The sequence below is a fragment of the Micromonospora sp. C41 genome (genome assembly GCF_018070485.1).
In the GTDB taxonomy this organism is placed as follows: Bacteria; Actinomycetota; Actinomycetes; order Mycobacteriales; family Micromonosporaceae; genus Micromonospora; species Micromonospora chalcea.
The window spans coordinates 57,061-114,731 of sequence record NZ_JAGPXP010000015.1; the positions used below are offsets into that span (position 1 = coordinate 57,061).

At 70.9% G+C, this 57,671-nt stretch carries 46 protein-coding genes (1 of these 46 running past the window's edge); 34 read left to right on the forward strand and 12 right to left on the reverse strand.

The features are described 5' to 3' along the window. The 10 genes from KBX43_RS17685 to KBX43_RS17730 all read left to right on the forward strand — a co-directional run. Window positions 1-270 carry the final stretch of a ParB/RepB/Spo0J family partition protein gene (locus KBX43_RS17685; RefSeq protein ID WP_104114718.1) on the forward strand. The gene continues 702 nt to the left of window position 1, outside the view, so only the last 270 of its 972 coding nucleotides appear in the window; its start codon lies beyond the left edge, outside the window; its stop codon occupies window positions 268-270. Window positions 271-485: 215 nt separating this feature from the next. Further along, on the forward strand, window positions 486-656 hold the full coding sequence (locus KBX43_RS17690) for a hypothetical protein (protein WP_157539106.1): 171 nt from the start codon (window positions 486-488) through the stop codon (window positions 654-656). Window positions 657-811: 155 nt separating this feature from the next. Continuing rightward, window positions 812-1,966 carry a nitroreductase family protein gene (locus KBX43_RS17695; protein ID WP_124778785.1) on the forward strand — a complete coding sequence of 385 codons (1,155 nt, stop codon included), beginning with the start codon at window positions 812-814 and terminating at the stop codon, window positions 1,964-1,966. Beyond that, window positions 1,966-2,895 (forward strand): nitroreductase family protein, encoded by a 930-nt coding sequence (locus KBX43_RS17700; RefSeq protein ID WP_069087895.1) that lies wholly within the window; start codon window positions 1,966-1,968, stop codon window positions 2,893-2,895. The genes KBX43_RS17695 and KBX43_RS17700 overlap by 1 nt, the downstream gene beginning before the upstream one ends. A 10-nt stretch (window positions 2,896-2,905) precedes the next feature. Further along, on the forward strand, window positions 2,906-4,084 hold the full coding sequence (locus tag KBX43_RS17705; RefSeq protein ID WP_210885628.1) for a YcaO-like family protein: 1,179 nt from the start codon (window positions 2,906-2,908) through the stop codon (window positions 4,082-4,084). Further along, window positions 4,065-4,895 (forward strand): hypothetical protein, encoded by an 831-nt coding sequence (locus KBX43_RS17710; RefSeq protein WP_146074881.1) that lies wholly within the window; start codon window positions 4,065-4,067, stop codon window positions 4,893-4,895. Before KBX43_RS17705 ends, KBX43_RS17710 begins: the two co-directional genes overlap by 20 nt. Before the next feature lie 37 nt (window positions 4,896-4,932). After that, on the forward strand, window positions 4,933-5,817 hold the full coding sequence (locus KBX43_RS17715; protein WP_209960898.1) for a hypothetical protein: 885 nt from the start codon (window positions 4,933-4,935) through the stop codon (window positions 5,815-5,817). Next, entirely contained in the window at window positions 5,814-7,385 is a 1,572-nt protein-coding gene (locus KBX43_RS17720; protein WP_210885631.1) for a class I adenylate-forming enzyme family protein, read from the forward strand. Before KBX43_RS17715 ends, KBX43_RS17720 begins: the two co-directional genes overlap by 4 nt. Window positions 7,386-7,395: 10 nt before the next feature. Further along, window positions 7,396-7,665 (forward strand): phosphopantetheine-binding protein, encoded by a 270-nt coding sequence (locus tag KBX43_RS17725; protein ID WP_069087898.1) that lies wholly within the window; start codon window positions 7,396-7,398, stop codon window positions 7,663-7,665. A 173-nt stretch (window positions 7,666-7,838) separates the two neighbouring features. Beyond that, complete coding sequence (locus tag KBX43_RS17730) at window positions 7,839-8,324, forward strand: flavin reductase family protein (RefSeq protein WP_043330434.1); 486 nt, start codon at window positions 7,839-7,841, stop codon at window positions 8,322-8,324. A 90-nt stretch (window positions 8,325-8,414) separates the two neighbouring features. On the opposite strand, the gene ileS is transcribed toward KBX43_RS17730, so the two are convergent. After that, complete coding sequence (gene ileS / locus KBX43_RS17735) at window positions 8,415-11,534, reverse strand: isoleucine--tRNA ligase (protein ID WP_043325338.1); 3,120 nt, start codon at window positions 11,532-11,534, stop codon at window positions 8,415-8,417. A 445-nt stretch (window positions 11,535-11,979) separates the two neighbouring features. On the opposite strand from ileS, the gene KBX43_RS17740 reads away from it, so the two are divergent. The 5 genes from KBX43_RS17740 to KBX43_RS17760 all read left to right on the forward strand — a co-directional run bounded on the left by KBX43_RS17740 (window position 11,980) and on the right by KBX43_RS17760 (window position 16,754). After that, window positions 11,980-12,960 (forward strand): hypothetical protein, encoded by a 981-nt coding sequence (locus KBX43_RS17740; RefSeq protein WP_147265147.1) that lies wholly within the window; start codon window positions 11,980-11,982, stop codon window positions 12,958-12,960. Continuing rightward, window positions 12,957-14,207, forward strand: coding sequence for an amidohydrolase family protein (locus tag KBX43_RS17745; RefSeq protein WP_166457130.1), 1,251 nt, complete (start codon window positions 12,957-12,959; stop codon window positions 14,205-14,207). The genes KBX43_RS17740 and KBX43_RS17745 overlap by 4 nt, the downstream gene beginning before the upstream one ends. Further along, window positions 14,204-15,514, forward strand: coding sequence for a nitroreductase family protein (locus tag KBX43_RS17750; RefSeq protein WP_210885647.1), 1,311 nt, complete (start codon window positions 14,204-14,206; stop codon window positions 15,512-15,514). Before KBX43_RS17745 ends, KBX43_RS17750 begins: the two co-directional genes overlap by 4 nt. A gap of 180 nt (window positions 15,515-15,694) precedes the next feature. Continuing rightward, complete coding sequence (locus tag KBX43_RS17755; RefSeq protein ID WP_043325343.1) at window positions 15,695-15,904, forward strand: hypothetical protein; 210 nt, start codon at window positions 15,695-15,697, stop codon at window positions 15,902-15,904. A 67-nt stretch (window positions 15,905-15,971) separates the two neighbouring features. After that, on the forward strand, window positions 15,972-16,754 hold the full coding sequence (locus KBX43_RS17760; protein WP_210885651.1) for an aminoglycoside adenylyltransferase domain-containing protein: 783 nt from the start codon (window positions 15,972-15,974) through the stop codon (window positions 16,752-16,754). 42 nt (window positions 16,755-16,796) lie between these two features. Here KBX43_RS17760 and KBX43_RS17765 read toward each other — a convergent pair whose 3' ends face one another. The 4 genes from KBX43_RS17765 to KBX43_RS17780 form a co-directional block, all read right to left on the reverse strand. Further along, entirely contained in the window at window positions 16,797-19,268 is a 2,472-nt protein-coding gene (locus KBX43_RS17765) for an ABC transporter permease (RefSeq protein WP_210885653.1), read from the reverse strand. Continuing rightward, window positions 19,265-20,014, reverse strand: a complete 750-nt coding sequence (locus KBX43_RS17770) for an ABC transporter ATP-binding protein (protein WP_064447331.1) — start codon at window positions 20,012-20,014, stop codon at window positions 19,265-19,267. Before KBX43_RS17770 ends, KBX43_RS17765 begins: the two co-directional genes overlap by 4 nt. 129 nt (window positions 20,015-20,143) lie before the next feature. Beyond that, window positions 20,144-20,827, reverse strand: coding sequence for an ABC transporter ATP-binding protein (locus KBX43_RS17775; RefSeq protein ID WP_064447330.1), 684 nt, complete (start codon window positions 20,825-20,827; stop codon window positions 20,144-20,146). Then, complete coding sequence (locus KBX43_RS17780; protein ID WP_210885655.1) at window positions 20,824-21,915, reverse strand: FtsX-like permease family protein; 1,092 nt, start codon at window positions 21,913-21,915, stop codon at window positions 20,824-20,826. Before KBX43_RS17780 ends, KBX43_RS17775 begins: the two co-directional genes overlap by 4 nt. 171 nt (window positions 21,916-22,086) lie before the next feature. Between KBX43_RS17780 and KBX43_RS17785 the strand changes: the two genes are divergently transcribed. From KBX43_RS17785 to KBX43_RS17795, 3 genes are all read left to right on the forward strand, one after another. Further along, window positions 22,087-23,307 carry a sensor histidine kinase gene (locus KBX43_RS17785; RefSeq protein ID WP_069087905.1) on the forward strand — a complete coding sequence of 407 codons (1,221 nt, stop codon included), beginning with the start codon at window positions 22,087-22,089 and terminating at the stop codon, window positions 23,305-23,307. Further along, window positions 23,304-23,942, forward strand: coding sequence for a response regulator transcription factor (locus KBX43_RS17790; RefSeq protein WP_043325350.1), 639 nt, complete (start codon window positions 23,304-23,306; stop codon window positions 23,940-23,942). The genes KBX43_RS17785 and KBX43_RS17790 overlap by 4 nt, the downstream gene beginning before the upstream one ends. 140 nt (window positions 23,943-24,082) lie before the next feature. Next, complete coding sequence (locus KBX43_RS17795) at window positions 24,083-25,186, forward strand: FUSC family protein (RefSeq protein ID WP_064447327.1); 1,104 nt, start codon at window positions 24,083-24,085, stop codon at window positions 25,184-25,186. Between the two features lie 20 nt (window positions 25,187-25,206). Here the strand turns inward: KBX43_RS17795 and KBX43_RS17800 are convergent, their stop codons facing one another. Next, window positions 25,207-26,280 (reverse strand): XdhC family protein, encoded by a 1,074-nt coding sequence (locus tag KBX43_RS17800; RefSeq protein WP_064447326.1) that lies wholly within the window; start codon window positions 26,278-26,280, stop codon window positions 25,207-25,209. Window positions 26,281-26,396: 116 nt separating this feature from the next. Between KBX43_RS17800 and KBX43_RS17805 the strand changes: the two genes are divergently transcribed. The 8 genes from KBX43_RS17805 to KBX43_RS17840 are packed head-to-tail and all read left to right on the forward strand — an operon-like array spanning window position 26,397 to window position 34,558. After that, window positions 26,397-27,269, forward strand: coding sequence for a xanthine dehydrogenase family protein subunit M (locus KBX43_RS17805; RefSeq protein WP_043325356.1), 873 nt, complete (start codon window positions 26,397-26,399; stop codon window positions 27,267-27,269). 2 nt (window positions 27,270-27,271) lie between these two features. Beyond that, complete coding sequence (locus KBX43_RS17810; RefSeq protein ID WP_043325358.1) at window positions 27,272-27,820, forward strand: (2Fe-2S)-binding protein; 549 nt, start codon at window positions 27,272-27,274, stop codon at window positions 27,818-27,820. After that, on the forward strand, window positions 27,817-30,207 hold the full coding sequence (locus KBX43_RS17815; protein ID WP_210885657.1) for an aerobic carbon-monoxide dehydrogenase large subunit: 2,391 nt from the start codon (window positions 27,817-27,819) through the stop codon (window positions 30,205-30,207). The genes KBX43_RS17810 and KBX43_RS17815 overlap by 4 nt, the downstream gene beginning before the upstream one ends. A gap of 11 nt (window positions 30,208-30,218) precedes the next feature. Continuing rightward, window positions 30,219-31,085, forward strand: coding sequence for an XdhC family protein (locus tag KBX43_RS17820; protein WP_166457119.1), 867 nt, complete (start codon window positions 30,219-30,221; stop codon window positions 31,083-31,085). Between the two features lie 2 nt (window positions 31,086-31,087). Next, window positions 31,088-31,666, forward strand: coding sequence for an NTP transferase domain-containing protein (locus tag KBX43_RS17825; protein ID WP_209960867.1), 579 nt, complete (start codon window positions 31,088-31,090; stop codon window positions 31,664-31,666). After that, window positions 31,663-32,532, forward strand: a complete 870-nt coding sequence (locus KBX43_RS17830) for a MoxR family ATPase (RefSeq protein ID WP_210885659.1) — start codon at window positions 31,663-31,665, stop codon at window positions 32,530-32,532. Before KBX43_RS17825 ends, KBX43_RS17830 begins: the two co-directional genes overlap by 4 nt. Further along, window positions 32,529-33,326 (forward strand): SRPBCC family protein, encoded by a 798-nt coding sequence (locus tag KBX43_RS17835; RefSeq protein ID WP_210885662.1) that lies wholly within the window; start codon window positions 32,529-32,531, stop codon window positions 33,324-33,326. Before KBX43_RS17830 ends, KBX43_RS17835 begins: the two co-directional genes overlap by 4 nt. Continuing rightward, window positions 33,308-34,558, forward strand: a complete 1,251-nt coding sequence (locus KBX43_RS17840; RefSeq protein WP_307851548.1) for a VWA domain-containing protein — start codon at window positions 33,308-33,310, stop codon at window positions 34,556-34,558. The genes KBX43_RS17835 and KBX43_RS17840 overlap by 19 nt, the downstream gene beginning before the upstream one ends. On the opposite strand, the gene KBX43_RS17845 is transcribed toward KBX43_RS17840, so the two are convergent. After that, window positions 34,483-35,439: a LysR family transcriptional regulator gene (locus KBX43_RS17845; RefSeq protein WP_064447319.1), complete on the reverse strand. Its 957-nt coding sequence runs from the start codon at window positions 35,437-35,439 to the stop codon at window positions 34,483-34,485. The two genes, KBX43_RS17840 and KBX43_RS17845, sit on opposite strands and share 76 nt — an antisense overlap. Window positions 35,440-35,580: 141 nt before the next feature. Next, window positions 35,581-36,537, reverse strand: a complete 957-nt coding sequence (locus KBX43_RS17850) for a YafY family protein (protein WP_210885665.1) — start codon at window positions 36,535-36,537, stop codon at window positions 35,581-35,583. A 58-nt stretch (window positions 36,538-36,595) separates the two neighbouring features. Here KBX43_RS17850 and KBX43_RS17855 point away from each other — a divergent pair, with 58 nt between their 5' ends. Continuing rightward, window positions 36,596-37,339 carry an alpha/beta fold hydrolase gene (locus KBX43_RS17855; RefSeq protein WP_210885668.1) on the forward strand — a complete coding sequence of 248 codons (744 nt, stop codon included), beginning with the start codon at window positions 36,596-36,598 and terminating at the stop codon, window positions 37,337-37,339. 74 nt (window positions 37,340-37,413) lie between these two features. Here KBX43_RS17855 and ygiD read toward each other — a convergent pair whose 3' ends face one another. Together ygiD and KBX43_RS17865 are read right to left on the reverse strand one after the other, a co-directional pair. Further along, complete coding sequence (gene ygiD / locus KBX43_RS17860) at window positions 37,414-38,259, reverse strand: 4,5-DOPA dioxygenase extradiol (RefSeq protein WP_210885671.1); 846 nt, start codon at window positions 38,257-38,259, stop codon at window positions 37,414-37,416. Window positions 38,260-38,388: 129 nt separating this feature from the next. Next, window positions 38,389-39,612: an MFS transporter gene (locus KBX43_RS17865; protein WP_210885674.1), complete on the reverse strand. Its 1,224-nt coding sequence runs from the start codon at window positions 39,610-39,612 to the stop codon at window positions 38,389-38,391. Window positions 39,613-39,777: 165 nt separating this feature from the next. On the opposite strand from KBX43_RS17865, the gene KBX43_RS17870 reads away from it, so the two are divergent. From KBX43_RS17870 to KBX43_RS17885, 4 genes are all read left to right on the forward strand, one after another. Continuing rightward, window positions 39,778-43,053 (forward strand): BTAD domain-containing putative transcriptional regulator, encoded by a 3,276-nt coding sequence (locus KBX43_RS17870; RefSeq protein WP_247677487.1) that lies wholly within the window; start codon window positions 39,778-39,780, stop codon window positions 43,051-43,053. Between the two features lie 48 nt (window positions 43,054-43,101). After that, window positions 43,102-43,743 carry an NAD(P)H:quinone oxidoreductase gene (gene wrbA / locus KBX43_RS17875; protein WP_064447314.1) on the forward strand — a complete coding sequence of 214 codons (642 nt, stop codon included), beginning with the start codon at window positions 43,102-43,104 and terminating at the stop codon, window positions 43,741-43,743. Between the two features lie 290 nt (window positions 43,744-44,033). After that, window positions 44,034-45,095: an SMP-30/gluconolactonase/LRE family protein gene (locus KBX43_RS17880; RefSeq protein WP_210885677.1), complete on the forward strand. Its 1,062-nt coding sequence runs from the start codon at window positions 44,034-44,036 to the stop codon at window positions 45,093-45,095. A 27-nt stretch (window positions 45,096-45,122) separates the two neighbouring features. Further along, window positions 45,123-46,862 carry a PQQ-dependent sugar dehydrogenase gene (locus KBX43_RS17885; RefSeq protein WP_280841842.1) on the forward strand — a complete coding sequence of 580 codons (1,740 nt, stop codon included), beginning with the start codon at window positions 45,123-45,125 and terminating at the stop codon, window positions 46,860-46,862. Between the two features lie 121 nt (window positions 46,863-46,983). On the opposite strand, the gene KBX43_RS17890 is transcribed toward KBX43_RS17885, so the two are convergent. Continuing rightward, window positions 46,984-47,199 (reverse strand): hypothetical protein, encoded by a 216-nt coding sequence (locus KBX43_RS17890; RefSeq protein ID WP_064447312.1) that lies wholly within the window; start codon window positions 47,197-47,199, stop codon window positions 46,984-46,986. A 162-nt stretch (window positions 47,200-47,361) separates the two neighbouring features. Further along, entirely contained in the window at window positions 47,362-49,095 is a 1,734-nt protein-coding gene (locus tag KBX43_RS17895; protein ID WP_209960858.1) for a hypothetical protein, read from the reverse strand. 1,235 nt (window positions 49,096-50,330) lie between these two features. Here KBX43_RS17895 and KBX43_RS17900 point away from each other — a divergent pair. The 3 genes from KBX43_RS17900 to KBX43_RS17910 all read left to right on the forward strand — a co-directional run bounded on the left by KBX43_RS17900 (window position 50,331) and on the right by KBX43_RS17910 (window position 57,643). Beyond that, window positions 50,331-51,167, forward strand: a complete 837-nt coding sequence (locus KBX43_RS17900; protein WP_209960855.1) for an N-acetylmuramoyl-L-alanine amidase — start codon at window positions 50,331-50,333, stop codon at window positions 51,165-51,167. A gap of 248 nt (window positions 51,168-51,415) precedes the next feature. Next, window positions 51,416-52,387 carry a helix-turn-helix transcriptional regulator gene (locus KBX43_RS17905; RefSeq protein WP_280841843.1) on the forward strand — a complete coding sequence of 324 codons (972 nt, stop codon included), beginning with the start codon at window positions 51,416-51,418 and terminating at the stop codon, window positions 52,385-52,387. 474 nt (window positions 52,388-52,861) lie between these two features. After that, on the forward strand, window positions 52,862-57,643 hold the full coding sequence (locus tag KBX43_RS17910) for a GDSL-type esterase/lipase family protein (RefSeq protein ID WP_210885680.1): 4,782 nt from the start codon (window positions 52,862-52,864) through the stop codon (window positions 57,641-57,643). Window positions 57,644-57,671 lie beyond the last annotated feature (28 nt).

The window sequence follows — 57,671 nt, forward strand, 5'->3', positions numbered from 1 at the left end:
GCGCCCGGCGCGCCCGAGCCGAGCCGGGACGTCACCGCGTTGGCGCTGGAGAACCTCGCCAAGGATCCGTCCGTGCGCTACACCGAGGCCGGGCGCACCCTGCTGCGCATGCTGCATCAACAACTCAGCCTGGTCTCCGACCACGACATCATCAACGCTCTTCCACCGCACTGCCTCCCGCTGGTGGCCCGCCTCAGTCGCGGACTGTCGCAGCAGTGGGAGCAACTCTCCGCGCGAGCGGCGATCCGCGTCCAGACCGAGGTGGGTTGAGCGGCCAAACCCGCCGACCGTCCACACGCTGCGATCGTCCGCCCCACCGCACCTCAGCCTTGGCACTTCTTCGGCCACCGCCCGGCGCCGGGCGGTGGCCGGACGCTCGCTCGTCGCGTCGACGTCGAGGCGCAAATATGTCCGGAAGAGCCAGGACTCCGCCCGCCGCAGCTGCACTCATTGACATAGCTAAATAGCCCTGTAATGCTTTTTGCATGATGACAACCACCGCGCAGGAAATGTCCGCGCAAAACGCAGAGGTCTCCCTCAACGAGACCGCCGAGGAATCGTCCATCGACAACATCGAGGGTCTCTTCGAGGAGGTCGACCTCTTCTCGACGGCCCTCATCCAGGGCGGCTGCACCGGCGGCTTCACGTCCCTGTGATCCAACTGTCGCGTGCTAACCGGCCGTCTTTCGGCCGGTTAGCACGCGCTTTCCTGTCATCGGGCAGCCCTATCCGGGAACGCCGACAGGATGTCAATCATTCAGGTTGTCCAGAAAGTCAACCGGTCGGAGCGTACAAGAGATAGGACCCTGCTTTGGAGACGCTAGCTGAGGCTGCCGCAGAAAACGGCACCGACGCCCGTTCCGCAACGTATCGCGCGCACCCTCTTGTGCGCATCGAGCCGGCGGCCAGTGACCTGTGGCTCATCAGCCGAGACGACAGGTTGAACGGACACAAGGTTCCCGCGTCGGCTGCGGGTCTGCTCGTTGCCGCCTTCGCTCCGGGAACCATCTATTCCCTGTCGGAGCCGATCATGGCGGCGATCGGCTCCGTGCGCAGGGCGGAGCTGATCGCCGAGTGGCTGGTCGCCCACGAGTACCTGGTGCGCGATGACGACGCCGAGGCGATCAAGACGCGGCGGTGGCTGGAGTCGTGGGCCGAGAATGGATGGCGGGCCGCCTCCCGCTATCACGCGCGTACTTACGGATACCCCTTCGAGTTCTACGAGGCTGACGGCAACTCCGCGGAGGACGTACGCCGGATGGTCGCGTACAACGCGCAGCAGCCCGACGTCGATCGGGCCCGGCCCCGGCTGCACGACCAGGAGAAGGTGTACGCACTGCCGGACCCCGCCCCGGAGTTGTTCCCCGCGACCGCTTCGGCGGCGACGAACCTTGCGGTAGCGGCGCAGCCGCTGGACTACGACCGCCTTGCGTCGCTGCTCTCCCTGCTGACCCGACCGATTCGTCAGGCCAGGATGCCGTTCGCGGAATCGGCCAACCTGCTGCGGAAGACGAGCCCTTCCGGCGGTAGTCGCCATCCGACGGAGTTCTCCGTCGTCACGCATGCCGTCGACGGGATCGACGACGGTGTCTACCAAGTCGCGACCGTCGACGGTGCGCTGGACCGCATGGATCACCTCGACGCCTCGTCACGCGACCTGGCGGACCTGTCGGGTATCGCCGACGACAACCGCCCCTACGCACTCATATTCTTCAACTCCTATTTCGCCCGGAACCGCTACCGCTACCGGGAACCAAGGACCTTCCGGACGGTGCACATGGATGTGGGCCACCTCATGGGTACTGCCGAGTACCTGAGCCGCGCGAACGGTTGGGCGGTCCGGCATGCCCAGCACCTCGACGGCAAAAAGGTCGCGGACGCGCTCGGCACCGACCACCGCGTCGAGGCGACAATCGCAGCGACTCTCGTACACGCAGCCGATCAGCCTGCAGAAAGCCGGGATTGATGTCCACGACATGGTCGCCACTCCTCGTCATCCGACCCGACCGTGACGCCGCCGTTCTCGAAGACTCCCAGTCGGCGCAGTCGGTCCGCTTCGACGCCGCCGAACTCGCCCGGAAAATCGTGTCGGACGCCCCCGAGGTCGGGGCCCGCGAACTGTCTCCGTCGGACGACCTCGATTCGATCTCGACCGATTGGGTCACGAACGGGTGGCGTCCGAGCCTCGACTACTTCAACTGGTCCGAGCAGATCTCGGAGAGCAGGCGGGAGGCCCGGTATCCGGCCCGCGGCAGTCAGGCTCAGCCGACGCGTCCAGCGACGTCGACGCCGCAGTGGAACTGGGCAGAAGAAGGCACTACGGCCGGCACCGGCGGGGTCAGCGTCGGTGAACTGCTGGTACGACGACGCACGGCCCGCCAATTCGAGCCGGAGCCCTTGTCGCGGGAGACCGTCGCCGCCATCTTCCGCTGCTTCTCCGCGCTCATGGCACCCTTCGAGCCGTCCGGCTCGCTGGCAGGCGTGCGTATGGCCGCCGTCGTGTACGCGATCAACGGCGTCGATTCGGGCATCTGGGCTCTCGACCTCGCCGGCGAGCGAGCCGATCAGCTGACCTCCGGCAGCTTCCGCCAGGAGATGGCCGATCTGATGTGCGGCATGCAGGCACCCATGACGGCAAGTGCCACGATCGTGCTGATCGTCGACTTCCCCCGCCGCCAGGAAATGTTCCCCTACGAGAGGGCCTTGCGCGAACTGTACGTCGAGGTAGGTCGAGTCGCGCAGAAATTCATCATCGCGGCGGAGTCGTACGACTGCGGCGCGCTGATCACCCCGGCGACAAACGACAACGTGCTGGCGGAGTTGCTCGGGCTCTCGGATGACGAGGCACCGGTCTACACCATCACCTTCGGTCGGAAGACCAGCAGGAAAGGCTGACCCACAAAAAATGGCACTCACCGCTGCGGTCGTCCGCGATGATTGGAAATGCGTCCGATTCACGAGCCCTTTCGACGGGCTCTTCGGCTCTGTCGTCGAGGCGGACGACGACGTGCTCGGCGTCGCGTGGGATCTTGACCCCGCACGGGCGGACGAGAGAGCACTGGGTGAGGCTGTCGAGCGCGCCGCGCTGCACGAGCCAGCCCTCGCACCTGTGCGTGCGTCCGCGAACGAGCTCGGCTCGAAGGCCATCCGTCTCGACGACCGGGCGACCTTCAGCCCGGAACAGTGCTCGCAAGAGCCGCTGCTCCGCCCGTTCGCATGGAACGCGCACTCCCAGAACACCTGGGTGACGATGCAGTCTCCGGACGGCGAGGTGTTCGTACCCGCCGACGTCGAGCGGATGCGGGTCCACGACTCGGATCCGACCCGCGTCAAACCGATGACCTCGATCGGCGCCGCGTGCGGGGTCGACTGGGACACGGCCCTCACCCGCGCACTCACTGAGGTCGTGGAACGGCACGCCGTTGCGGCGACCGTCTACTCCGGGCGCCGCGCGGCCCGAGTCCGTCCCGGCGACGACCGGTACTCCGTTCACGACATCGCGGAAATTCTCGGCGGTGCGGCTGACGTGGTCGTCGGGCTGCTGCCCGGCAGCCATTTCGGATTGCAGGTCGCGCTGGCCGCCATCGTCGGCACCCGCGACGGACTGCCGGAGGTGGCCTTCGGGTCGGCCGCCCATGCGGACGCGGCGGATGCGATCCGCTCAGCGGCGATCGAAGCGGTGCACATCTTTCACCTCGGCTGGCGTCTGCTCCGCCGGGGAGACCCCGAGGAGCGGCCGGTGGGCATCAACACCCGGGCGCTGTGGTGGGCGAGGCACGGGCGCGCCCACCTGGGCGACTACTTCGTCGACCAGGTGGCCGAAGCCCAGGGCCCGACCTCGGGCGGACGTACCTGGACCGAGATCGGCGATGCCATCTCCGCAGAGGGGTTCCGCTGGGCGTACAGCGACATCACCCCGGCATGGGCCGCCGGCGCCGTGGTCGCTCGCGCGGTGGTCCCTGCCCTGCTCCATCTCCAGATCAATCCGTTCCCGCTGCTTTACGCTCCGCGCTTCCCGTCCGAGGTAGAGGCGTTCCTCCGTCGCTCGGGTGGCGGGGTGAACAATGACCATCCGTTTGTCTAGTCCAGGAACTCCGGCGGAACCGGTGCCCCCGGTCGTCGAGGAGCGCCAGATCGCCGACGCGCCGTTCACCGGCGGCGGGGTGCCTGGCGCGTCGCGGCATGGCGGAGGCCGGCCGGTGCTGCCGACCGATCAGGCCGTCGTCGTCTTCGAGTCGGGTGGGTGGCGGTCATATCCCACGTCCGGCAGTGATCGGGCACCGTGGCAGCAGCACGGATGGGGCGCCGCCTTCGACCTCGTCAGCGACGCGATGAGGAACGGCTCGTCGCCGCGCACGCTGTCGATGCCCGAGGCGCTTCCCGACCCGTCGAACATGGGAGCGGTGGTCGAGCACTACCCGCCCGTCGTGAGCGGGGCACGTCTGTCGCCCGCAGAACTCTTCGGCGCGGTGGGTCGGTGCCGCCGGCGGTATGCGGCGAAGGGGGTCGGGTTCCACGTCGCGGTTGTCGACGCCGGCGAACTGGGTCCCGGGTGGTACAGCCCGGACGGGACCCTGCTGATCCCGAGAAGCCGGCACGACCTCGGCGAGGAGTTGTCCTCCCTTCTTCCGGTCGCGTACGGCCGGGCGGAGTTCGACGTCGGCGCATCGGTCGTCGTATCAGTGTCCGTCGACGCCGAGCGGGACGCTGCCGACGAGTACATGGAGCAACTCTGGATCGGAGGACTCGCGATAGGCGAGCTCGAAGGGTACGGCTCGGACCTGGGATGGGCGACACGCGGCAACTATGCGGTGCTCGCCGGATTCCATGACGTCGTCGGGCTGGACTCCGGCAGACAGTTGGCTGTCGGTGCTGTCTGCTGGGCAGGGCTGTGACATGGGAGCCGCGTACACGTGGGCTGCGGGAACGACCATGGAGAACGAGGGCTCCGACACCATCCGGATCAGCGCACCGGCGCTGGGCCGGTCGTGGCGCCTGGGCGCGGGCCGCGTCGAGCGGCTTCTGCACCAGGTCGTCGCCGAGGAGTTCGACGACCCGGCCGTACAGCAGTTGATCCGCCTCGGTCTCCTGGTCGAACGCGAAGGTGCCGACGGCACGTCGTGGGGGCCGGTGCGCCGCTACCACGCCTGGAGCGGAATCGATCATTTTCGCGACGGAGCGGATTCGACTGGTGGCCTCCGGGCATCGGCGCTGCGGCTGTTCTCGCAAGACGACCTCGATGCCCTGCGCGAGCCGGCTGTCCCCCAGGGTCGCCGGGAGCAGATTCCCGAACCGTGGGCGGCGGTGGTCTGGACCGCTCTCACCCGGGTGCGCGCCAATCGCCGGCGGTTGCGCGAGGCGGTGCACCCGGCCGAGCTGCTCTACAGCTACGGAGCGGCCCACGGGCTACTGATCGTGTCGCGCGTGGACGGTCGCGTCCTGGTCACTGTGGCCGACCCCGCCTCGTACGGTTCAGGAGTCCGCCTGGCGTCCATGGACGCCGCGGCGGATCCGCGACTTGACGTCCTGGCTCCCCTCGCCATCGGGGTCTTCGGCGATCTCGCCGCCTACCGGAGACGCTATCGCCACGAAAAGGCGTTCCGCGGCTTCCTCGTCGACGGCGGACGGCTGAGCGCGGAGGTCGCTCGCGCTCTTCGGGCGAAGGGCGTCAGCTCGACCACCCGCACGGGCTTCACCGACCCCGCTCTTCTGTCAGCGCTCGGCCTCCAGCCGTTCGTCCATCACCTCGCGGCCGCCTACGTCGCGGACGAGGAGGGCGCCGGCCACCGATACGTCGCGACCCGGGTGGCACCGTGACGACGAGAGGGGCAGGTGGCGCGACGGACCGTTGCACGGGGACGTTCGGGCTGCTCGAGCGCGTAGCCGGGGAGGTTCCCGACCGCCTCGCGCTGGTCGAACCGTTCGTGCGTGGTCTCACCTTCGCGGAGTGGTTGCACGACTCGGTGGCGCTGGCCGCGCGCCTTTCCGAGGCAGGGATCACCAGTGGCATGCGTGTCGGTCTGCTGTTCGACCGCAGGCACTGGATCGATCTGTGCGTCGCCTACTTCGCGGTGCAACGGCTGGGCGCGGTCACTGTCACCGTCTCGGCGGGAGCTCCGGTGTCCGTCCGCGACTTCATCACCCAGGACGCCGGCATCTCCGCATGGATCGCTGCGGACTCGTCGCCGGTGGGGAACGGCCCGGGCGGCGATCCGTATCAGGTTCTTCCGGTCGAGCCTCCGCGCTGTGGGGACCGGGTTCCCCCGCCGGCGACGACCCGCCCCGAGCAGACGGCCGACATTCTCTACACGTCCGGCACGACCGGCCTGCCCAAGGCGGTCGTGACGCCGCACGCGCTCTTCACGGAGGTCTACGCCCGCCCGCCGTCCGCTCACGGCGGCATCGGCCCACCGATCCTGCACGCCTTCCCGATCGGTACGGCGGCCGCGCTCATGATGTTGTACGCCCCGTTCCAGGGCATCGACGGGCCCGGGCTCACGCATCCCATCACCAGGGCGGTCGCGGCGCTGCCGGAGTTCAACACCAATGACGTGTGCAAGGCGGTCGCCGACTGTCAGGTCACCCTGTTGTTCCTGACGCCTGCCATGCTGGCACATCTCACGACGCTCACCTCGTCGCAACGTGAGATGCTCGCGTCTCTGGAGGTAATCCACTGCGGTTCGGCGCCGCTGAATCCGGCTCATGTGGAACGAATCCGCCGGATGCTGCCGTCCGTTCGGGTGGTCAACGCGTACGGAACCACCGAGGCTTGGCCCGCGATGGTGGAGATGCCGTCAGCGGGCGCGGATCCCGATGTCGTCGGGAGACCGGCACGAGGCACCCGGATCCGCATCAGGAGCCTGGAGACGGGGCTCGTCGTCGGCCCGGGCGTCCACGGCCGCGTGGAGATGTCCTGTCCGCGGTTCCGCGGACGCCGCTCCTACCTGCACGACTCAGTGCCCTCGAAAACCTTCCTTCCGGACGGCTGGACGGCGACCGGAGACATCGGTCATCTCGACGAGGAGGGCAACCTGCATCTGAGCGACCGCGTCTCTGACGTCCTCAACGTCGGCGGGGAGAAGCTCTCGGCACGCCCGGTCGAGATCGCCCTCCTCTCGCACCCGATGGTCGAGGCCGCGGCCGTGCTCGGACTCCCGCATCCCCGGCTGGGTGAGTACGTCGCCGCGGTCGTGGTGCTCCGGCCGGGCCGGACGAGCCTGGACGACATTCGCGTGCACCTGCTCGAGCGTCTGCCACCGAAGCAGATACCGCGCCGCGTGTTCGCTGTCGGATCGATGCCCGCGACCGAGAACGGCAAGATCCTGAAGAACGATTTAAAGAATTCGATCGCGCGCGGCGAGGGCACGCTTTCGGAGCTTCGCTGAGGAGAGCGACGTGGATTCGTCTGAGGTACTCGAAACAGTTAGCGGATTCTGGCGGGAACTGCTGGAGACGGATGCGGTGGACGTCGACCACGATTTCATCGCGGCGGGTGGAGACTCCCTCCTCGCAGTGGAGCTGTTGGCGCGGCTGGAAGGAACCTTCCCCGACGCCGGCTTCGACGACCCCGCGAACGTCGGCTGGCTGACGATACGAGCGACCGCCGAACAGATAGTGGCGAGGAGTTCCACCCGGTCGGCGATCGATGCCGGCTCCGGCGACTGAGCCGAGGCCGGTGCGCGCATGCCGCCGACCACTCACCTGACGGGGAAGGGAGCGCTGTGGACGATGCGCGACGTGCTGACGGCCCCGGTGGCTGACGGAAGAGGTGAACGGTGACAGCCGCGAAGCAGAAGCCCGTGTCCCGCGACCGCTGCGGCGGCGACCGTCACGTCGACATGCGGGCGGTGATGGGTGCGTTCGCCACGGGCGTCACGGTGGTGACGTCCGGGCGGGAACTCCCGCACGGCATGACCGCCAACGCGTTCACGTCGGTCTCGCTCGACCCGGCGATGGTGTTGGTGTGCGTGAAGCAGTCCGCCGCGATGCACAGCACAATTCTGGCGAACGGGATGTTCGCGGTGTCGATCCTCGCCGCAGGACAGGAAGAACTGGCGCGCTACTTCGCCAGTCCCAGCCGGCCGCGCGACGAGCGGGAGTTCCGTACCGTCGATTTCCGGCCCGGCGAGCACACCGGCTCCCCCATCATCGAGGGCAACCTCGGCTGGGTGGAGTGCGAGCTCGCCGCCGTGTACGAGGGCGGTGACCACTCCATATTCCTCGGCTCGGTGCTGGACATCGGCCACGGCGACCGCACCGACGCACTGGTGTTCCACACCGGGCGGTTCAGTGTTCTGGCCACGGACGTCCACGGGGTTCGCTGACCCGCCGCTCGGCCCGCCGCCGGCCGATACGAAGGGCCGGGGCCACGACGCACGGCCGAACGGGCGGCGTGCTCGTGGCCCCGGAGCTCCTCATGCCTTACGCAGCCAGAACGTCAGGCCGAGCGTCTCGTCGGTGAAGGACGTCGCGTCTGCCCACGTCGGCCGCCCGAGGGTGAAGTCCGTCGCGAGCACCTCGTCGGCCACCAGCTTCTGATGCTCCGTCAACGCCGTCAGGGTGTCAGCGGTCGCCTCGTAGCGGAGTTCGATGCGATCGGCGACCTCCAGGCCGGTGGCCTTGCGGGCCTCCTGGATCTGGCGGATCACGTCCCGCGCGATCCCGGCGAGGCGGAGTTCCGGCGTGATGTCCAGATCCAGCGCCACCGTCGCACCTGCGTCGTTGGCGACCGCCCATCCGGCGCGTGGAGTCTCGGTGATGACGACCTCGTCCACCGTGACGACCACCGCCTCACCGTCCACGTCGACGGTCGCCTCACCTCTCGTACGGAGGGCGTTGGCGAGGGCGGTCGGCTCGGCCGCCATAATCGCCGCGGCGACGCCTTGGACCGCCTTGCCGAACCTCTTGCCCAGGGGGCGGAAGTTCGCCTTCACCGTCGTGTCCACGAGTGAACCGCTGGTGGCCGTGATGGGTGCCACCGAGACGACATTGAGCTCCGACGCGATCTCGGCGAGGAGTTCCGCCGGCAGGTCGGCGAAACCTGCCGCGGACACGACCGCGCGGGACAGCGGCTGGCGCGTCCTGATGCCGGAGTCGGCGCGGGCGGAGCGGCCGAGTTCGACGAGCCGACGCACGAGAAGCATCTGCGCCGACAGTTCCGGGTCGATCAGGGACAGGTCGCCGGTGGGGTATGCGGCGAGGTGCACGGACTCCGCCGCACCGGGCGTGACCGGAACCACCAGGTCCTGCCATACCCGCTCGGTCACAAACGGTGTGATCGGCGCGAGGAGGAGCGTCAGGGTGGACAACGTCTCGTGAAGCGTGGCCAGGGCGGCCGGGTCGCCGTGCCAGAAACGCCGGCGGCTGCGGCGAACGTACCAGTTGGAAAGATCGTCGATGAACGTGGACAGCAGCCGGCCGGCCTCGTGGGTGTCGAAGCGCTCCATCGCGGCGTCCACGTCGCGTACCAGGCTGTTGAGCTCCGACAACAGCCATCGGTCCAGCAGCGGGCGGCTACGGGGCGCGGGATCTGCCGCCGACGGCGACCAGCCGGCGGCACGGCCGTACAGCGCCCCGAAGGACACGGTGTTCCAGTAGGTCAGAAGAGTCTTGCGGACGACCTCCTGAAGCGTGTTGTGCCCGACGCGCCGGGCCGACCACGGGGAACCGACAGCGGCCATGAACCAGCGCACCGCGTCGGCACCGTGCTCGTCCATCAGCGGGATGGGTTCGAGGATGTTCCCCAGGTGTTTCGACATCTTGCGGCCGTCCTCGGCGAGGATGTGGCCCAGGCAGACGACCGTTTCGTAGGCCGACTTGTCGAAGATGAGGGTGCCCACCGCCATGAGGGTGTAGAACCATCCCCTGGTCTGGTCGATCGCCTCCGAGATGAAGTTCGCCGGGTACCGCTTCTCGAAGAGTTCGACGTTCTTGTGCGGATACCCGAATTGCGCGAAAGGCATCGAGCCCGAGTCGTACCACGCGTCGATGACTTCGGGCACCCGGCGCGCGGTGGCGCCGCATCGGCAGTCGAAGGTGACGTCATCGATATAGGGACGGTGCGGATCCAGCTCGGACAGGTCGGTCCCGGCCAGCTCGCTCAGCTCGGCCAGCGAGCCGACGCAGGTCAGGTGGTTGTCCGGGCAGCGCCAGATCGGCAACGGCGTGCCCCAGTACCGACTGCGGGACAACGCCCAGTCGACGTTGTTGTTCAGCCAGTCCCCGTAGCGGCCGTACTTGATGTTCTGCGGCTGCCAGGTCGTCGCCTCGTTCTCGCGCAGCAGCGCTTCCCGGATGGCTGTGGTGCGGATGTACCAGGACGGCTGCGCGTAGTACAACAGCGCCGTGTGACAACGCCAGCAGTGCGGGTAGCTGTGCTCGTACGCCTCCTCGCGGAAGAGCAGTCCCCGCTCGGCGAGATCCGCCACCAGGACCGCGTCGGCACTCTTGAAGAACGTGCCGCCGACGAGCGCGAGGTCGGACTGGAACGTGCCGTCCGGACGGACGGGGTTGACCATCGGAAGACCATACGCACGGCACGCGGCGAGGTCGTCAGCGCCGAATGCCGGCGCCTGGTGCACCAGGCCGGTGCCGTCCTCGGTCGTCACGTACGTCCCGAGGATGACGAAGTTCGCGTCCTCGACCTGGACCAGGTCGAATGGCCGCCGGTAGGTCCAGCGTTCCATGTCCTTGCCACTGAAGGAGTCGCCGACGACGGTCCATCCCTCACCGAGTGCGCTGCCCGCCAGCGCCTCCGCGACAACGAGCTGCTCCTGGCCGTCGGTCATTACGACGTAGGTGACGTCGGGATTGACCGCGACCGCGACGTTGGAGACCAGCGTCCATGGGGTCGTGGTCCACACGAGCAGGGAAGCCTGGCCCGCCAGGGGGCCCGAGGTGAGTGGGAACCGCACGAACACCGACGGGTCGGTGACCACCTCGTACCCCTGGGCGAGCTCGTGATCGGACAGCCCCGTCCCGCAACGAGGACACCAGGGCGCCACGCGGAAGTCCTCGACGAGCAGCCCTTTTTCGAAGATCTGCTTCAGCGACCACCACACCGACTCGATGTATTCCGGGTCCATCGTCCGGTAGGCGTCGTCCATATCGACCCAGTAGCCCATGCGTTCGGTCAGCCGGGCGAACTCGTCGGTATGCCGGGTCACCGACTCGCGGCACCGGGCGTTGAACTCCGCGATACCGAAGGCCTCGATGTCGCGCTTACCGGAAAAGCCGAGTTCGCGCTCGACAGCCAGTTCCACCGGAAGTCCGTGGCAGTCCCAGCCGGCCTTCCGCGCGACATGGAAGCCCTTCATCGTCTTGTACCGGGGAAAGACGTCCTTGAACACTCTGGCTTCGATGTGGTGCGCCCCTGGCATACCGTTCGCCGTTGGAGGCCCCTCGTAGAAGACCCATTCCGGCCGCCCCTGCGATCTTTCCAGGCTGAGGGCGAAGACCTTACGATCACTCCAGAATTTGAGGATGCCGTGATCGATATCGGGAAAGCTCGCCTGCGCGGGCACAGCGCGGTACATGGATCCTCCAACGAAGCGGTTACCGAACTTCGGTGGAGGGACGAGGCCCGGGCCCCGCGGTACCACCCTCCTTGGCCACAGCGCGCGGCCCTCTCGTTAAGTTGTGGTCGGGTCTACTCGGCGTGACGCCTTTCTTCCGACGGCTCCAGGGTGATCTTCCCGCTGCGCACACCCCCGGGCTTCCACCATCCCCGGGTCTCTGCTGGCTGCGTGCAGTGGTACTCGTCCCTATCGACGCCTTTCCGGGCCAGTGTAGCCCATCGCGCCGTTCGGCCGATGGCGGCGGCAAGGAGGATGACGGACGCGAAAGTGGGTGGTGAACGTGCCTCACAGGCACGGCGCGCATCAACTGCCGACAGGTCGCACACCCTCGTGAACAAGCCACCCGAACGCTACGATCGGCGTCAATCTCAGCAATCAGTCGACGACGTCGAGGTGACCGCCCTTGTTCACGCCAGCTCAGCTAGGTCTGGACGATCCCGCTCGCTACGTCGAGGCAGAGGAACGGTTTTCCCGGACCGCTTCGGAATGCGCCGCTTCCGCGAATGTCGCCGGGGAGGGGCGAGCACTGCTCAACACGGCGTGGGCGGTGGAGAAGCAGGGCAGAGGGGCGGAGGCAATCAAGCTGGCGGAGACAGCGAGACATCTTCTCCGTGATTCGGAGGCCCTGTCGGCTCTCGCCGAATGTTGCCACTCCATCGGCGTATGGCGGTTTCACCACTTCGACGACGATCCGCCCGTGAACGACTTCCGCGAGGCGATCCAGGTGCGCCTCGGCACCGGAGATCTGATGGCTGCCGCCCAGTCGTGGCACAACATGGGATATGTCCAGTTGGCATCCGGTGACGTCGCGGGCGCCTGGTCCTCGTACGAGCACGCGACAGATCTCCTCCGTCAGGTTCGCGACGGCGGCGACACCGAACTCGCCTCGAAGGCGTTCCGCCAGTTCGGTTTCATCCTGTCGCACCAGGCGTTCGCTGCCGCACGTCACGACTCGGCCCGCGCCGCCCTTCAAGCGACAGGACGATACTTCGACCACGTCCGGCTTACCGGCGCCCACCGTGAGCCGGTCTACGCCTACCTCGCGCCGGGAATCGCCCTAGCCGCTTCCCGCGAGGTGCCCGAGGACGAGGCGAACGCGCTCGAGGCGCTGGTGGGCATCGCTCCAGACCCGGAGTCATGGCTGCTCGCTGCCGTCCGTCAGGCGACCGACGCCATGACGTCGCCTGTTGATACGGGCACCGGCCGGCACGCCTACCTGGGCGCCCGGATCCTCGCGCTGGCAGAGCTGGCGCGCTGGCACCACATGGCCGGGCGCGGCCGGGAGGCGGACGAACTGGTGGACTTGGCCGTGAATCTGTCGCGCGCGCGGGGATGGCACGGAGAGGCAGTGCGCGCTGCCCGCGTCTCCGAAGGATCGTCGTGACGGCCACGCCGACCGCGGATTTCACCATTGCCGGCTGCACCGTCATCGATCCGGATTCCGGCACCACCACCCTCGGCTCGTTGTCGATCATCTCCGGTTCAGTCAGCACACGCACCACCGCAGATGCCGACCTCCCACACCTCGACGGCACCGGTTTGTTCGCCGTTCCCGGGCTCATCGACATGCACGTCCACGCGACCAGCGATCCTCATGGCCGGACCGCGTCGAGCTGGTCGGACATCTCGGCCACCACCATGACGCTGACGGCTGTCGCGAATCTGGCGACCGCGCTGCGCAGTGGGATCACGACGGTCCGCGACCTGGGTGCTCCGCGTGACCTCGGGTACTCCATCCGCAACGCCTGGGCCCGGGACTTGTTCGTCGGGGCCAGGCCGTTCGTCGCCGGTCCGGTCATCACCGCAGTCGGCGGGCACGGAAGCTGGCTCGGTGTCGAGTCCGAAGGAGCCGGATCCATCGGCGCGCTCGTGCGTCGAAACGCCGCCGATGGCGCGGATGTGATCAAGCTGGTGATGCGCAGCGCGGCGCGCCGGATGGAACTCCGGCCGGAGGAACTGAGGGAGGCGGTCGCCGAGGCCCGTTGGCTGGACATCCCCGTAGCCGTACACGCGAACTTCTCGGAGCGTTCGATCGACGCGGCCGTGGAAGCCGGCTGCGACACCTTGGAGCACGGCTTCGCGATATCGGAGGCCGCTGCCGGTGCGATGTCGAAACAAGGCACCGCCCTCTGCTCCACCGCTGTAGCGCTCCAATCGATAGTGAGGCGGCCGCAGCTCTGGATCCGGCAGGGAGGCAAAAGTCTGGTGGAGATGGCCGTCAGGCAACTCCCGGAGGCACGACGCAGCTTCGAGCGAGCTCTGGCGGCCGGCGTCACCCTCATCGCGGGGACGGACGCCGGAGCCGCCGGGGTGGGTTTCGACTCCCTGCCGTCCGAGCTGGAGGCCATGGTTGACTGGGGCGCCTCCCCGCACGATGCGCTCGCGGCGGCGACGTGCAGGGCAGCCGAGGCTCTCCGTCGTCCGGATCTGGGCTCCCTGAGCGACGGCACGGTGGCAGACGTCGTTCTGCTCCGCGCGAATCCGCTCGTCGACATATCCGCGTGCAGAGAGGTCGAAGCCGTGATCCAGGCCGGGCGTCTCGTTCGCCTGGACACACTGTCGCGGCTACACGGAATGGCGGTGTCCTCCGCTCCGGGCACAGTCCTTCCGCCCATCGGGTCGACCTCATGAGGCGCTGGGCCCCGGCAGCGGGGTGGAGCATCGAACCGGACGCCGACGGCCTCGCGTTGACCCACAGCGGCCGCCGGATGATCGTCCGCATGCCGCCCGAGGTCGGCAGGGAGATTGTCGCGGCCGTCGGCGGGCTGTCGTCCGCCCGGGAGCTCACCTCGCGAGGTGGCGAGGAGCTGGCCAAACTCGACGCCCGCGGCGTCCTCGGCGTAGAAGTCGTCCGTGAACAGCACGTACTCGCGCGGCATGAACCGGGCGCCCGCCGGGTCCGCCACTCCCCGCCGTCGCCGTACGTGCGGCCGGTTCGCGCCCTTCCGTCGGCCCACATGCGCTTCGGTCCCGACGGGCCGGAACTGGCCGGCGGGAACTCGGCAGATCGCGTCGTCCTGACCTCGACATGGGCCGTCGAGTTCGCCGCACGTCTGATCGCACGGGCGGATGTCGAGGTCGACTCTGCCCCGGAGAGCGAACTGCTCGACCTGCTGAGCCGGGCCGGCCTGTTGGTCACCGGGCGGAACCAGCATTCGGAGGAGTGGGAGTTTCACGATTCGCTCTTCCACGGGGCGACGCGCCTGGACACGAGCTTCGGGCTGTACGGTGCCAAGATCGGAACAACTCACTGGGAGATCGACAACCCGGTCAGGCGCCCGATGACAGCGGAGCGCATCGCTCTCGGCCACGACGACCGCTCACAGGAGGGCATGACGCTCCAGGAGGCGATTTCCGCCAGGTCATCGCTGCGCGACCATGGCGGTCCGCCCATCGGGAGCGCGGAGATCAGCGCCGTCCTCGATGCGTCACTTCGGATTCGCCGCTTGGAGCGTACCGTCGCGAGCGAGCGAGCGTGGCGTTCGATGCCGACCGGCGGGGCGCTGTCGGGGCTGTCCGCCGTCGTCATCGCGGCTTCGGCCCATGACCTGGAACGCGGGGCATATGAATACGACGCCGTGAGTCACGAACTCGCGCCGGCGTCAGGACCCGCGCCGGCGATCGACCGGTGGCTGGGCCTCGCCCATCGATTGACGGGCATCCCGCACACGTCGATTCAGGCGATGGTGCTGTTCGTGCTCGACTACGCCCGCCCCGCCCGTTCCTACGACTCCATAGTCTATGCGACCGCGTTGAAAGAGGTAGGTGCCGCGCTCCAGGCCATGGCCCTGGTGAGCGCCGATCGAGGGCTGTCCTTCTGCCCGATGGGTGGCGGCTTCGCGACGACCGCGGGACTGGGAGAGGGCATCCGAACCGGCGCCGTCATCGGTGAGGCAGTGCTGGGGCGGCCAAAAGGGACCGAACGAGCCGGCGAATGACGCCCCGGGAAGACCAGGCGTTCATTCGCCGGGCCGGGAGTCGGTCATCGGCGGAACGGCCCGGCTTCCCTGCGCGACGTCATCGATCACGACACGTGAGCCTGCCGTCCTGCGGCGAACGCAGCAGCCCTCCGACCGTCACCACGGCGGGGCTGGCGCGTACGCCGTAGCGTCGACGGCATGAGAACGATGCTGGTGTCGCTCGCGGTGATCGTGGTGGTGGTGCTCGCGCTCGTCGTCTTCGTCGCCCGCCGCGACCGGACGAGGCGCCCGTCGGACGAGGATCCGGCCGCGGTTCGCCAGGCCGGCGCCGACCAGCACCGGCACGACGCGCAGCGGCAGATCGCGTCGGGCCTCGCCGAGCGGCACCGCAACCCGCCGAGCACGTAGGCACGACCGGCGGTGCGGGCCGGTTTTATCGGTGGCCCCGCGGCGACCCGCCGTGCAGGATCACCCGGTGGTCCCACCCGACACGGTTCTCTCCGACCTCCGCGAGGCGTGGCGCCGCACGCTGACGGACGACCTTCTCGGCCTGTACGTGCACGGGTCGCTCGTGGCAGGCGACTTCGACATGAACCGCAGCGACCTCGACCTGCTCGCGGTGCTCGCGAGTGACCCGGACGGGAAGCTCCTCGGCGTCCTCGCCGAACTGCACGCGGACCTCGACCGGCGGCACCCGCTGTGGGCCGGCCGGATCGAGGTGGAATACGTGTCACTGGACGCGGTACGCCTCGTTCCCGGCCGGGACCACGTGATCGCCCGGATCAGTCCCGGGGAGTCGTTGCACCTGCTGCCCGCCACCACCCACCGCGTCGTGACCTGGGCCGCCGTGCACGACTACGGCCGTACGCTGCTGGGACCGCCGGCCGGCGAGCTGCTGCCCGCCGTCGAACCCGGCCTCGTGCGCGCCGCCCTGCGGGACCACGTGCGCGACTGGCCGGACTGGGTGCTCGACATGACCCCACCCGGAGCCCAGTCGTACGCGGTACTCACGCTCTGCCGCGCCTACCAGCGCCTGTGCGACGGGCGGCAACTGTCCAAGCGGCAGGCCGCCGAGCAAACCGCCGACGTCCTGCCGCGATGGGCGGACCTGATCGTCTGGGCGCGCGACTGGTGGTACGACTCCGGCCACGACAGCGATCCCGGCCGGTTCGACGAGGTCCGGGCGTTCGTGCACGAGGTCAGCGCCACCGTCCTGGCCGAGGAACGCAAGGCGGAAGCATCCGGCGGACACCTGTAGTTCGACGCCCTGACGATCAGGCTGCCGCACGTCCCGATGGACCTACTCCTTCAGGCCGATGTTGTCGATCGGCGGAGCGCCGAGCAGCCGCCGGACGGGCCACACCGTGCTCACCAGCGCCAGCAGTGCCGTACCGCCGAGCACCGCCGCCCACCCGAGCGGCGGCACGTACGGGATCGGGCTGCCGGTCAGTCCGTTGACGATCGCGGCCAGCGTCAGCACCGCGATCGTCGCGCCGATCAGCACCGCGGTGCCGAGCAGCCCGGCCTGTTCGGCCCGGACCATCCCGCGAATCTGACGGCGGGTGACCCCGACGAGTTGCAGCAACGCCAGCTCGCGGCGGCGGGCCAGCGCCGCCATCACCATCGTGGTGGCCGCCGCCAGCGCCGCGTACCCGACCATCACGCCGATCAGCAGCCGGTTCAGCCAGGCGCCGAGCGCCAGATCGGTGCTGAGCAGGCGCGTACGGGTGGCGGCGTCGAGAATCTCGGCGCCGGGCCGCGCCGCCGCCCACGTGGCCAACGCGGTGCCGGCGTCCGGGCCGCCGCGGACCAGCACCTCGTCGACGGTGTTCGCCGCGGTGTGCCCGGCGACCGTCTCGGCGGCCACCGTGACGTCGCCGAAGCCCAGGCCACGGTCGTAGATCGCGATCACGTCCAACGTGACCGGGGTGCCGTCGCCCAGCCAGAGTTCCGCCTTGTCGCCGACGTCCCAGCCGGACGAGGAAGCCTGCATCGTGGACAGTGCGACGGTACCGGCGCGCAGGTCGGCCAGGGTGCCCTTGCGCACGGTGAGGTCCATCGTCGACGTGAGGCCCTCCGGGTCGACCGCTTGCGCGCCGACCGGCTCGATGCCGCCGAGCGCCCGCACCACGACCTGGGTGCGGCGTACCCCGGTGGCCGCCTGCACCCCGGCCAGCTCGCGGATCTCCCGCGCCGCGTCCGCCGGCAGTCCGCCCGGAGCGGTGAGCACCCGCTCGGCGAGCGTTCCGGCGCTGCTCTGCGTGGCGGTCTGCCGTTCCAGGTTGTCCTGCAGGAACCAGACCGAGCCGCCGAACCCGACGGACAGCACGAGGGCGGTCAGGACGGTGGCCATGCCCTGCGCGTTGGCCCGCAGGTTGGCTGCGGCCAGGTAGCCGCCGGCCCGCCAGATGCGCGGCAGCACCGGGGTGAGCAGGCGTGCCGCGTAGGCGTTGATCATCGGTGCGAGCAGCGCCACCGCGATGACGAACAGGTAGAGCATGCCGACCGCGCCGGCCAGCGCCCCGGCCGACCCGGCGCCGCCGAGCGTGAACGCCCCGGCGCTGCCGGCCGCAATCAGCGTCAGCATGCCGGCGATCATCCGTGCCGGGCCGCTGCGCCGGGGCTCGACGGCGATCTCGCCGAGCGCCTCGATCGGCTTGATGGCGGTGACCCGGCGCGCGGCGATCAGCGCGGCGACCACCGCCACCAGGACGGCCGTACCGATGGCGGCCGGCACCGCGAACAGACCGCCCGCCATCGGGAAGCCGGCCGGCACGAACCCGCGCCCGACCAGTTCGCCGTGCACCCAGCGGGCCGCCAGCAGGCCGGCCGGGCCGCCGATCGCGGAGCCGGCCAGGGCGAGCAGCGCGGCCTCGGCGACCAGCATGCGGCGCACCTGCCCCGGCGTGGCGGCGACCGCGCGCAGCAACGCCAGGTCACGTCGACGGTGCCGGACGGACAGCCCGATGGTGCCGGCCACCACGAACACGATCAACAGGACGACGTACCCGCCGAAGGCCGCCCCGGCCCCGACCAGCAGGCTCTGGGCGGCCAGGTTCTCCGACTGCTCGGCCTTCCCGCGGTCCTTTCCGGCGTACATCGTGGCGCCGGCCGCCGTCGCGATCTCGCGCACCGCGCCGAGGTCGGCGCCGGGCGCCATCCGTACGCCGATCGCGTCCACCCGGCCCGGGTGGGCGGACAGGCGCGCGGCCTGCGCGTCGGTGAAGAACACCGCCGCCGTACCGGTCTCGGCGGTTCCGCTCACCCGGTACGACCGGTTGATTCCGCCGACGACCAGCTCGATGGGGTCGCCGGGCGACACCCCGAGCCGGGTGTCGGCCACCACCTCGTCGTCGGTCCGGGGCGCGGCGCCCGCGGCGAGGCGACGACCGGTGAAGACGTACGTGTCCCAGCCGTGTCCCACGGCTGCGGGTGAGCCGATCGGCACCCGGTCGTCGCCGGTGACGGCCACGACGCCCGGCACCCGGCGGATCCGGTCCACCAGGTCGGCGTCCACGGTGCCGCCCTCGGGCAGCGCCACGGTGCTCGTGGTGGTGTCACCGTCGAACTCCCGGAACGTGTGGCTGATCGTGCGGTTGGCGACGACCACGTCGGCACTCGCCCAGAGCCGCGGCTCTGGGCGGAACCGCAGCCCCGATTCGACGAGCGTGCCCATCGCCACCAGGATCAGCACGCCGACGATCAGGGCCAGCAGGGTCGCGGCGGCGGGGCCGGTGCGGTGCCGCAGCAGGCGGGCGGCGAGGCCGGTCATCGGAGGACCCGCCCGTCCAGCGACGCCAGGTGCTCGGCGATCCGGACGGCGCCGAGCTGCGGGAGGTCGGCGACCATCGCGCCGTCGGCCAGCACGAGGACCCGGTCCGCGTACGACGCGGCGATCGGATCGTGGGTCACCATCACCACCGTCTGCCCGTGTTCGTCCACGACCGCGCGTAACAGCGTCAGCACCTCCGTCGCGGTCCGCGAGTCGAGGGCGCCGGTGGGCTCGTCCGAGAAGATGACCTCGGGGCGGGTGGCCAGCGCCCGGGCGATCGCCACCCGCTGCTGCTGGCCGCCGGAGAGCGCCGCCGGCCGGTGGTGCAGCCGGTCGGCGAGGCCGACCCGCTCGACCACGTGGGTCAGCCAGGCCCGGTCCGGACGGACGCCGGCCAGACGCAGGGGCAGCACGATGTTCTCCTCGACGGTGAGCGCGCCGATCAGGTTGAACGCCTGGAAGACGAACCCGATCCGGGTACGCCGCAGCTCGGTCAGGCGCGTCTCGGACAGCCCGGACAGGTCGGTGCCGCCGAGGACCACCCGGCCGTTCGTGGGGCGGTCGAGCCCGGCCGCGATCTGCAGCAGCGTGCTCTTGCCGGAGCCCGACGGTCCCATCACCGCGGTGAAGGTTCCCCGGCCGAAGCTGACGTCGACGCCCGCGAGCGCGGTCACCTGGTTGCGGCCGGCGCCGTACACGCGGGTGAGTTGTTCGACGCGTACCGCCGGTTCGACGGTCTGTCCCATTCTGGTGGCCTCTCTCCGTGTGCTCGGCAGGAACTGCGCGCACCAGAAACGCTATTGAGCTGGGGGAACGGCGACCATCCAGCGGGCTGCCCAGTCCGGGTACAGCAGGCACCACCTCCGACCCGTATCTCAGCGGGCCGGCGCCGAAAGGTGGAGGCGGCCGTCGTGGACCTCGGCGATCTGGTCGACGGCGGTGAGGTTCGTGCGGTCGTGGGTGACCAGGACGGTGGCGGTGCTCTGCTGGTGGGTGAGGCGGGTGATCAGCTCGATGACGGCGGCGCCGCGTTCGTGGTCGAGCGCGCTGGTGGGTTCGTCGACGAGCAGGACTGTGGGGTCGTTCATCAGGGCGCGGGCGATGTTGACGCGCTGGCGCTGGCCGCCGGAGAGCTGGTGCGGCCGGCGGTCGGCCTGACCGGCGAGGCCGACCGCGTCGAGGAGTTCCACGGCGCGGGTACGGGCTCCGGCCGGTGGGCGGCCGTCGATCTGGACCATCACCTGGAGTTGCTCGGCGGCGGTGAGGGAGGGCAGCAGGTTGGGCTGCTGGAAGACGATGCCGATCTTGTGGCGGCGCAGGTCGGCGAGTTCGCCCCGCGTCATTCCGGTGGTGGGGGTGCCGTCGATGGTGACGGTGCCGGAGTCGGGGGTGATGAGGGTTGCGGCGACCGCGAGGAGGCTGGACTTGCCGGAGCCGGAGGGGCCGATCACGGCGGTCAGGCTGCCCTTGGGTACGTCCAGGGTGACGCGGTCGAGGGCGGTCAGGCGGCCCTCGCCGTCGGGGTAGGTGAGGGTGACGTCGGTCAGGTTCAGGCTCATCGGGCGCTCCCCAGGGCGGTCAGCGGGTCGACGGAGGTGATGCGGCGGATGGCCAGAGCGGCGCCGAGGGCGCCGAGGACGACGATCACGGCCGCGGGAAGGAGGACGGTTACCGGGGTGAGGAGGAACGGCACCGTGGACCCGGCGACGAGGGCGCCGAGCGCGGCGGCGATGCCGGTGCCGAGCAGGGTGCCGCCGGTGAGCAGGACGACGGCCTGTCCGAGGGCGTCCTTGAGGAGGTTGGCGGTGGGGGCGCCGAGTGCCTTGAGCACTGCGACGTCGCCGCTGCGCTGGATGGTCCAGACGGTGAAGAAGGCACCGATGACGAGGGCGGAGATGGCGAACAGGAAGCCGCGCATCAGCTGCAGGGAGCCGTTCTCGGAGGTGTAGGAGCCGATCGCGGACAGCGAGTCGGCCACGGAGACCGTCCTGGTGCCCGCCTGCCGGTCGGTGGCTCCCAGGTCGGCGTCCGCGGTGATGGTGAGGGCGACGACGGTGGCCGTCTGGCTGCCGTCGCCGGTGCCGGTGGGAGGCGCGCTCTTCTGCCACACGTCCAGGCTGATCCACACCACGGGGGTGTGGCTGAAGGAGGCGTCGCCGCGTACGGCCGCCACTGTCAGTTGCTGCCCGGCCAGGGTGACGGAGTCGCCGGCCCGCACACCGAGGTCGGCGGCGGCCTTGGTGGACAGCACCGCCGAGCGGTCGTCGATCCGGCCGCTGTCGGGGGCCAGGCGGGAGCCGGGCCGGACGCCGAAGGCGGAGACCCCGACGCTCCGGTTTCCGGCGGTGGCCCTGGTCGTGGTGATGCCCAGCGGTTCGGCGCCGGTCACGCCGGGGGCCTCGGCCCACTGCTGCCACTGCCGCTCGGTGACAGTGGAGTTGGAGTAGGACACGTCCTGGCCGTCGCCGGGCGCCTGGAAGGCGATCCTGTCGGCGGGCAGGCCGGTGATGGCGGAAATGTTCTGCCGGCCCAGTCCGGCCGTCAGCCCGGACAGCAGCCCGACCAGCAGGGTGATCAGCACGATGACGGTCCCCATCAGGGCGAAGCGCCCCTTGGCGAACTTCAGGTCTCTCCAGGCGACGAACACGGCAGTGGCCTGTCCTTTCGGGCGGTGGAACGGTATGCATCCACGATCGCGGCCGGCGCCGGCGCGCGCGTCCGGCGTGGGACAGCACTTCGCGGGCCGAAAGGCGAGGCCCGGGTTCTAACTTTCGATAGAGGCCCCCGGGGCGCCGGCCTCGGTAACGTGGGACGCACTGTGAGCACCGCTGCCCCTGCCCTGACCCCGACCACCCGAGCCCTGGCCTGGTGCCTGCACCTGCTGATCATCGGCCTGCTCGTCCTGGCCGCCGGCCGGGCGGTGGCCGACGACCGGCCGCACGCCGGATCGATCGTGGCGGTGGCGGTGGCGTGCGGTCTGGCGTACGCCGTCGGGCCGCTCCTCCCCCGCATCCGGCGCTCGCGGCGGGCCGCCGCGTGGTGGCTGGCCGCCGTCGGCGCCGTGTGGCTGGTGTTGCTGGGCCTGTCCCCCGACGCGATCTGGGTGGCGTTCCCGCTGTACTTCCTCCAGCTCCACCTGTTGCCGCGCCGCGCCGGCCTGGCCGCCGTGATCGTCACCGCCGTGGCGGCCGTCGCCGGTTTCGGCGCCCACACCGGCTCCTTCACCCCGGCCACGGTGATCGGTCCCGCGCTCGGCGCCGCCGTCGCCGTCGGGGTGGTGTGGGGATACCAGGCCCTGTACCGGGAGAGCGAACAGCGCCGGCAGCTGATCGAGGAACTCACCGCCACCCGGGCCGACCTGGCCCGGGCCGAGCACACCGCCGGCGTACTCGCCGAGCGCGAGCGCCTGGCCCGCGAGATCCACGACACCCTCGCCCAGGGCCTGTCCAGCATCCAGCTGCTGCTGCGCGCCGCCGAGCGCGCCCTGCCCGGCCGGCCCGACGCCGCCTCCGGTCACGTCGACGCGGCCCGTCAGGTCGCCGTGGACAACCTCGCCGAGGCCCGCCGCTTCGTCGCCGCGCTCACCCCGCCCACCCTGGAAGGCACCACCCTGGCCGGGGCCCTGGAACGCCTGTGCAGCACCACCAGCGCCCGCCACCGCCTCACCGCCCGCTTCCACCTCACCGGCGACCCCGTGTCGCTGCCGACCGCCCACGAGGTGGCGCTCCTGCGTATCGCCCAGTCCACAGTCGCGAACACGGTCCGCCACGCCCGGGCCACGACGGCCGAGGTCACCCTCAGCTATCTCGGCGACCGCATCGCCCTGCACGTCGTCGACGACGGGCGCGGCTTCGACCCGGAACAGCTGCCCGCTCCCGACGTCGACGGCGGCGGCTTCGGCCTGGCGGCCATGCGCGCCCGCATGGCCGCCCTCGGCGGCACCCTGGCCGTCGCGTCCGCGCCCGGCCGGGGCACCGCCCTGACCGCCGAGCTTCCCCTCGCCCCGACCACCAGGACCGAGCCCGAGGGCCGACCGTGACCGACGACGTTCCCATCCGCCTCCTCCTGGCCGACGACCACCCGGTCGTACGGGCCGGACTGCGCGCCGTGCTGGAAACCGAACCCGACCTGGTCGTCGTGGCTGAAGCCGCCACCGCCGAGGAGGCCGTCACCCGCGCCGCCGCGGGCGACATCGACGTCGTGCTGATGGACCTGCAGTTCGGCAAGGGCATGGGCGGCGCCGAGGCGACCGCCCGGATCACCGCCGGCCCGGAAGCGCCGCGCGTGCTGATCGTCACCACGTACGACTCCGACGCCGACACCCTGCCCGCCATCGAGGCGGGCGCCACCGGCTACCTCCTGAAGGACGCCCCGCCCGAGGACCTGGCCGCCGCTGTCCGCACCGCCGCCGCCGGACGCACCACGCTGGCGCCCACCGTCGCGAACCGGTTGATGAACCGCCTGCGTACGCCGGGCACCGCCCTGACCCGACGCGAGACCGAGGTCCTCGCCCTGGTCGCCGACGGTCTGTCGAACCACAGCATCGGCGCCCGCCTGCACCTGACCGAGGGCACCGTCAAGTCCCATCTGGCCCGCATCTACGCCAAGCTCGGCGTCGAGTCGCGTACCGCTGCCGTCGCCACCGCCACCGAACTCGGCCTCATCCGCCGCTGACCCCGGGCAGGTGCGGGTCGTCGGCCGCGCCGGCTACCGGCGTCAGCGATTGAGCAGGTCACAGCCGGGGTAGTGGGCCTCCTCGCGGAAGATCAATCGGCGGCCGGGTCCCGGCCTGTCCGGCGAGAGGGGTACGACCGGTGCGGAGCTGGGTACGCGACGCCGTCGCGCGGTTACGCGGCGACGGGATGACAGTGGTCGAGCTGACCGCCGCCGCTGTGGTCGCGTGGATCGTGGCGGCGGTGGTGATCCGTCACCCGGATCCGTTCTTCGCGCCGACCGCCGCGCTCGTCGTGCTCGGCGAGTCCCGCGGGCGACGGCTGCGGCAGACCGTCGAGATCCTGCTCGCCGTGGCAGCCGCCGTGCTCGTCGCCGAGCTGCTGGTGTACGCGCTGGGCCCGGGCACCGAGACGGTCCTGCTGGTGCTGCTGCTGACCACCACGACGCTCGTGGTGATCGGGGCCCGCCGTGCCCTGGTCGTGCAGGCCACCGTCTCGGCGATGTACCTGGTCGTGGTCTCCGCGCCGAACGGGACGCTGATGCCGTTCCGCTTCGTCGACGCGCTCATCGGCGGCGCCGTGGCGCTCGCCGCCAGCCAGCTGATGGCCGCCCGTGACCCGCTGGCACCACTGGTGGCCCAGGCCCGGCGCAGCTACACCGACCTGGCCGACCTGCTCGACCAGGTCAACGCGGCGCTGCGTGGCTGCGACGAGGACGCCGCCCGCGCCGCGCTGGACCGGGCGCGGCAGGTGGACGACTGCGTCGCCGAGATGCAGGCCGCCGTGCTCGCCACCGGCGAGACGCTGCGGCTGGGACTGCGCCGCCGGCACCTGGGCAAGCTCGCCGAGGTGGAGGCCACGCTGCGGCAGCTCGACTACGCCGCCCGCAACATCCGGGTGCTGGCCCGGGCCGGCGTGACCCTGACCCGCCGGCACACCGCCACGCCGCCGGAGCTGGCCGCCGCGATCGGCGCGCTGACCTCCGCCGTACGGTCGGCCGGTGAGGCCATGGCCCACGACCTCACCGGCGCCGACGCCGACCGGCACGCGCAGCGGGCCGACGCGGCGGCGCTGGAGGCGGTCCGGATCGCCGCGGGCCTGCTGCGGACCGATCCGCCGCTGCCGGTCACCATGATCGTCGGGCAGATCCGGGCGACCGCGATCGACCTGCTGCGCGGTGTCGGCCACGACGACGTGACGGTGCTGGACCGGGTGGACGAGGCGCTCGGCCTGAGCCGGGGGTGACACGTTCGCCGCTGGTCCGCTCAGTGGTGGTGGATCGGGGTGTCGAGGTCCGTCAGCCGCCGGCCGGACCCTCCGGCGGCCAGGGCGACGAACTCGGCGGCGATCGCCACGGCGGTCTCCTCCGGCGTCCGCGCCCCCAGGTCGAGTCCGATCGGTGAGGAGAGCCGGGCGAGGGCGGCCTCGTCCACGCCCGCCTCGCGCAGACGGCGCAGCCGGTCGGTATGGGTGCGGCGGCTGCCCATCGCGCCGATGTAGCGGGCCCGGGTGCGCAGGGCGACCTCCAGCAGCGGGACGTCGAACTTCGGGTCGTGGGTGAGGACGCAGAGCACGGTGCGCTCGTCGACGGCCGTCGACTCCAGGTATCTGTGCGGCCACTGCACGACGAGGTCGTCGGCGTCGGGGAAGCGCTTGCGGGTGGCGAACACCGGCCGGGCGTCGCACACCGTGACGTGGTAGCCGAGGAAGCGGCCGATCCGGGCCACCGCGACGGCGAAGTCGATCGCGCCGAACACGATCATCCGTGGTGGCGGCAGGTACGACTGGACGAACACGGACACCTCGTCGTGCCGCTGCTGCCCGCGCGTACCGAGTCGAACGGTTCCGGTGGTGCCGAGGGCCAGCATCCCCTCGGCCTGCTGCGTCACCGCGCGGTCCAGGTCGGCGTCGCCGAGGGTGCCGGCCACCCGGTCGGGCCAGACCACCATCTGGGCCATTCCGGCGGACGCCGTCGCCACCGGCGTACCCGCGCGGATCGCGGCGAGCACCGCGTCGGGCTCGGTCAGCACGACGTCCGGCTGCACCAGGACCTCGATGGTGCCGCCGCAGGTCAGGCCCACCTCGAAGGCGTCGTCGTCGCCGACGCCGTACGTCTCGGTGCGCACCTGGCCGGTGCGTATGGCCTCCCGGCACAGCTCGTACACCGCGCCCTCGACGCACCCTCCGGAGATGCTGCCGACGACCTCACCGTCGGCGCAGACCGCCATGGCCGCGCCCGGCGGTCTGGGCGCCGACTTCCAGGTCCGCACCACCGTCGCGACGGCGAACCGGACGCCGGCGGCGCGCCACGCGCTCAACCCGTCGACGATGTCTCGCATTGCCGCACGATCCGTGAGCAGCCGCGGCACCGTCAACGCCGACCTAAGGACTTGCTTAGGTCGGCGTTGACTTCCGCGGGCACCGGCACCACATTGACGACTTCCGGAGGTGCGATATGCAGGTGCCGGCCCCGTTCGAGTACGAACGAGCAACCAGTGTGGACCACGCCATCAGCCTGATGGAACGGCTGGGCAGCACGTCACGGCTGATCGCCGGCGGGCACAGCCTGCTGCCGATGATGAAGCTGCGGCTGGCCAGTTTCGACTATCTCATCGACATCAACGATCTCCACGACGAGCTCGGCTACATCGAGGCGGGCCCGGACGAGCTACGCATCGGTGCGCTGACCCGGCATCGGGAGCTGCTGGAGTCCGCCACCCTGACGGCGGCCTTCCCGATCTTCGCCGACGCCGAACGGGTGATCGCCGATCCGATCGTGCGCAACCGGGGCACACTGGGCGGCTCCCTGTGCCAGGCGGACCCGTCGGAGGACCTGTCCGCGGTCTGCACCGCCCTGGACGCGAGCTGCGTGATCCGCGGGCCGGGCGGCGCCGAACGGGTGGTGTCCATGGAGGAGTTCCACGTCGGGCCGTACGAGACGGCCGTCGGCGACGGGGAGATCCTGGTCGAGGTCCGGCTGCCGGTGCGGCCCGGCTGCGGCAGCGCGTACGAGAAGGTGGAGCGCCGGGCCGGCGACTGGGCGGTGGTCTCGGCCGGCGCCGCGGTCTGGCTCGACGGCGGCGTGATCTCCGACGCCCGGGTCGGGCTGGCCGCCGTAGGCCCGAACACCACAGGTATCCCGGAGATCTCGGCGGCGCTGCGCGGGCAGACACCCAGCGAGAGCCTCTTCGCGCAGGCCGGCGCGATCGCCGCGCGCAGCTGCGATCCGGCCACCGATCAGCGGGGCAGCGCGGACTACAAGCGGCACCTGGCCGACGAGCTGACCAGACGGACCCTGCGCCGGGCCGTGGAACGGGCGAGGAGCTGAGCATGCAGGTCACCATGACCGTCAACGACGTCGAGGTCACCCGGGAGATCGAGGGTCGCCTGCTGCTTGTGCACTTCCTGCGCGACGTGCTGGGCCTGACCGGCACGCACTCGGGCTGCGACACCAGCAACTGCGGCACCTGCGTCGTCTGGCTCGACGGCGAACCGGTGAAGTCGTGCACCGTGCTGGCCGCGATGGCCGGCGGCCACCAGGTGCGTACCGTCGAGGGCCTGGCCAAGGGCGCGGAGCTCGACCCGGTCCAGCAGGGCTTCATGCAGTGCCACGGCCTGCAGTGCGGCTTCTGCACGCCCGGCATGATGATGACCGCTCGGGCGCTGCTCAACCGCAACCCGGACCCGACCGAGGCGGAGATCCGCGAAGCGATCTCCGGCCAGATCTGCCGCTGCACCGGCTACGCCACCATCGTGCGCTCGGTGCGCTGGGCCGCCGTGCACGAGGCGAACGCGGCCGCCGCGGTCACCGAGACCACCGAATCACCCGAAGCCGGCGAGATCGACAACGCCGGCCGGCCCGCCGGGAGCGTCGTATGACGACTGTGCACGAGCGCGTGGACACCTTCCACGACAACGACCAGAAGCCGGTGGGCTACGGCCGGATGCTGCGGAAGGAGGATCCGCGCTTCGTGCGCGGCCGGGGCCGGTTCGTCGACGACGTCCGGCTGCCCGGGCTGCTGCACCTGGCCATCCTCCGCTCGCCGGTGGCCCACGCGCGGATCCTGAGCATCGACACGAGCGCCGCCGAGGCATCCCCCGGCGTCAAGGCGGTAGTGACCGGGGCGATGCTGGCCGAGCAGGGTCTGGCCTGGATGCCGACGCTCTCCAACGACGTGCAGGCCGTGCTCGCCACCGACAAGGTGCGCTTCCAGGGCCAGGAGGTGGCGTTCGTCGTCGCCGAGGACCCGTACGCGGCGCGGGACGCGCTGGAGCTGATCGACGTCGAGTACGACGTCCTCGACCCGGTCGTCGACGCCCGCCGCGCGCTGGAACCGGACGCCCCGGTGATCCGCGACGACCTGGAGGGCAAGACCGACAACCACTGCTTCGACTGGGAGACCGGCGACGAGGCGGCCACCGCGGCGGTGTTCGCCCGGGCGGACGTCGTGGTCAGCCAGGACCTGGTCTATCCGCGGGTGCACCCGGCGCCGATGGAGACGTGCGGCGCGGTCGCCGACTTCGACGCCGTCGAGGGCAAGCTGCGCCTCTGGTCCACCACGCAGGCGCCGCACGCGCACCGCACCCTCTACGCCCTGGTGGCGGGCATCCCCGAGCACAAGATCCAGGTGATCTCGCCGGACATCGGCGGTGGCTTCGGCAACAAGGTGCCGATCTATCCGGGGTACGTCTGCGCGATCGTCGCGTCGATCGTCACCGGGAAGCCGGTGAAGTGGATGGAGGACCGCTTCGAGAACCTGATCAGCACCGGCTTCGCCCGCGACTACATCATGCGTGGTGAGATCGCGGCGACCCGGGACGGCCGGATCCTGGCCATCCGCACCAACGTCCTCGCCGACCACGGCGCCTTCAACGGCACCGCCGCGCCGGTGAAGTACCCGGCCGGTTTCTTCGGCGTCTTCACCGGCAGCTACGACATCGAGGCCGCGTACTGCAAGATGACGGCGGTCTTCACGAACAAGGCGCCCGGCGGCGTGGCGTACGCCTGTTCGTTCCGCATCACCGAGGCCGTCTACCTCGTCGAGCGGATCGTCGACTGCCTCGCCGACGAACTGGGCATGGACCCGGCCGAGCTGCGGCTGAAGAACTTCATCCGCCCGGAGCAGTTCCCGTACACCACGAAGACCGGCTGGGTGTACGACTCCGGCGACTACGAGCCGACCATGCGGCTGGCGATGGAGATGGCCGGCTACGCCGACCTGCGGCGCGAGCAGCAGGAGAAGCGGGCCCGGGGCGAGCTGATGGGCATCGGCGTCGCGTTCTTCACCGAGGCCGTCGGCGCCGGGCCGCGCAAGAACATGGACATCCTCGGCCTGGGCATGGCCGACGGTTGCGAGTTGCGCGTGCACCCGACCGGCAAGGCGGTGGTCCGGCTCAGCGTGCAGTCCCAGGGTCAGGGGCACGAGACGACGTTCGCGCAGATCGTCGCGGAGGAGCTCGGCATTCCGCCGGACGACATCGACGTGCTGCACGGCGACACCGACAACACGCCGTTCGGCCTCGGCACGTACGGCAGCCGGTCCACCCCCGTCTCCGGCGCCGCGGCGGCCCTGGTGGCCCGCAAGGTCCGCGACAAGGCCCGGATCATCGCCTCCGGCATGCTGGAGGTCTCGGTCGCCGACCTGGAATGGGACAAGGGTTCCTTCCGGGTCAAGGGCGATCCGGGTAAGAGCGTGACGATCCAGGACATCGCGATGCGGGCCCACGGCGCCGGTGACCTGCCCGAGGGCGTCGAGGGCGGGTTGGAGGCGCAGATCTGCTACAACCCGTCGAACCTGACGTATCCGCACGGGGCGTACATCTGCGTGGTGGACATCGACCCCGGCACCGCGCAGGTCAAGGTGCGGCGCTTCATCGCCGTCGACGACTGCGGCACCCGGATCAACCCCATGATCATCGAGGGGCAGGTGCACGGCGGGCTGGCCGACGGGGTCGGCATGGCCCTGATGGAGATGATCGCGTTCGACGAGGACGGCAACTGCCTCGGCGCGTCGCTGATGGACTACCTGCTGCCCACCGCGCTGGAGGTGCCCGACTGGGAGACCGGCTTCACCGTCACCCCGTCCCCGCACCACCCGATCGGCGCGAAGGGTGTGGGCGAGTCCGCCACCGTCGGCTCCCCGCCCGCGATCGTCAACGCGATCGTCGACGCGCTCGAACCCTTCGGCGTACGGCATGCCGACATGCCGTTGACGCCGTCGCGCGTCTGGGACGCGATGCGCGGCAACGCCCGCCCGCCGATCTAGGGGAGGTGGCCATGACGACTATCGCCCGCCGTACGCAGGATCTGACCGTCTCGCGCGCGCCGTTCGTGCACGCCACGGTGGTCCGGGCGCAGGACCCGACGTCGGCCCGGCCCGGCGACGACGCGGTGATCCTGCCCGACGGCACCATCGAGGGTTTCGTCGGCGGGGTGTGCGCCGAGAACTCGGTGCGGGCGGCCGCCCTGGACACCCTCCGCGACGGCAAGGCGCTGCTGCTGCGGGTCCTGCCGGACGGCACGCCCGCCTTTCCCGACACGCCGGGGGCACGGGTCGTGGTCAACCCGTGCCACTCGGGCGGGGCGCTGGAGATCTTCCTGCGCCCGGTGCTACCGGTACCCGTGCTGGGTCTGGTGGGCGACACGCCGATCAGCGCGGCGGTGGCCACCCTGGCGGCCTTCCTCGACTTCGAGGTGGCCACGTCCGGCGACTACGCCGGCGCGACAGCGGTCGTGGTGGCCGGCCTCGGCAAGGGCGAGCAGGACGCCATCCGCGCCGCCCTGGACGCCGGGGTGGGGCACATCGCGCTGGTCGCCAGCCGAAGGCGCGGGGCGGCGGTGCTCGACGAACTGGCGCTGTCCGACGCGGAGCGCGCCCGGGTCCGGACCCCGGCCGGGCTGGAGATCGGGGCGCGCTCACCACAGGAGATCGCACTGTCGATCATGGCCGAGGTGGTACGGGCGCTGCGGGTGGACGGCCTCGCTTCCTCCCCCGCACCACCCGCGGCGCTCCCCCAGCAAGCAGTCGACCCGGTGTGCGGGATGACAGTCCTGGTCGGACCGGACACCCCGCACGTGCGGATCGACGGCACCGACCACTGGTTCTGCTGCCCCGGCTGCCTCGACCGGCACGTGGCGGCGTAGCCGTGTTCGTCACCGGCCTGGTTCTGGCCGCCGGGGCCTCGGTGCGCCTCGGTGAGGCCAAACAGCTGCTGCCGTACCGCGGGCGGACGCTGCTCGACGCCACCCTCGACCTGGCCCGCTCGTGCGCCTTCGACCAGTTGCTGGTGACCCTCGGTGGCGCCGCCGACCTGGTCCGCGAACGGGTGGACCTGACCGGGGTCCGGGTCGTCGAGAACGCCGAGTTCAGCACTGGCTGCGGATCGTCGGTCCGCGCCGCGGCGCAGGCGGTGGACCCGCGCGCCGACGGGCTCGTGCTCCTGCTCGGCGACCAACCAGGCGTACGGGCCGCCGACGTACGCCGGGTCGTGGCGGCGACCACCCCGCTCGCGGTGTGCCGGTACGCCGACGGTCTGGGGCACCCGTTCTGGTTCGCCCGCGACGTCCTGCCGGAGCTGCGTGTCCTGCACGGGGACAAGGCGGTGTGGAAGCTGCTGCACTCCGGCCGGTACCCGGTCACGGAGATACCTGTGGACGGGCCGGCGCCGATCGACGTGGACACCCGCGCGGACTACCGGCGGCTACTCTCGGGCGAGGCGCGGTGAAGGACCCCCTGGCCGTTCGGCGCCGGCTCGATGCCGTCGACTACCTGGCCGACGACGGCATGGCGATGGCCGTCTTCCTCGCGCTCAAGCTGGGCAAGCCGCTGCTGCTCGAGGGCGAGCCCGGCGTCGGCAAGACGGCGGCGGCGAAGGCGCTGGCGCGGGCGCTGGACACGACGCTGATCCGGCTGCAGTGCTACGAGGGCCTGACCCCCGGCGAGGCGCTGTACGAATGGAACTACCAGCGGCAGTTGCTCGCCATCCGGCTGGCCGAGGCCCGGCACGCCTCGCTCACCGACGCCGACCTGTTCGCCGCGGAGTTCCTGCAGGAACGGCCGATCCTGCGGGCGGTACGCCACCCGGGGCCGGTCCCGCCGGTGCTGCTGATCGACGAGATCGACCGGGCCGACGACGAGTTCGAGGCGCTGCTGTTCGAGTTCCTCGGCGAGTCCGGGATCACCATCCCCGAGCTGGGCACGTTCACCGCGACCACGCCGCCGATCGTGGTGCTCACCTCCAACCGCAGCCGCGACCTGCACGACGCGCTGCGCCGCCGCTGCCTGTACCACTGGATCGACTTTCCGCAGATGGACCGGGCCACCGAGATCGTCCGGCGGGCCGTGCCGGGCGCCACCGAAGGGCTGATCCGCACGGCGACCGCCTTCGTCGGCGACGTACGTACCCTCGGCCTGGACAAGGCGCCCGGCATGGCCGAGGCCATCGACTGGGTCGCCGCGCTGTCAGTGCTCGGCGCCGCCGACCTCTCCGCCGACGACGTCGTCCGGACCATCGGCACCATCGCCAAGACCCCCGACGACCGCGCCGCCGTCGCCGCCGCGCTCGGCGCACACCAGGAGAGGCCGGCATGAAGATCACCAACGAGTTCACCGTCGACATTCCGATCGCGCAGGCGTGGGCGATCCTCACCGACCTGGAGGGCGTCGCGCCGTGCCTGCCGGGCGCCCAGTTGACCGACGTCGACGGCGACGTCCACCAGGGCACGGTGAAGGTCAAGGTCGGCCCGGTCGTCTCCGAGTTCGCCGGCACCGCACGTTTCGTCGAGAAGGACGAGGAGCGGTACCGGGGGGTGATCGAGGCGAAGGGCCGCGACCGGCGGTCCGCGGCGAACGCGTCCGCCCTGGTCACCGCCCACCTGCGGCCGGACGGTCAGCGCACAGTCGTCAACGTGGACACCGATCTGAAGATCTCGGGGCGGCTGGCCCAGTTCGGCAGCGGCATGATCAAGGAGGTGTCCGGCAAGCTGCTCGCCCAGTTCGTCGCCAATCTCGAAGCGAGGCTGGCGGCGGAGGAGACCGGCGACCCGCACGCGGCCACCGCGCCTGACGCGTCCGAGCCCGCGCCGGCCGTCGCCGCCACGCCCGACCGCGCCACGTCCGCCGCGACCGGGCCCGACGCCTCCACGGCCCTGCCCCGTACCCTCGCGGCCGACGCGGACGCCACCCCGTCCGGGACCACCGTGGCCGGCACCCCCGTGGCCGTCTCGGCGCCCACCGGTCGACCGGATGCCGACGCCGACGCCGAACCGGAGACGCTGGACCTGCTCGACATCGCCGGTGGGGCCGTCGTCAAGCGCCTCGTGCCGGTGCTCGTCGGGATCGTCGTCGTCGGTGGGATGATCGCCTGGTGGGTCGCCCGCCGGTGAGCGGCGGTGTGCTGCGCGGCGTCGACCGCGCGGCGTTCGCGACGGCGTTCGCCGACCGGTTGCGGCGGGCCGGCGTACCCGCCGGGCTCACCGAGGCCGGTGATTTCGTCCGGGCGCTCGGCGTGTGGACGCCCGGTGAGACGACCGCGCTCTACTGGGCCGCCCGGATCAGCTTCGTGCGGCGGCACGCCGACCTCGCCGCCTTCGACCGCGTCTTCGCCGCTGTCTTCGCCGACGCGCCGCCGCTGCCGCTCACCCGGTCCGCGGCCCCGCCGGCCGCTCGTGACGACGTGCACCTGCCGGTGCCCGCCGACACCGACGCCACCGGCGACGGTGGTGGGCTGCCGTGGGCGACGTTGCCGGCGCCCGTCGCCGAGGCGGAGCCCTCCGACGCCGGGGTGCGGCTGCCCGAGCGACGGCCCAGCGCCCTCGCCGGGCTCGCCGGCCGGCCGTTCGAGGACCTCGACGCCGCCCAGCTCGCGCTGCTCGGCGACGCCTTGCGCGAGGCCGTCGCCCGCTGGCCGTCCCGGCGCACCAGGCGGCACGCCGTCGGTCCGGCCGGGCGGCGGGTCGCGCTGCGTCCGACTATCGCCCGGGCCCGTCGCACCGCGTGGGAGCCCGTCGAGGTCGTCCGCGAGCGACAGGTACGCCGACCGCGCCGGGTGGTGCTGCTGTGCGACCTCAGCGAGTCGATGCGGGCCCAGGCCCACGCGTACCTGCACCTGCTGCGGGCCTTCGCGGTGAGCACCGACGCGGAGGTGTTCGCCTTCGCCACGACGCTCACCCGGCTCACCGTCGCGCTGCGGCACACGTCGGCGTCCGCGGCGATCGCGCACGCCGGCGCCGCCGTGACCGACCGGTTCGGGGGTACGCGCATCGCGACGAACCTGCGGGCACTGCTCGCGTCCCCGCACGGCGACGCGGTTCGCGGGGCGGTGGTGCTGATCGGCTCGGACGGCTGGGACAGCGACCCCCCGGACGAACTCGCCGCCGTGATGGCACGGCTGAGCCGCCGCGCCCACCGGATCGTCTGGCTGAACCCACGGGCCGGCGCCCCCGGCTTCGCTCCCCTGGTGGCGGGCATGGCCGCGGCCCTGCCCTACTGTGACCGGCTGCTGCCGGCCGCGACGTTCCGGGACCTGCTGGACGCCGCCGGTCAGCTCCAGAGCGTCACGTGCACCGAGGGCCGGAAGCGGTTCACCGCGACGCCCACGCCGCGCATCATCGCCTGAATCGCCCGGGGCGTCGACGCGAAGCGGCACAGTTCCGCTGCCACGGACGGTGTGCCGGGTGTGACGAGCACCAGCGAATGCCACACCGCCTCGGCCTTGGCGTGCGGCCCGGACAACGCCACGAGTTGGCCGCTGCGGAGATCCGGCGCGACGGTGAACGACAGCGCGGGCGCGATCCCCCGGCCGCGCTGCGCCTCACCCAGCGCCGCCGCGTGGCTCTGGAAGATCTGCTGCCGCTCCTCGGGTACGCCGAGCCGGCGCAGCATCGCCGGGACAGCGCCCACGGTGTCGGTGGCCGAAGGGCCGAGCAGCCAGGTCTGGTCACGCAGCTGCCCCGGCGAGGCCGGCACACCGGCCAGCGGATGGTCCGGGCCGAGGACAGTCACCAGCCGGTAGTTCATCATCGGCCGGCCGGAGATCGCCGGATCAGCCACCGGCGGCAGCGGCCCCATCGCGACGTCCGCGGCCCGGGTCAGCAGCAGCGACTCGAAGGAGCCGGGGTCGCAGACGCTCAGCTCGATGTCGAGGTCGGCGGCGCGTCTGGCGAACAGCTCGATCAGTCTCGGCGCGGCGAACTCGGCGAACTCGCTGGAGGCGGCGACCCGCAGCATCCGGCGGCCGTGTGCCGCCGAACTGACCTCCAGGACCGTACGGTCCTGCAGGCCCAGCATCTCGGCCGCGCGGCTGGCGAGCCGCAGCCCGCCGGGGGTGAAGGCCAGCCCCGCCGCCGTCCGGGTGAACAACTGGTCTCCGAACTCCCGCCGGAGCTGGCCGATGAGCAGCGAGACCGCCGACTCGGAGACCTCCAGTTGCGCGGCGGCCTGCTTGACGGATCCCAGCCGGACGACAGCGACGTAGGCCCGTAGCTGCGTCGGAGTCATCGGCGTCGACCCGCCCTTCTGCTGCGCCGTGGACTGCTGCGGGCAGCCCGCGGTGTACCCCGATCATTCCCCGCCGATTGCCTCGCCGCCAGGGACAGCGCGCCCGGAGCGATCCGGCCGGTACGCGGGGTGAGTGCCCGATCAGGCGTCGGTGTCGGTGAGCAGCCCGGCGGCCAGGGCGCGTATCTCGTTCTTGAGTTCGTCCGGGCGCTCGATCGTGAACGACCAGCCGAGCCCGGCGAGCATCTGTGCCGCGCCGTCGAGCCGTTCCGCGCGGGCGGTGAGGCGCACTCCGCCGGGAACCTCGGTGAGCGTGCCGACCGAGGGCGGGATCCGTCGCTGCGCCTGCTCCGGGCTGGTGTGCAGCACCACGGAGATGTCGTGTGCGTACGGCACTGCTGCCAGCCCGGTGAGTACCTGCGTGGTGGGATCGAAGCCGGCCGGGATGTCGAACCTGCCCGGGGTGGGGCGGGCGGTCCCGATGCGGTCGAGCCGGAACGTCCGTACGGCCCGGCGGTTGTGGTCGTGGCCGGTGACGTACCACCGGCCGGCGTGGAAGACCAGCCCGTACGGGTCGAGCCGGCGCTCGCCGGCCTCGCCACGCCAGGCGGTGTAGGTGATGTCCACCGGTTGCTGATGCCGGGCCGCTTCCGCGAGCACCAGCAGCACCTCGATGCCGGGCGGGGCGGACTTCCGGACCCGTGCGGTGAAGTCCACGGTCTCCAGCAGCGAATCGATCCGCCGGGCGAGAACCGCTGGCAGCACCCGGCGGATCTTCGCGGTCGCGCTCTCGGCGGCCGCGCCTTCGGCGGTGACCAGCCCGGCCCGGCGGGCGGCGACGAGCCCGAGCATGACGGCGACCGCCTCCTCGTCGGTGAGCATGAGTGGCGGCAGCTTGTATCCGGGCGCGAGCCGGTATCCGCCGTAGCGGCCGCGCCGGGCCTCGACCGGGATGCCCAGGTCGGCGAGGTGCGCGGCGTAGCGGCGGACCGTGCGCTCGTCGACGCCCAGCCGACCGGCCAGGTCGGCGACGGTGAAGCCGCCGCCGGCCTGGAGGATCTCCAGCAACGCCAGTACGCGCGCGGTCGGCCGGGTCACGAATCCCCACTTCCAATCCGGGCGGAACCTGTCCGGTATTGATCGTAGCGTGTCAGGCATGACGACCTTCGTACTGGTTCCCGGGTTCTGGCTCGGCGCATGGGCCTGGCGCCCGGTCACCGCCGCCCTGCGCGGGCACGGCCACGAGGTGTACCCGCTGAGCCTGACCGGCCTGGGCGAGCGCGCCCACCTGGCCCGCCCGGACACCGACCTCGACGTCCACGTCACCGACGTGGTCAACCTGCTGCGCTACGAGGACCTGCACGACGTGGTGCTCGTCGGGCACAGCTACGCCGGCGCGGTCGTGACGACCGCCGTTGCCGACCGCATGACCGACCGCATCGCCCAACTGGTCTTCGTCGACACCGGCCCGCTGCCCGACGGGGCGGCGAACGAGGACTTCAGCCCACCCCCGGAGCGTGACCGCAACGCGGCGATGGTGGCCGAACACGGCGACGGCTGGTGGCTGCCACCCCCGCCGTGGGCCGGGCTGGCGGCGAGCGCAGCAGACGTGGATGAGTCGGTCGTCGCGTTGCTCGATGAGCGGTCGGTGGCCCAGCCGTGGGCGACTGCCACCACCCCGGTGCGGCTCACCGGCGCGTGGGAGAAGCTGCCCCGCCTCGGCGTGCTGTCGAGCTTCACCGCCGAGCAGGCACGCGAGATGGCCGCCACCGTGCCGCTGTGCCGGCACATGGCCGGCGATTCGTGGCGGTACGAGGAACTGCCGACATGGCACTGGCCGATGCTCAGCCGACCGGCCGAGCTGGCCCGGATCCTGCACGACGCCAGGCCGACGGTGTAGCCCGCGGTGCCCGGGCGACCGCGCCCCAGGTCACCCGGGCACAAACATGGGGAACCATCGAACACAGCCGGTACTCAGATGTTGGAGCCGTCCGGCGGCAGCCCGGGCGGTGGCTGCGGGGATCCGCCCCGGCCGGCAGCCGCTGGACAGGACATGCCCAGGGTGTAGGCCGTCATGGACAACGAGCCGTAGGCGTAGCCGTCGACGAGGACCTCGGTGTCGGGGGTGTCCATGGCGGCGGCCAGACCGGCGAGATACAACGCCGGGATGAAGTGATCCGGTGTCGGTACCGCACGGCGGAAGTCCCCGTGGGCGTCGAGGGTCGCGTACTCGCCCGGATCGGTCAACATCCGGGCCTTGGCGTCCTCGTCGAAGCGTCGCGCCCAGTCGAAGCCGTCGTCGGTCAGCGTCCAGTCCATGCCGCGCAGGTTGTGCACGACATTGCCGCTCGCCACGATCAGCACGCCGCGCCGACGCAGTGGAGCGAGCCGGGCGCCGAGTTGAAGGTGGTAGTCCATCGGCTTGTCGGCGTTGATGCTGAGCTGGACGACGGGAATCGTCGCGTCCGGAAAGGCGTGCATCAGCACCGACCAGGTGCCATGGTCGATGCCCCAGCTGTCGACGTCCGCCCCGACCCAGGTCGGATGGACGACGTCACTGACCTCCTCAGCCAGCTCGGGCAGCCCCGGCGCCGGGTACTGCACCTCGAACAGCTCCTGCGGAAACCCGTAGAAGTCGTGGATGGTCCTCGGCCGGGGCATCGCGGTGACGGCCGTGGCGTTGATGTACCAATGGGCGCTGACCACCAGGATCGCGCGGGGACGCGGCACCGCGGCGCCGAAGGCTCTCCACGCGGAGGTGTACCGGTTGACCTCGAGGGCGTTCATCGGGTTGCCGTGGCCCAGGAACGCCGCGGGCATCAACACATCCCGGGCCGGATGTACGTCTGAAGGCACGTGGACTTCCCTCCGTGGAGGACCGGATCGTACGGCGCGGCCCGCCGGACCTGAATGTCACGATAGTGCCGACCGCGACGTGACGTGGGGTGATCAGGCGGTCGGATGGGAGAGCGCCACGGCGATGGCTGGTCCGATCGCGACGCTGAGCAGATAGGCGAGGTTGAACAGGCCCAGTGCTTCGGCCCGGTGGGAGCCGGAAACGACGCCGGCCGCGTGCAGGGCGAGTACGCCTTGGCCGGTCGCGGCGGCCAAGGAACCGAGCGTCATCGCCGCAAGCAGCAGCGGTACAGCGGTGGTGACCGTCGCCAGCAGCAGCGCGGCGGCGCCGGTGAGGAGCAACATGGCGACCGCGACGCGGCGTGGCACTCGCACGGATGCCGCGACCAGGAACCCGGAGCAGATGCCGCCGATCAGGTACGGCGCCAGCAGCACGAGCCCGCTCTGGGTGCCTGCCCATCCCGCGTGCTGTCGCAGCAGGTCCGGCGCGGCGTAGAGCAGGGCGAAGTTCCCCGCTCCCAGCGCGAAGGCCAGCGCGCACGCCGCGAGGAACCGGCCGTTCCGTGCCACCGCAGCAGGCAGGAAGCCGTCCGGGCGGACCTTGGTCCAGGCCACCAGCAGAGGCAGCAGCACGACGGTGGCCGGGCCGGCCACCAGCGGCCGGTGCGGAATGAGGACGGCTGCGGTGACCAGCATGGCCAGGATGGTCATCCCGAAGAAGTCGAACGGCGCCGGCGCCGCGTCCGGTGCGGTGGTGCCGCGGCGAGTCGCGGGCACGGCGAGCACCGCCAGCAGCGGCAACGCCAGCGCCGCCTGCCACGAGGAGAGGTCGGCGATCAGTGCGCCGGTCAGCGGACCGGTGGCCCCGACGACCGCCAGCGACGCGGCGACCACGCCCATCTGCCGGGCCGAGTCGGCCAGTTTCATCGCGGTCACGGTGAGGCCGGCAGACCCCAGTCCCTGCACCGCCGCACCGGCCACCATCGCCGACACGCTCGGGATCAGCACGAGGATGAGCGTCCCCGCTGCCACCAGCGCGGACGCGACGGTCAGGGCCGCTCGTACGCCGCGACGGGCGAGCAGCGCCGCCAACAGCGGCGTCCCCAACGCGATCCCCCAGCCGAAGGCGGTCACACCGGCGGCCGCGGCCTGTTCCCCACTACCCGTCGCGCGCGCCAGGTCGTCGAGCAGCAGTGCCGGTGCGGCAATCCCGAACGACAGCGGACCGGCCAGCAGGGCGAGCCAGGGTGTGGCCACCCGCCCCGGTGCGAGTTGCCTGTCGCGGCGAGCGGCTCGGCGCCGCTGTAGCTGATCCATGTCGTTCCTCCGGTGTCGGCTCGGTTCAGCCTTCCCGGGGCTCCTTACCGTCGGCTGATGGCCGGCTGACGTACGCGTCGGTGACCCCGCGTCGCTTCCCGCCGAGCAGACCGACGGCCGGCGGACCTTCGCGGGGCGGGACAGCCGGCTGGCTAGTGTGAAGCGATGAGGTTCGGAGTGCTGGGCGACGTTGCGGTGTGGACGTCGGACGGCACACCTGTCGCCGTGCCCGGCCTCAAAGTGCGTGGTCTGCTGGCTGACCTGCTGGTTCACGAGGGGCGCCCGGTGACCGCCGACCGGCTGATCGAAGATCTCTGGGGTGACGAGGCGCCGGGCAACGCGCTCGGGGCGCTCCAGACCAAGGTGTCGCAGTTGCGGCGTGCCCTGGAGGCGGGCGAGGCGGGTGGCCGTGCGCTGGTCGAGTCCGGTGAGGCCGGCTACCGGCTGCGGACGTCGTCGGAATCGGTCGACGCCGGTCGCTTCGCCGCTCTGTTGCTACGTTCGGGCGCGCAGCGGGAGCCCGCTGTGCGGGCGGCGACGCTGACGGAGGCTCTGTCGCTGTGGCGCGGTTCCCCGTACGCCGACTTCAGTGACGAGCGATTCGTCCGCCAGGCGGTCGATCGGCTCAACGACCAGCGCCTGACCGCGCTGGAGGAACTGGCCGAGGCCCGGCTCGATCTTGGGCAGCACCACCTGCTCGCCGGGGAACTGACCGACCTGGTCGCAGGCCACCCGTGGCGTGAGCGACTACGGGCCGCGCACCTGCGCGCCCTGTACGGCTCGGGACGGCAGCATGAGGCGCTGTTCGCCTACGAGCAGTTCCGTCGGCAGGCGCGCGACGAACTCGGTGTCGATCCCGGCAGAGAGTTGGTCGAGCTGCACGGGGCGATCCTGCGCCAGGATCCCGCCCTCCAGCCGCCGGCACCGGCGTCGGCTCCGGCCCGAACCAACCTGCCGGCGCCTCTGTCGCCGGGTCCGTACGGCGGACTGATCGGGCGCGACGCGGCTGTCGAGGCGGTACGGGAGCGGCTGACGAACGAGCGGCTGGTGACCCTGACCGGTCTGGGTGGGGTGGGAAAGAGCAGGTTGGCGATCGAGGCCGCTCGGGTGCTGGGTGACACGTTCCCCGCTGGAGTGTGGCTCGTCGAGCTGGCCGGCCGGCCGTACAGCGGCGACCACGCGACCCGCACCGAGATCGTCGACATGGTGGCGGCGACGCTCGAGATCCGAGACGACAGTCCGCCCGGCCTGCCCGGTGATCGACCACCCCGCGAGCCGATGGACCGGCTGGTCGCCGCGCTGCGAGGTCGGCGGATGCTGTTGCTGCTCGACAACTGCGAACACGTGGTGGCGTCAGTCGCTCAACTGACCGAGAAACTTCTCGGCGCCGCGGCCGAACTGCGCATCCTGGCGACGAGCCGCGAACCGCTCGGGATCCCCGGCGAAGTCGTCATTCCGGTGCCGCCGCTGGCCCTGCCGGAGCCCGGAGCCGGCGCGCGGCAGATCGCCGAGGCTCCGGCGGTTCGGCTCTTCGTAGCCCGCGCCCGCGCCACCGAGCCGGGGTTCACCGTCGATCAGCGGAACACGGACGCGGTCGCCGTCATCTGCCGGCGGCTCGACGGCGTACCGCTGGCGCTGGAACTGGCCGCGTCCCGTCTGACCGTTCTCGACCCGGACGAGCTGGCGGCACGGCTCGACGATCGCTTCCGGCTGCTGTCATCCGGCCGGCGCACCGCGCCCCCGCGTCAGCAGGGACTTCGCGCCGTGATCGACTGGAGTTGGGAGTTGCTGGCGCCTCCCGAACGCGCGGTGCTGCGCCGGCTCGCGGTCTTCGCCGACGGCGCCACCCTGGCCGCCGCCGAGCAGGTGTGCGCTGGCGGCCAGGTGGCAGCGGACGAGGTCCTCGATGTGCTGGCACGCCTGATCGACCGGTCGCTGGTCATGGTGCGGCACGGTGAGAGTCCGCGACGCTTTCGGCTGCCGGAGACGGTGGCTGCCTACGGTCTGGAACAGCTCGACAGCGCCGCCGAGCTGCCCGCAACTCGTCGCCGTTACGTCACGTGTTTCGCCCGTCTCGCCGAGCAGGCCGCCGGGCGGCTACGTGGTCACGATCAGAGCCGCGCGCTACGCGAGCTGGACGCCGAGAACGCGAACTTCCGGGCGGCGCTCGACGTCGCCGCCACTGACGGTCAGGCCCGCGTGGGCCTGGCGCTCGCCACCTCGTTGTCCTGGTACCGGCTGCTCCGGGGTCGGTTCGGAGAGGTGAGCCGGTCACTGCGAACGGCGCTGGACATCGTCCCGAGGAGCGAGGTCGACGTCGCACCGGACGGCCTGCGGCGGCATGCGGAGATGTGGCTGACCGCTCTCGCCACCCGGGACGGCGATCCGACCGCTCCCCGGCAGCGGATCCTGGAGAGCTACCAGGACCACGAGGGGCCGGAGAAGGCGTTCGCGCAGTGGTTGTTCGCTTCCATGATGCTCGGCTCCGGAGATCCGGGCGCGGCGGCCGTCCTGGTCGACGCGGCGCTGGCGGCGTTCCGCGCCGGCGGGGACCGGTGGGGCATCGCTGCCGCCTGCGCCATCCGAGCGGACCTCGCGCTCGTACTCCGCAGCGACCTGCCCGCGGCGCAGCGTGACTGCGAGACCAGCCGGGCGCTGTTCGAGCAACTGGGCGACCGCTGGGGCCAAGTACATCCGACGAGCCTGTTGGGAACCCTGGCCGAGATCCACGGCGACTACGATCGCGCCGCCACGCGCTACCGGGAGGCGTTGCGCATCGCCGAACACCTGCGGCTGTGGACGTCGGTGTCCCGGCAGCTGGCATGCATCGGCCGGCTCGCCATTTTGAGAGGCGACCTCGACGAGGCCGTCGTCAGTCACGACCGCGCGCTACAGGTGGCCCAGGAACAGTCGAGCTCCTCCGCCGTCGCCTTCGCCGGCACGGGCCTGGCAATGATCGCGCGACGGCGGGGCGACCTCGACGCCGCCGAGACCCGGCAGCGGGACCTGCTCGGCTGGAACCGCCGTGCCGGCTTCCTGCCGGGCTGCGCGCTCGCGCTGGCCGAGTTGGGGTTCATCGCGGAGCACCGCGGTGATGCTGTCCTCGCCGAGCGCCACCACCGTGAGTCGCTCGACGCGGCGCGCGCCACCGGTGATCAACGGGCGGTCGCCCTGGCTCTCGAGGGCCTGGCCGGGGCCATCAGCCTCGGCGGTGACAGTCGGCCCGCCGCGCGGCTGCTCGCCGCGGCACGGACGCTGCGCGAGGCCGCCGGCGCGCCGCTGCCTCCCAGCGAGCAACACGACGTCCAGCGCATCACCGCCCGCCTCCGGGAGGCGCTCGGCAGCGACGAACTCGCTGCCGAGATGAGCCGCGGCGCACAGCTCGACCTCGACGAACAGCCGTTCAGCGGCGTCGGTAAGGGGGTGGTCAGCGAACGGTAAGCCTGCTCGGCACGGTTGACCGAGTACCGAGCCGACCCAGGAGGCAGCATGCATACCGATGCCAGGATCGCCGTCATCTACTACTCCGCCACCGGCACCGTGCACCGGCTCGCGCAGGCATTTGTCGACGGAGCCGCGGACGCCGGCGCGGAGGTCCGCCTGCGCCGGGTGGCAGAGTTGGCGCCGGAGCACGTCATTGATGCCAAGCCGCAGTGGCGAGCCCACCTCGACGCCACTGGCGACATTCCGGTCGCCACCCTGGACGACCTCCGGTGGGCCAACGGGTACGCCTTCGGCACGCCGACCCGTTTCGGGAACATCTGCTCTCAGCTGCGCCAGTTTCTCGACACCACGACCGGCCCATGGCAGGCGGAGGAACTGGCCGACAAGCCGGCGACCGGTTTCACCGCCAGCTACGAGGAGCACGGCGGCCAGGAGGCGACTCTGCTCAGCCTCTACCAGACCTTCCACCACTGGGGGTCGATCATCCTGCCTACGGGCTACCTGAACTACGACACCGCTCACGTCGCCGGCGGAAACCCGTACGGCGTCAGCCAGGTGGAGAGCCGCGCCAGCCGGGATCCCGAGTACGCCAGAGCTGTCCTCGAGACGGCCTGCTTCCAGGGCGCACGCCTGACCCGGATGGCAGCCGCTCTCGCCGCCGCCCGCGCGGACAGCAAGCTCGGGTAGGAGCCCGGCGGCGGGAGCAGTACGACACCGGGACGGAATCGTGAGTAGACGCGCGGGTCATGTCGAACATCGGCAGAAGGTGTACGGGGTGTCCGCGCTCAACCCGGTCACGTCATCGGCCGCCTTTCGGGGCATGCGCCGAAGGCGATCGTGGGGAACTGATGCGGGGCGCCGCTTCCTCGCCTAAGCTGCATCCGAATACATCGATACCAATCAATAGCAGGTGTCGGCAGCCGGGGCCGGTCCAGGCAGCCAGGCCTCGCATTCACCGACCCCGATTGGAGTACCCGATGACCTGGCGTCCAACCATCGCCGCACTCACCGGCCTGTGCCTCGCGCTCACCACCGCACCAGGCCCCGCCGGCGCCGCGCCCCCGGCACCTCGGCGCGCCGCTCATGTGAACGTTCACACCTACCCGCTCGCCGGGCCGCCCGGCGCGCCCCCCGGGGTCTGCCCGGGCGGCACCGGGTACGGCCCGCCGCTGCCGGCCGGCTCCGTGTCCGCGACGAAGATCCAGAGCGGGTTCTCGTTCCTCGAAGGACCGGTCTGGATCGCCGACGGCGGCTACCTGCTGATGTCCGACATGGCCGCGGGCACCGGGCCGTACAACGTGCAGCCCTCCACGATCCGCCGATTCACCCCGCCTTCAACCTTCGACACCTTCATCGCCGACTCCGGCAGCAACGGCCTGGCACTCAGCCCCGACGCCCAGCAGATCATCGCCGCCACCCACGACCAGCGGAACGTCTCCGCGTACCGGCTGAGCGACCGGACCCGCAGCACCGTCGCCGCCGACTACCAGGGCCGGGCGTTCAACTCACCGAACGACGTCACGGTCCGCTCCGACGGCGTCGTCTACTTCACCGACCCCAACTTCCAGCGCGGCAACCGACCCGACCAGATGAGCGGACGTACCAGTGTCTTCCGCGTCTCCGGCGGCCAGGTCTCGCTGGTGGACGACCGGCTGCGGCAACCCAACGGCATCGCGCTCTCCCCGGACGGCGGCACCCTCTACGTGGGTGCCTACTCCGAGAACAAGATCTACAAGTACGTCGTCCAGCCCGACGGCAGCACCGGCGCCCGCAGCGTCTTCGTCAACTACCTCGGCGGTCCCGACGGCGTCACCGTCGACTGCGCCGGCAACGTGTACTGGGCCTCCGGCTCGGACGGGCTGATCCACGTCTACTCGCCCTCAGGCGCGCAGCTCGGCACGATCCGCTCCGGCGGCGCCGGCACCACGAACGTGGCGTTCGGCGGACCCGACCGGCAGACCCTCTACATCACCTCCGGCCGGACGAACGACTCCGGCCTGTACAGCATCCGGCTCAACGTCCCCGGCTACCCGTACTGACCAAGAACCCCGGGAAGGAAAGCACCCGTGCGGACCCATCCTCACCAGCTCCGACACCGCGTACCGCTCGCCCTGCTGATCTGCGCCGGCACCGTCCTGGCCGGCGTACCCGCAAACGCCGCGGCGGCCGCGCCGGCGGCCGGCAGCCGGCCGGCGGCCCGGCTCGCCGCCGACACCAGCCCGCCCACCCGGCCGACCGGCCTGCGCAGCAGCCGGCTGACCTGCCAGTCCGTCACGCTTTCCTGGTACGCGTCCCGGGACAACGTCGGCGTCGCCTTCTACGACATCTACCACGACGGCCAGCTCGTCACCTCGGTCTCGGGACGGACGCTGACCGCCACGCTCAGCGTCGTGCAGGGTGTCACCTGGGGCTGGTACGTCAACGCCCGCGACGCCGCCGGCAACGTCTCGCAGGCCAGCTCCACGCTCTCGGTCACCCCGCCGTTCTGCCAGCAGGACACGACTCCGCCCAGCACGCCGACCAACCTGGCCGCGACGGTGAACGGCACAGCCGTGACCCTCACCTGGTCGGCCTCCACCGACAACGTCGCGGTCACCGGCTACACGATCCTGCGCAACGGTACGGCCGTCGGCTCCACCACCGGCACCGGCGGCAACCCACCGGCGACCACGTTCACCGACACCGGGCTGACGCCCGACACCGACTACCGGTACACGGTGACCGCCCGCGACGCCCAGGGCAATGTCTCGGGGACGAGCGCCGCGGTCACCGCGCACACCGGCACGGGGTGCACGAGCCCGGTGTGCGGCGCCACGGTGGTCACCACCGAGAAGGACCTGCCCTGGGGCCTTGTGCAACTGCCCGACGGCACGGTCCTCTACGGCCGGCGCGACCTGTTCGACATCGTCGCCATGAACCCGGACGGCACCGACAAACGCAGCATCGGCACCGTGCCGAACGTGGCCGGCACCAGCGGCGAGGGCGGCGTGCTCGGGCTGGCCGTCTCGGCCACCTTCACCACCGACCGCTGGCTGTACATCTACCACACCACCACGACCGACAACCGGATCGTGCGCATCCGCTACGACGGCACGCTGCAGACCGGCACCAGGCAGGTGCTCGTCACCGGGATCCCGCGCAACAAGTACCACAACGGCGGCCGGCTGCGCTTCGGCCCCGACGGCAAGCTCTACGCCGCCACCGGCGACGGACAGAACCCCGACGTGGCCCAGGACACCAACAATCTCGGCGGCAAGGTGCTGCGGCTCAACCCCGACGGCACGGTGCCGGCGGACAACCCCTTCGGCAACCACGTGTGGAGCTACGGCCACCGCAACCCGCAGGGCCTCGCCTTCGACTCCCAGGGCCGGCTCTTCGAGCAGGAGTTCGGCAACAACGTCATGGACGAGACCAACATCATCGTCAAGGGCGGCAACTACGGCTGGCCCGCCTGCGAAGGCACCTCCGGTGACTGCGCCAACCCGAGCTTCAGGGCCCCGATCCGGACGTACCCGGTGGCCGAGGCCTCGTGCAGCGGCATCGCGATCGTCCGGGACGTGCTCTACATCGCCTGCCTGCGTGGCAACCGGATGTACCGTGCGGAGATCAGCGGCGACACGCTCACCAACGTCCAGCAGTATTTCGTCGGGACGTACTTCCGGCTGCGCACCGTCGAACCGACCCTCGACGGCAACCTGTGGCTGACCACGAGCACCGGCGGGGACAAGGACAGCACCCCGAACAACAGCAACGAGAAGATCCTCAAGGTGACCCTCGGCGGGGCGGCGTCCAGCCCCACGAGCTGAGGGCGAGCCGGGAATCCGGCACCGCCGGCCCCGGAGGGTGCCCGCGTCGCGCGGGCACCCTCCGAGCGGTCCGGGCCAGTACTGCAGCGGACCGCCGCCGGAGTGTCGACGAGGTGGCAAGTCAGGTGACGCCGACGTTCAGGTAGAAGTGGCCGAGCTTGAGCGACAGAGAGGCGCCTCCGAAGTGGTGAATGACCAGGGCCAACAGGATGACGATCAAGATGCAGACGACGAGCCAGATCAGGGACCACACGAACCTCGGGATCCCGTAGCGACCGACGCGAGCCATTAGGCTCGCCCCCTCGGCGGTGGCGCTGCAGCAGGTGCCGCCACGCATGGCCTTGTCGGCTGTCGATAACTGCGCCCGACGCTAGCGGACGTCTCCATACCCCCTCCTTCATCGAGGTGTCCGCGAAACTTCCCTACCGAGGCTCGCGTCAAACTGGGACAGAGCTTGGCGTCCCGCGCATGGGCGAGGTCTCTTGCCGAACGGGCGGCGCTACGCCTGAGGGGTCCAAGTCTGATACGGCCAGGTGCCGGCGGCACGGGCCCGATCCACCAGCTCGGGCGCCCGGGTGCTGACCTCGATGGCGAGCTGTCCTGCGTATCCGGCCATCGCTTCCGGGTACGTCCGTAAGGCAACCAGCAGCCGCCCAGCTGCGCTGAGACGTTCGACGGCGATTCGCCAGTCCTGACGGTCGACGGCGAGCGCGGCGGTGAGCAGCAGTGTGTTCGCGTACTCCCAGGCTGCGCGCTGGTCCAGCACGGCCAGCTCATGACGGATCGCGTAGGCATGTTCGGCCAGGGGCGCCGCCGTCGCTGTCTGCCGGCGTTCGAGCAGCGCGGAGGCGAGATTGTGCAGGGCCGTGCCGAGGATTCGGCGCAGCCGTGGGTAGGCCGCCTCCGCGTCCGCGCAGCGGTCGATGACCTCCGACAGCAGCATGATCTGGTCTTCGTGACGTCCGGTGGCTTCCGCGACGACGGCGGCGTCGACCATGTGGGTGACCGCGTCAGCCAGCGCCTCCCGCTCGGTGGTGGTCCCGCGTAGCAGGCCCTCGTGCCGCCGGACGGCAACGACCACGGACAGCCAGGCAAGGTCCCAGGCGTCGTCGCAGTGGCCGATCCGGTGCCGGAGCATCGCCCGCTGGTAGAGGGCTGCGGACCAGAGGCGCCGGACGTCCCGCCGGGCCGGGTCCGACGTCGCCCCGTCGTACAGGCTCAACTCGTCGGCGAGCTCGGCGAGGACGCGGTCGGCTTCGATGATCTGATCCGCGTCGGCCAGAGAGATACCTTGATCGAGCCGGGCGGCACAATCGGCGATCACCGACGGGTCAGCGGGCGGGCGGTTGCCGGGTGCACGGCCGGTCACCCGCGACTCCGCCGCCAGCCGAGCCGCGAACCCGCCGGCGGTAACGCCGGATGGTGCGGGCTGGGCCAGCAGATCCAGGTAGGAGCGGCGGACCCGCCATGCGCCCGAGTCGGGCACCACCAGGTTTTCCGGCGCGGCTTGTTGCAGCTGCGCCAGCGACGCCTCGGTCCGTTCTAGTCGCTTCTGCGCTCCGGAACCCTGGAACATCTGTTCCAGTGAGTACTGTTCAGTCAGCGCCACCCGCATCAGGTCCGGCCGCCCCAGAGCGCTGGCGACCCGCGCGAAGATTCCAAGGGCGTCCGCCAGGTCGATCACGGCGGCCGCTTCGCCGGTGTCGCGGGCGAGCCCACGCTGCAGGTCGACCATCTCGGCGGCCAACGGTCCCAGGACGGATGGGTCCGTCTCGAGTCTCAGGGTGACCAGCCCAGTCAGTGCCGCGGTCCGAGCGCGGCGGGCGTCGAGGCCGTCGGCGGGCCGGGGCGCGACCAACCGCCACACCCGTTCGACGACATCGCGCCCGCGATCGACGAGCCCGATGCCGGCCAGGATCTGCCCCGCCTGCACGGTGCGGACCACGGCGTCGGCATGCCAGTCCGGATCGGAGAGCAGATCGCCGGCGAGCGCGATGACCTCCTCGGCCTGTTCCCGCAGATCAGTGACGTCACCGCCATCGGCGAGCCGTTCCTGAGAGAGGTTCAGAGTGGCGCGGCCGAGAGCATGCAGCAGACGCCCCGGATCGCCCAGACCACGGGCAGCGGCAACCGCCCGCTCAACGGCCGCCCGGGTGTCCGGGCCGAGACCGGCCCGCGCGGTGATCTCGTCGGCGGCGCTGAGCAGGCGATCGACCTCGGCAGGTTCGCTCATCACACCTCCAGTGCTGGACGACGAGTTGCCGTGACCAGCTGTGTGCCCGCACTGAGCACGTCGCGATCCGCTCTCATCCACCAGTGACGTGACACGCCGTGAGGGCATGTCGCACTTCTACCAGGAGCCAGAGGAAAGAAGAAGAAGGTCGATACGGTCTCGCGGATGCCATGAAGTTCTGCGAAGACGCAGATATAACGACATTCGACGCAATCGCAACGCCGATCCGCGCGTACAAGGCGGCGCTCATTCCCAGAAACACTGCGTCGCCGGTCCCCACGCATCCGCTCATCGGCCCCCTGTACGTCGTGCGTCAGATACCGTGGCCGCTTAGCCAAGCCGTCTTACGTTGACGCCAACGCCCGCTCAGCGACCGCTGGGCTCAACTGCTCCCGATCCGCTCCCACGGCCCGTTGCCTCGACCGGTGACGATCACGTCGGCGCCCCGCCAGCAGCGGCATGTATCCGCAGCAGGTGGCGGGCGGGCGTCTCGCGGCCGGTGTGGGAGTCGGGCGCCGCGTGCGCCGCAGGTGCCGGCGGTTCGGCCGCGACGGACCGGCCGGTCGGGCCACCCATGACGCCCAGCGCAGCCGCCGCCACGACGGTACGCAGGACGGCCCGCCACCTCGATCTTCGGCTCCGGAGCACCGACTCCACCGCAGCCGGTGAACGCCTCGCAAAACCCATGAAAATCCTGGTCTCTCGCCGGAAGTTGTTACCTGAACAGCACGGTGACATCCGGGACGGTTCGATCGAGACATCCGACCGGCACTTGACGGCATCCCGTGCCGCCGGCGCTTACCTCAGGCACCAATTCTGCGGCGCTGTCCGATCCTTTAAGGCTGCGCTGAAAGGAATTGCCGCGGCGCGTCGACGGAATTCACGATGCCTGTCGTACACATGTGCACTGCGGACGAAGGGAAGGAATCGTGCCTACCGATCGTCCTGACGTCGAGACGCCAACAGTCGGCGGCCTCGTCCGGCGAACCCTCCTCGGCGCGCTCGGTGCCGGTGTTGGGGCGGCAACCGTCCTGGCCACGCCACAACCCGCACGCGCCGGCGCCGCGACGTCCGACCGTGCCCCGGCTCCACGGACGTTAGCGACAAGGCCGCTGCGGAGCGGAACCGTTCGGCCTGGGTTCGACGCCCAGGTCGTTGCCCTGCGGTCGCCGGCCGGCTCGACGGCACGGTGGCGCTCCGCCGACCGGTCGGGGGCGTGGAGCCGGTGGGCCTCGGTGCCCGGCGGCTGCCCGGCCGGCGCGGGCGACGCCGCGCCCGCGACCGAGCAACTGGCCTTCGTCACCGTACCCAACGCTCCGGCCGTCGACCTCGACCTGCCGACCGGCAGCCGGGCGGTCGTCCTCAACGGCACCGACGGCCCGGCCCTGCGGCCCGCGTCCGCCGAGGTGTCAGAACGCTCCCGGCTGGCGGGGCTGCCCTTCCTGAGCCGTGCCGCCTGGGGCGCCGACGAGTCACTGCGGTTCGACGCCGCCGGCGTGGAAAAGTACCCACCCACGTTCTGGCCGGTGCAGACGTTCACCGTTCACCACACCGCCACCGGCAACGACGATCCTGATCCGGCTGCGCGGATGCGCGCCATATACCGCTACCAGGCGATCGACCTCGGCTACGGCGACTTCGGCTACCACTTCCTCGTCGACGAGGCAGGCCGGGTCTACGAAGGCCGGCGCTCCGGCGGGGACGTGCTGCCCGGTTTCGACCCGGCCGGTTGGATGGTGAACGGCTCGCACGTGGGCGGCTACAACGCGGGGAACGTGGGTGTCGTCCTGCTCGGGACCTTCGTGGCGCGCGAACCGACGGCGGCTGCGCGGCGCAGCCTCACCCTGTTGCTCGCCGCCCTGACCGGTTGGTGCCACGTCGATCCGCTGGCCAGCGTGACCTACGTCAATCCGATAAGCGGCCTCCGCCGCAGCGTACCCGCGATCGCGGGGCATCAGGACTGGGGGCCGACGGAGTGCCCGGGCGGAGTGCTCAGCGGGATACTGGGCGACCTGCGCCAGGAGATCGCGGCCGTGCTGGCCGACCCGCGTCGCTCCGCGTTCGTCGGCTGACGGCGGTGCCAGCGACCGCCGTGCGGCAACGCCAGCGAACCGGAGACGCGCCCGAGGTGACGTTTCGTGGCACGGTACCGAGACAATCACCTCGAAGGTAAACGAAGCGCGAATCGCACCCTGCGGTACGACAGTGGCGCGCTCCGATATTCCAAGGCTAAACTGCCGCGAGCTCACGGCATTTACATGCGTCTTCGGGAGCCTCGTTGCGCATCTATTTTACGGCGGAGGATCTCGGGCGGGTCCGCGTGGCCGCAGCACCCGATCCGATGTGGGAGACGGTCTTCAGCGTGTTCCGCCTCGACCGCCCGGGGCCGGCGGCGACCTTCGGGCGCTGGCGCCGGCGGGCCGTGCCAGCCATGCGACCCGCCGATCTGGAGATGCTCCGGCCCCTGGTGAACGGTGCCTACTATCCGGATTTCCTGACCCCGGCCGAAGGTGGGCTCGGTCTGCCGCACGCGATCGAGGCCCTGCTACGCACTCCGACGGCCCGGCTCCGCGCCGAAATGGAGCAGCTCGCCCGCCTTGGTGGGCCGCTGCCGTCCTGGATGCGGCGCCTCGCCGATGGCGACGGCGAGGTGCTCGGCCGCCTGGCCGGCGCGATGCGGTCACAGTTCGCGGTCGCGGTCGCCCCGTTCTGGGCAGAGGCACGGGCGCACGTGGACGCCGACCGGGCACGGCGGGCGCGGGTGCTGCTGGAGCACGGCGGTGAAGGGCTGCTGAAGAGCTTCCGGCCGATGATGCGCTGGGAGCCGCCGGCGCTCGTGGTCGATGTGCCGTCCACCCAGTCGATCCACCTCAACGGCCGCGGGCTGCTGCTCGTGCCGTCCTACCTGTCCTGGAAGACTCCCGACACGCTACGGGACCCGACCCTCACGCCGGTGCTGGTGTATCCGGTCGAACACGACCTGACCCGGCACCTGGACGCGGCGCGGCCCTCCGGGCCGGGCACCCTCGCCGCCCTCATCGGGCCGACCCGCGCGGACGTGCTGGAGGCCATAGGCGATGGCCGAACCACCTCCGAGCTGGCCAGACGCGTCGGAGTGAGCGCGGCATCGATCAGCCAGCACACCGCCGTGCTGCGCGACGCCCGGCTGATCAGGACCACCCGCATCGGCAAGGCGGTGCTGCACACGATCACCCCACTCGGCGCGGCGATGCTCGACGACCCCCCGCGTCGACGCGCGCCGATCGACGTCGACGCAGGTCCTGCGGCGTAGACTCCGCCCCCGCCGGTCACCGGGCGCGGACGTCCGTCGTTGAACGGTGCCGGCGCCGCCCGGGCGACGGCGGCCCCGGCACCGGAGTGTCGGGCTGATGCCGGTTGAGTGCCTCGATTCACGAAGTGACCGATGACAATGTTTTCTGCGGGCTGACCGGCCCCGAAGCAAGGCGATGATCGCCAAGACCATTGGACGTGGACTGGTCGGCCGGTCACGAAGGCGCTTGTCGTCGTCGCGGAACTGTGACCGTTCCGGTGGCCGCGCCGGCTACGGCACCGAGACCCGGGGCATCGTCTCGAACCTTCACTGGGCTATTGACCTTGCCGTCTGACGCATCCGAGACGCGCCGCGCATACCATTCGCGCTCGGGTTAAAGGTGTGGTCTGCCGCCGGCGTCCAGCCAGAACATGGTCCCTCCATTGTCTGCACTACGCCCGTAATGGACGGAGACCCGTGAAGATAGGAATGTTATTGACGCCTGGCAAGGCGGTGGTGGCCGCCGTGGCCGCCGTTGCGCTGCTTTCCGGCCCGGCACTGTCGGCAGTGGCCCGGGCCGAACCGGCGACGCCCCCGCCATCCGCGCCGGCGGCAACGGCAGCCCCGGCGGGCCCGGCCGGGCCTGCCGATCGCGTCGCACCCGGCGACCGGGACAGGATCCTGCCCAAGGGGTGGCGCGGCTCCGCGGACCGGGTCTGGACGACCTCCGGCGACGCCAACGGCTTCCACATTCTCACCGCCACGGCGGCCACCGGCTACACCTGGGAGACCACGGCCAGCCTCGCCGAGCCGGGCTTCGACGTCGACCTGTGGATCGGCAACGCCTGCGTGACCGGCTCGGGTCGCCGGCTGGTCGTGGTGTACGCACCCCGCACCTTCACCAACAAGGCGGAGCTGTTCGACCGCGGCGGGTTCACCGCGGTCGTCGACCTGAAGACGCGCCAGGTGACCAAGCTGCCGGTGCAGTCGTCGCTCGCCTACTTCAACCCCGGTTGTGGCGCGGGCGAGCAGGCGGTGCTCTCCCAACTCGGCGGTGAGAACCGCGAGGACCCGACGTCCGCCGCGCCGCGGAGCCGGCTGTTCACCGTGGATGCAGCGGCACGCACGCTGTCCAAGCCGATCCTGCTGAACACCGAGTTGAGCTCCCCCGTACCGGTCAAGGACGGCATCGTCGCGGCGGCCGCCGGCGGGCTGGTCTCGGTGGCGAGGACCGGCAAGGTGACCCGGTCCGTCGCGGCGACCGGGGTGCCATTCCGGCTGGCGCCCGACGCAGCCGGCGGCGTCATCTTCATGGACTCCGACGGCCAGCAGACCCGGGTGAAGCGGGCGGTCGGCCGGTCCGTGCGGGAGCTCGCGCGCGGCCACTCGGCCGATGTCGGCCTGGCCCGCGGTGACGGCGGCCGGACCTTCATCACCGGACGGCCGGCGCACATGTCCGCGCTGCCCGCCGCCGTGCGCCGGATCGCCGTTCCCCGCGACAGTGAGCTGTCCACCCGCGGCGAACTGGCGCTCACCCAGGTCAAGGCGGCCGGCACGGGCGACCCGCGAACCCAGGGCGGCGACCCGAGCGTGGCCCGCAACGTCGCTGTCACGGCGACGGTGACCAGGACCGGCAGGTCGCTCACCTTCGAGGTGAGCCCCGAGGTGGTCGGGCCAGAGGCGATCGCCGGCCGAGCCACCCATCCGAAGCTCGGCGCCGCGGCCGCAGCCACCATGCCCCGCTCCCGGATCGCGGCCGATGCCTCGGAAGAACCGGTCGAGGCGGACCGCTACTGCTCGGTGCCGCGCAACGACCCGGCGAACCAGGCCGTGCAGCCGAAGCCGCGCAACGTCGAGTGGGCGGTCGACCAGGCGGTCTTCGGCCGGCTCAATGACGCGGCCTCGCGCCCGGCGAACTGGAAGGGCTACGGCATGCCGGCGTACGAGCCGCAGACGCTGTTCCCGGCGCCACCACTGGCCGGCGGCGGCCGGGTGCCGGCGCAGATCATGCTGGGCATCATCACCCAGGAGTCCAACATGTGGCAGGCGTCGAAGTTCGCGCTGCCCGGCGTGCCGGCGAACCCATTGATGGGCAACTACTACGGGCGCGACATCTACAACGCCACCTCGCTGGACGACTGGGACATCGACTGGACGAAGGCCGACTGCGGCTACGGGCTCACCCAGGCGACCGACGGCATGCGCCTGGCGGGCCACGAGAAGACCGACGCCAACGGCAACAAGGTCGAGGTCTCGCTGCCGTTCCAGACCCAGCGGGCGGTCGCGCTCGACTTCACCGCGAACATCGCGTACGGGTTGAAGATCTTGCAGGAGAAGTGGAACCAGACCTACGCGGCAGGGCTGCGGGTGCACAACGCCGATCCGTCCGCGCTGGAGAACTGGTTCTACGCGGTGTGGGCGTACAACTCGGGCTTCTACCCGAAGAGGAACGACGCCGACCCATGGGGCGTCGGGTGGCTCAACAACCCGATCAACCCCAGGTACGACCCGCTCCGGCACCCGTTCATGACCTCGTACGACGACGCTCGCACACCGCAGAACTGGCCGTACCCGGAGAAGGTGCTCGGCTGGGCCGGCAATCCGATCTCCGCGACCGAGTCGCCGGGCGTCGAGCGGCCCGGCTTCAACTACGCCTGGTGGAACCTGAGCGAGGACAAGCCCAAGGTCAAGCCCCCGCTGAAGACCTTCTGTGACAGCACCAACCAATGCGATCCGTACGCCTCCGTGCAGCCGAACGATCCGGACGTCAGCAGCGAGAAGCCCGGTCCGTGTCTGCACAAGAACACCACGGGCCTGTACGACCTGAGGTGCTGGGCCCACTCCGCAGTCGGGTGGAAGGCGCCGCCGGGAGTCGTCTGCGACACCTGCGGCCACGAGCAGATCCGGTTCGACCCGGGCTACCCGTGGTGCACGACAGCCGGCCAGACGGCCTGCGAGAGCGACGGCATCAGCTACCCGCCGCACTGCCAGGACAGCGGCGGTGACCTCGCCGCCGGTGCCAAGGTGGTCGACAACGTTCCGCTCGGCTCGCCCTCGCCGCGGTCATGCCCCAGACAGCTGCAGAACCAGGGTACGTTCCGGCTCTCCTTCACGGGGGTGGCCAACGGCACCTACCCGTCCAAGATCGATTTCCACCAGGTCGGCGGCGGATACGGCGGCCACTACTGGCGAGCCAGCACCCGGACCCCGGCAGCCCAGGGCGGAAACCTCAAGGTCACTGGCACCTGGCGGCTAAACGACACCGGCACCGGCTGGCGGCGGGTCCAGGTGTTCGTGCCCGAGTTCGGCGCCTGGACGCAACAGGCGAAGTACACGATCGATCTGGGTAACGGCGAAACCCGGTACCGGGTGATCAACCAGACCTGGCAGCAGAACAAGTGGGTCGACCTGGGCACCTTCAACTTCCGGGGCCAGCCCTCGGTCTCGCTTACCACCGTGGCCAAGGACGGCACCGGAGACGACAGCATCATTTTCGACGCGGTGGCGTTCAGCTGGCCCAGCCCGTCGCCACCCGGCGTGCCCGAAGAGGTCGGCGGCATGCCCCGATACGTCGCGCTGGGCGACTCCTACTCGTCGGGCGAGGGCGTGGCGCCGTACGACCGCAACAGCGACCTCAGGCGAACCAACGGCACGAAGGGCTCCAACGTCGACGCCTGCCACCGGTCGACGGCCGGCGCGTACCCCCGCCTGGTGCATGATCCCGGCCGCGACTTCGTCCGGGACTTCCCGAACGACCACTACACCATCGAACAGATGTCGACGAAGTACAGCTGGGGCAGCTTCGGCTTCATCGCCTGCTCGGGCGCGACGACCGCGGCCGTCACCCGCGACGCGGTCAACGTTCCGCCGGCCGCCTCCGACACGGCGGGACACACCGACTGGGGACAGGTGGTCGACCGCTGGGGCGAGCTGACCCAGGTGGAGCAGGGCTGGCTGGACCCGGAGACCACGCACGTGTCGATCTCGATCGGCGGCAACGACGCCCGGTTCTCCGACGTGCTCACCGGGTGCATCGCCACTCTCAACGACTGCTCTGGGCCGAACTACCGGCTGACCCGGTCGAACGGGGTCGTCGATCCCGAACCGCTGCGCGACTACCAGACAAAGATCATTCGGGACTGGCTGCCGGCAAAGCTGAAGGCCACCTACCGGGCGATCCACACTGCCGCCCCGAACGCCCAGATCTTCGTCGTGGGCTACCCGCAGATGTTCCCCAACGAGGAAGGCAACAACGCCTGCTACAACATCAGCTCGCAGGCCCGGCTGTTCCTCAACGCGATGGCTGGTCGGATCTCCATCGCCATCGCGCGGGTCGTCGACGACCTGCGCGCCGAGGGCGTGGACATCCGCTACATCCACACCACGGCAGCGATCAGCGTCGGCAACAGCGGACAGAAGAAGTGGGCGTGCGGTGGCGACGACGGCTACCGGTGGCTGAACGCGGTCACCTCGACGTCCACCGACGGCAGCGGGGAGAAGACGCCGGGCACCGGCACCTTCCACCCGACCGCCCGCGGCCAGCAGGGCTTCGCCGACCTGCTCACCGCGGCCTTCGCGGACGCCCGGCGCCCGCGGGCGGACGACGTGGCGGCGATCAAGAAACGCATCCTCGACTATTCGGCGAAGCGCGCGCCGACCGACGACAAGGGCAGGTGGATCGTCACCGACCAACAGGCGAAACTCGCCGCCGAACGCTGCCTCGACCTGACCCGGCGCGGCGGGATCGTCGGCAACCCCTGCCTGTCCAAACCGATCTTGTTCCCCACCGCCTTCGACGCCCGCGGGGCAGCCCGCAACGACGACGCCGCGATCGACGCCAACCCGCCCTGGGTGCAGCTGCGCTACGTCAACGGCTCGACGGAGAAGCCCAAGGTGCTCAAGTCCCGTAGCTGGTTCATGAACGCACCGTACGGCCAGACCTCCTGCCCGACGACGCGGCCCGAAGACCAGTGCGACGAATATCCGTTCTACACCTCCGAGGAGGGTGGCGCCTGGGACTTCTTCACCGGCGGGGAGAATTCTCCGCTGAGCACCCGGCTGCTAATGATCCCCGCGGCCGAGAACCGGGCGGAGGGCAGCATGGTCGGTGCGATGTACAGCCACCAGGACTGCCGGATGCAGACCGGCACCTACGAACACATCGTCGGTAGCCCCGGCTATCAGAACCAGTTGCTGACCAGCGGCACGGAGTATCTGACCGTACCGCTGACCGACGAGGCGGCGTTCGTGGGCCAGAAAACCATGTACGTCTGCTGAACCGAGGCCCCGGCCGCCGTCAGGTGGC

Coding starts and splice junctions, on each gene's coding strand:
- KBX43_RS17690 (WP_157539106.1), top strand. CDS start 486: ATGATGACAACCACCGCGCAGGAAATGTCCGCGCAAAACGCAGAGGTC.
- KBX43_RS17700 (WP_069087895.1), top strand. CDS start 1,966: ATGTCCACGACATGGTCGCCACTCCTCGTCATCCGACCCGACCGTGAC.
- KBX43_RS17705 (WP_210885628.1), top strand. CDS start 2,906: ATGGCACTCACCGCTGCGGTCGTCCGCGATGATTGGAAATGCGTCCGA.
- KBX43_RS17710 (WP_146074881.1), top strand. CDS start 4,065: ATGACCATCCGTTTGTCTAGTCCAGGAACTCCGGCGGAACCGGTGCCC.
- KBX43_RS17715 (WP_209960898.1), top strand. CDS start 4,933: ATGGAGAACGAGGGCTCCGACACCATCCGGATCAGCGCACCGGCGCTG.
- KBX43_RS17730 (WP_043330434.1), top strand. CDS start 7,839: ATGCGGGCGGTGATGGGTGCGTTCGCCACGGGCGTCACGGTGGTGACG.
- ileS (WP_043325338.1), bottom strand. CDS start 11,534: ATGTACCGCGCTGTGCCCGCGCAGGCGAGCTTTCCCGATATCGATCAC.
- KBX43_RS17750 (WP_210885647.1), top strand. CDS start 14,204: ATGAGGCGCTGGGCCCCGGCAGCGGGGTGGAGCATCGAACCGGACGCC.
- KBX43_RS17755 (WP_043325343.1), top strand. CDS start 15,695: ATGAGAACGATGCTGGTGTCGCTCGCGGTGATCGTGGTGGTGGTGCTC.
- KBX43_RS17765 (WP_210885653.1), bottom strand. CDS start 19,268: ATGACCGGCCTCGCCGCCCGCCTGCTGCGGCACCGCACCGGCCCCGCC.
- KBX43_RS17770 (WP_064447331.1), bottom strand. CDS start 20,014: ATGGGACAGACCGTCGAACCGGCGGTACGCGTCGAACAACTCACCCGC.
- KBX43_RS17775 (WP_064447330.1), bottom strand. CDS start 20,827: ATGAGCCTGAACCTGACCGACGTCACCCTCACCTACCCCGACGGCGAG.
- KBX43_RS17800 (WP_064447326.1), bottom strand. CDS start 26,280: ATGCGAGACATCGTCGACGGGTTGAGCGCGTGGCGCGCCGCCGGCGTC.
- KBX43_RS17805 (WP_043325356.1), top strand. CDS start 26,397: ATGCAGGTGCCGGCCCCGTTCGAGTACGAACGAGCAACCAGTGTGGAC.
- KBX43_RS17810 (WP_043325358.1), top strand. CDS start 27,272: ATGCAGGTCACCATGACCGTCAACGACGTCGAGGTCACCCGGGAGATC.
- KBX43_RS17815 (WP_210885657.1), top strand. CDS start 27,817: ATGACGACTGTGCACGAGCGCGTGGACACCTTCCACGACAACGACCAG.
- KBX43_RS17820 (WP_166457119.1), top strand. CDS start 30,219: ATGACGACTATCGCCCGCCGTACGCAGGATCTGACCGTCTCGCGCGCG.
- KBX43_RS17835 (WP_210885662.1), top strand. CDS start 32,529: ATGAAGATCACCAACGAGTTCACCGTCGACATTCCGATCGCGCAGGCG.
- KBX43_RS17845 (WP_064447319.1), bottom strand. CDS start 35,439: ATGACTCCGACGCAGCTACGGGCCTACGTCGCTGTCGTCCGGCTGGGA.
- KBX43_RS17855 (WP_210885668.1), top strand. CDS start 36,596: ATGACGACCTTCGTACTGGTTCCCGGGTTCTGGCTCGGCGCATGGGCC.
- ygiD (WP_210885671.1), bottom strand. CDS start 38,259: ATGCCCGCGGCGTTCCTGGGCCACGGCAACCCGATGAACGCCCTCGAG.
- KBX43_RS17865 (WP_210885674.1), bottom strand. CDS start 39,612: ATGGATCAGCTACAGCGGCGCCGAGCCGCTCGCCGCGACAGGCAACTC.
- KBX43_RS17870 (WP_247677487.1), top strand. CDS start 39,778: ATGAGGTTCGGAGTGCTGGGCGACGTTGCGGTGTGGACGTCGGACGGC.
- wrbA (WP_064447314.1), top strand. CDS start 43,102: ATGCATACCGATGCCAGGATCGCCGTCATCTACTACTCCGCCACCGGC.
- KBX43_RS17880 (WP_210885677.1), top strand. CDS start 44,034: ATGACCTGGCGTCCAACCATCGCCGCACTCACCGGCCTGTGCCTCGCG.
- KBX43_RS17890 (WP_064447312.1), bottom strand. CDS start 47,199: ATGCGTGGCGGCACCTGCTGCAGCGCCACCGCCGAGGGGGCGAGCCTA.
- KBX43_RS17895 (WP_209960858.1), bottom strand. CDS start 49,095: ATGAGCGAACCTGCCGAGGTCGATCGCCTGCTCAGCGCCGCCGACGAG.